Annotated in this window: 45 protein-coding genes (1 of these 45 running past the window's edge); 26 read left to right on the top strand and 19 right to left on the bottom strand. The window is 43.8% G+C overall.

Annotated features, from left to right (window positions below; all coding sequences use genetic code 11):
• The 6 genes from H6F77_RS04790 to H6F77_RS04765 all read right to left on the bottom strand — a co-directional run.
• Window positions 1-3506, bottom strand: the 5' portion of a protein-coding gene (locus H6F77_RS04790; RefSeq protein ID WP_190485909.1) for a translocation/assembly module TamB domain-containing protein. It extends 4099 nt beyond the left edge of the window; 3506 of the gene's 7605 nt are visible here — the first part of the coding sequence; it begins with the start codon at window positions 3504-3506; its stop codon lies beyond the left edge, outside the window.
• A 249-nt stretch (window positions 3507-3755) separates the two neighbouring features.
• A complete protein-coding gene (locus H6F77_RS04785) occupies window positions 3756-4772 on the bottom strand; it encodes an NAD-dependent epimerase (protein ID WP_190485907.1) in 1017 nt (338 codons plus the stop codon).
• A 982-nt stretch (window positions 4773-5754) separates the two neighbouring features.
• Window positions 5755-6552, bottom strand: coding sequence for a polysaccharide deacetylase family protein (locus tag H6F77_RS04780; protein ID WP_190485904.1), 798 nt, complete (start codon window positions 6550-6552; stop codon window positions 5755-5757).
• Window positions 6553-6581: 29 nt separating this feature from the next.
• Window positions 6582-8294: a hypothetical protein gene (locus tag H6F77_RS04775; protein WP_190485902.1), complete on the bottom strand. Its 1713-nt coding sequence runs from the start codon at window positions 8292-8294 to the stop codon at window positions 6582-6584.
• 232 nt (window positions 8295-8526) lie between these two features.
• The gene (locus H6F77_RS04770) at window positions 8527-9255 is read right to left on the bottom strand and encodes a glycosyltransferase (protein ID WP_190485900.1); all 729 of its coding nucleotides are present in this window, start codon (window positions 9253-9255) and stop codon (window positions 8527-8529) included.
• A 27-nt stretch (window positions 9256-9282) separates the two neighbouring features.
• Window positions 9283-10860, bottom strand: coding sequence for a DUF2079 domain-containing protein (locus H6F77_RS04765; RefSeq protein ID WP_309228803.1), 1578 nt, complete (start codon window positions 10858-10860; stop codon window positions 9283-9285).
• Window positions 10861-11049: 189 nt separating this feature from the next.
• Between H6F77_RS04765 and H6F77_RS04760 the strand changes: the two genes are divergently transcribed.
• Window positions 11050-12684: a DUF2079 domain-containing protein gene (locus H6F77_RS04760; protein WP_190485896.1), complete on the top strand. Its 1635-nt coding sequence runs from the start codon at window positions 11050-11052 to the stop codon at window positions 12682-12684.
• 114 nt (window positions 12685-12798) lie between these two features.
• On the opposite strand, the gene H6F77_RS04755 is transcribed toward H6F77_RS04760, so the two are convergent.
• Both H6F77_RS04755 and H6F77_RS04750 read right to left on the bottom strand, forming a co-directional pair.
• Entirely contained in the window at window positions 12799-15144 is a 2346-nt protein-coding gene (locus H6F77_RS04755; RefSeq protein WP_190485895.1) for a GumC family protein, read from the bottom strand.
• Window positions 15145-15330: 186 nt separating this feature from the next.
• Window positions 15331-17817 (bottom strand): SLBB domain-containing protein, encoded by a 2487-nt coding sequence (locus H6F77_RS04750; RefSeq protein ID WP_190485892.1) that lies wholly within the window; start codon window positions 17815-17817, stop codon window positions 15331-15333.
• 206 nt (window positions 17818-18023) lie between these two features.
• On the opposite strand from H6F77_RS04750, the gene H6F77_RS04745 reads away from it, so the two are divergent.
• The 16 genes from H6F77_RS04745 (at window position 18024) to H6F77_RS04670 (ending at window position 36333) form a co-directional block, all read left to right on the top strand.
• Entirely contained in the window at window positions 18024-19772 is a 1749-nt protein-coding gene (locus H6F77_RS04745) for an S-layer homology domain-containing protein (RefSeq protein WP_242021909.1), read from the top strand.
• Between the two features lie 24 nt (window positions 19773-19796).
• Entirely contained in the window at window positions 19797-20405 is a 609-nt protein-coding gene (locus H6F77_RS04740) for a hypothetical protein (RefSeq protein ID WP_190485890.1), read from the top strand.
• A 32-nt stretch (window positions 20406-20437) separates the two neighbouring features.
• Window positions 20438-21796 carry a murein biosynthesis integral membrane protein MurJ gene (gene murJ / locus H6F77_RS04735; protein ID WP_190485888.1) on the top strand — a complete coding sequence of 453 codons (1359 nt, stop codon included), beginning with the start codon at window positions 20438-20440 and terminating at the stop codon, window positions 21794-21796.
• A 1-nt stretch (window position 21797) separates the two neighbouring features.
• Entirely contained in the window at window positions 21798-22670 is an 873-nt protein-coding gene (locus H6F77_RS04730; RefSeq protein ID WP_190485887.1) for an FkbM family methyltransferase, read from the top strand.
• A complete protein-coding gene (locus H6F77_RS04725; RefSeq protein WP_190485885.1) occupies window positions 22667-23395 on the top strand; it encodes a methyltransferase domain-containing protein in 729 nt (242 codons plus the stop codon). Before H6F77_RS04730 ends, H6F77_RS04725 begins: the two co-directional genes overlap by 4 nt.
• Window positions 23392-24507: a glycosyltransferase family 4 protein gene (locus H6F77_RS04720; RefSeq protein WP_190485883.1), complete on the top strand. Its 1116-nt coding sequence runs from the start codon at window positions 23392-23394 to the stop codon at window positions 24505-24507. The genes H6F77_RS04725 and H6F77_RS04720 overlap by 4 nt, the downstream gene beginning before the upstream one ends.
• Window positions 24504-25331, top strand: a complete 828-nt coding sequence (locus tag H6F77_RS04715) for a class I SAM-dependent methyltransferase (RefSeq protein WP_190485881.1) — start codon at window positions 24504-24506, stop codon at window positions 25329-25331. The genes H6F77_RS04720 and H6F77_RS04715 overlap by 4 nt, the downstream gene beginning before the upstream one ends.
• Window positions 25328-26470: a glycosyltransferase gene (locus H6F77_RS04710; RefSeq protein WP_190485879.1), complete on the top strand. Its 1143-nt coding sequence runs from the start codon at window positions 25328-25330 to the stop codon at window positions 26468-26470. The genes H6F77_RS04715 and H6F77_RS04710 overlap by 4 nt, the downstream gene beginning before the upstream one ends.
• Before the next feature lie 86 nt (window positions 26471-26556).
• Entirely contained in the window at window positions 26557-27762 is a 1206-nt protein-coding gene (locus H6F77_RS04705; protein WP_190485877.1) for a hypothetical protein, read from the top strand.
• A complete protein-coding gene (locus H6F77_RS04700) occupies window positions 27755-28918 on the top strand; it encodes a glycosyltransferase family 4 protein (RefSeq protein ID WP_190485875.1) in 1164 nt (387 codons plus the stop codon). Before H6F77_RS04705 ends, H6F77_RS04700 begins: the two co-directional genes overlap by 8 nt.
• A 38-nt stretch (window positions 28919-28956) precedes the next feature.
• Entirely contained in the window at window positions 28957-29940 is a 984-nt protein-coding gene (locus tag H6F77_RS04695; RefSeq protein WP_190485873.1) for a methyltransferase domain-containing protein, read from the top strand.
• Between the two features lie 23 nt (window positions 29941-29963).
• Complete coding sequence (asnB, locus tag H6F77_RS04690; protein ID WP_190485871.1) at window positions 29964-31943, top strand: asparagine synthase (glutamine-hydrolyzing); 1980 nt, start codon at window positions 29964-29966, stop codon at window positions 31941-31943.
• 71 nt (window positions 31944-32014) lie between these two features.
• Window positions 32015-32821: a methyltransferase domain-containing protein gene (locus H6F77_RS04685; protein ID WP_309228802.1), complete on the top strand. Its 807-nt coding sequence runs from the start codon at window positions 32015-32017 to the stop codon at window positions 32819-32821.
• Window positions 32822-32830: 9 nt separating this feature from the next.
• Window positions 32831-33604 (top strand): class I SAM-dependent methyltransferase, encoded by a 774-nt coding sequence (locus tag H6F77_RS04680; RefSeq protein ID WP_190485867.1) that lies wholly within the window; start codon window positions 32831-32833, stop codon window positions 33602-33604.
• A 27-nt stretch (window positions 33605-33631) separates the two neighbouring features.
• On the top strand, window positions 33632-34960 hold the full coding sequence (locus tag H6F77_RS04675; protein WP_242021907.1) for a nucleotide sugar dehydrogenase: 1329 nt from the start codon (window positions 33632-33634) through the stop codon (window positions 34958-34960).
• Between the two features lie 194 nt (window positions 34961-35154).
• On the top strand, window positions 35155-36333 hold the full coding sequence (locus H6F77_RS04670; protein ID WP_190485864.1) for a glycosyltransferase family 4 protein: 1179 nt from the start codon (window positions 35155-35157) through the stop codon (window positions 36331-36333).
• 105 nt (window positions 36334-36438) lie between these two features.
• Here the strand turns inward: H6F77_RS04670 and H6F77_RS04665 are convergent, their stop codons facing one another.
• A complete protein-coding gene (locus H6F77_RS04665) occupies window positions 36439-36912 on the bottom strand; it encodes a TspO/MBR family protein (RefSeq protein ID WP_190485862.1) in 474 nt (157 codons plus the stop codon).
• A gap of 285 nt (window positions 36913-37197) precedes the next feature.
• Here H6F77_RS04665 and H6F77_RS04660 point away from each other — a divergent pair, with 285 nt between their 5' ends.
• Window positions 37198-37500, top strand: a complete 303-nt coding sequence (locus H6F77_RS04660; protein ID WP_190485860.1) for an FmdB family zinc ribbon protein — start codon at window positions 37198-37200, stop codon at window positions 37498-37500.
• 27 nt (window positions 37501-37527) lie between these two features.
• On the opposite strand, the gene H6F77_RS04655 is transcribed toward H6F77_RS04660, so the two are convergent.
• The gene (locus tag H6F77_RS04655) at window positions 37528-38532 is read right to left on the bottom strand and encodes an SMP-30/gluconolactonase/LRE family protein (RefSeq protein ID WP_190485858.1); all 1005 of its coding nucleotides are present in this window, start codon (window positions 38530-38532) and stop codon (window positions 37528-37530) included.
• On the opposite strand from H6F77_RS04655, the gene H6F77_RS28230 reads away from it, so the two are divergent.
• Window positions 38525-38659 carry a hypothetical protein gene (locus H6F77_RS28230; RefSeq protein WP_255515690.1) on the top strand — a complete coding sequence of 45 codons (135 nt, stop codon included), beginning with the start codon at window positions 38525-38527 and terminating at the stop codon, window positions 38657-38659. The genes H6F77_RS04655 and H6F77_RS28230 overlap by 8 nt on opposite strands.
• Before the next feature lie 127 nt (window positions 38660-38786).
• Here H6F77_RS28230 and H6F77_RS04650 read toward each other — a convergent pair whose 3' ends face one another.
• From H6F77_RS04650 to sufB, 6 genes are all read right to left on the bottom strand, one after another.
• Entirely contained in the window at window positions 38787-39794 is a 1008-nt protein-coding gene (locus H6F77_RS04650; RefSeq protein WP_190485856.1) for a ParA family protein, read from the bottom strand.
• Between the two features lie 324 nt (window positions 39795-40118).
• On the bottom strand, window positions 40119-40751 hold the full coding sequence (locus H6F77_RS04645; RefSeq protein ID WP_190485854.1) for a Uma2 family endonuclease: 633 nt from the start codon (window positions 40749-40751) through the stop codon (window positions 40119-40121).
• Window positions 40752-40814: 63 nt separating this feature from the next.
• Complete coding sequence (locus tag H6F77_RS04640; RefSeq protein WP_190485852.1) at window positions 40815-42077, bottom strand: SufS family cysteine desulfurase; 1263 nt, start codon at window positions 42075-42077, stop codon at window positions 40815-40817.
• Window positions 42078-42166: 89 nt separating this feature from the next.
• Window positions 42167-43552, bottom strand: coding sequence for a Fe-S cluster assembly protein SufD (gene sufD, locus H6F77_RS04635; protein WP_190485850.1), 1386 nt, complete (start codon window positions 43550-43552; stop codon window positions 42167-42169).
• Window positions 43549-44340 carry a Fe-S cluster assembly ATPase SufC gene (gene sufC / locus H6F77_RS04630; RefSeq protein WP_190485848.1) on the bottom strand — a complete coding sequence of 264 codons (792 nt, stop codon included), beginning with the start codon at window positions 44338-44340 and terminating at the stop codon, window positions 43549-43551. Before sufC ends, sufD begins: the two co-directional genes overlap by 4 nt.
• Window positions 44341-44500: 160 nt before the next feature.
• On the bottom strand, window positions 44501-45940 hold the full coding sequence (sufB, locus tag H6F77_RS04625) for a Fe-S cluster assembly protein SufB (RefSeq protein WP_190485846.1): 1440 nt from the start codon (window positions 45938-45940) through the stop codon (window positions 44501-44503).
• 180 nt (window positions 45941-46120) lie between these two features.
• Between sufB and sufR the strand changes: the two genes are divergently transcribed.
• The 3 genes from sufR (at window position 46121) to H6F77_RS04610 (ending at window position 49049) form a co-directional block, all read left to right on the top strand.
• Window positions 46121-46759: an iron-sulfur cluster biosynthesis transcriptional regulator SufR gene (gene sufR / locus H6F77_RS04620; protein WP_190486081.1), complete on the top strand. Its 639-nt coding sequence runs from the start codon at window positions 46121-46123 to the stop codon at window positions 46757-46759.
• An 11-nt stretch (window positions 46760-46770) separates the two neighbouring features.
• Window positions 46771-47028, top strand: coding sequence for an NDH complex assembly factor CRR9 (locus H6F77_RS04615; protein ID WP_190485844.1), 258 nt, complete (start codon window positions 46771-46773; stop codon window positions 47026-47028).
• A 215-nt stretch (window positions 47029-47243) separates the two neighbouring features.
• Window positions 47244-49049 (top strand): pentapeptide repeat-containing protein, encoded by a 1806-nt coding sequence (locus H6F77_RS04610; protein ID WP_190485842.1) that lies wholly within the window; start codon window positions 47244-47246, stop codon window positions 49047-49049.
• A 121-nt stretch (window positions 49050-49170) separates the two neighbouring features.
• On the opposite strand, the gene H6F77_RS04605 is transcribed toward H6F77_RS04610, so the two are convergent.
• On the bottom strand, window positions 49171-49932 hold the full coding sequence (locus tag H6F77_RS04605; RefSeq protein WP_190485840.1) for a C1 family peptidase: 762 nt from the start codon (window positions 49930-49932) through the stop codon (window positions 49171-49173).
• Window positions 49933-50089: 157 nt separating this feature from the next.
• On the opposite strand from H6F77_RS04605, the gene H6F77_RS04600 reads away from it, so the two are divergent.
• Both H6F77_RS04600 and H6F77_RS04595 read left to right on the top strand, forming a co-directional pair.
• Entirely contained in the window at window positions 50090-50728 is a 639-nt protein-coding gene (locus H6F77_RS04600) for a histidine phosphatase family protein (protein WP_190485838.1), read from the top strand.
• 52 nt (window positions 50729-50780) lie between these two features.
• Complete coding sequence (locus tag H6F77_RS04595) at window positions 50781-51899, top strand: succinylglutamate desuccinylase/aspartoacylase family protein (RefSeq protein WP_190485836.1); 1119 nt, start codon at window positions 50781-50783, stop codon at window positions 51897-51899.
• A 48-nt stretch (window positions 51900-51947) separates the two neighbouring features.
• On the opposite strand, the gene H6F77_RS04590 is transcribed toward H6F77_RS04595, so the two are convergent.
• Window positions 51948-54587: a CHAT domain-containing protein gene (locus tag H6F77_RS04590; RefSeq protein ID WP_190485834.1), complete on the bottom strand. Its 2640-nt coding sequence runs from the start codon at window positions 54585-54587 to the stop codon at window positions 51948-51950.
• A 243-nt stretch (window positions 54588-54830) separates the two neighbouring features.
• Between H6F77_RS04590 and era the strand changes: the two genes are divergently transcribed.
• Window positions 54831-55811 carry a GTPase Era gene (gene era / locus H6F77_RS04585; RefSeq protein WP_190485831.1) on the top strand — a complete coding sequence of 327 codons (981 nt, stop codon included), beginning with the start codon at window positions 54831-54833 and terminating at the stop codon, window positions 55809-55811.
• A 51-nt stretch (window positions 55812-55862) separates the two neighbouring features.
• Here era and aroB read toward each other — a convergent pair whose 3' ends face one another.
• Window positions 55863-56960, bottom strand: a complete 1098-nt coding sequence (gene aroB / locus H6F77_RS04580; RefSeq protein WP_190485829.1) for a 3-dehydroquinate synthase — start codon at window positions 56958-56960, stop codon at window positions 55863-55865.
• Window positions 56961-57054: 94 nt separating this feature from the next.
• Between aroB and petL the strand changes: the two genes are divergently transcribed.
• Window positions 57055-57156, top strand: a complete 102-nt coding sequence (gene petL, locus H6F77_RS04575; protein ID WP_190485827.1) for a cytochrome b6-f complex subunit PetL — start codon at window positions 57055-57057, stop codon at window positions 57154-57156.
• Window positions 57157-57671: the final 515 nt, after the last annotated feature.

Here is a 57671-nt window from a genome sequence, read left to right as displayed (position 1 = left end):
AAACTCCCGACTAAATTAAATGCAGCATTATTTAGCTGTCCGCCTCTTAGTTGTGGCGGTACTTGGGGTGAGAGACTGCCCAATCTTACGCCATCAGCTTTACCCTGCGCTTGCCATCGACCGGATGCCAGTTGCACGTTTGAGGCTGTAATGGTTCCTCCGGCAGTATTTAGGCGTCCGGAACCATTACCAACAATCGCGTTGGGTTCTAATTTATCGAGATTTCCGGCTAAATTAAAAGTCCCAGTCAGGCGACTTTCAGGTTTTAGCTGCGGGTTGAGACGATTGAGATCGAAGTTAGTTGCGGATACTGCTGCTTGCCAGCGGCCTTCTGCTAGCTTGATGTTGGTGGCGGTTAGCAGCCCTCCGGCTGTATTCAGGCGTCCCTGTCCTGTGCCTTGGATGGCGTTGGGTTCTAATTTATCGAGATTTCCAGTTACGTCGAACGAACCAGCGATCGCTCCCCTCAATTGTTGCGGTACTTGGGGTGCGAGACGGCCCAACTCGACGCCAGATGACTCGACTGATGCGGAAAAGCGACCTTCGTTAATTTTGACATTGGTTGCCGTAACAGTCCCGCCGCCAACATCCAGGCGTCCCTGTCCCGCAGCCAAAATGGTCGATGTGGAAAAGTTATCGATATTTCCGGCTACGTCAAACTGACCTGTGAACGCTCCTCCCAAGGTCGGGGGCGCTTGGGGTGAGAGGCGTCCCAACTCGACGCCAGACGCTTCAACACTTGCGGAAAATCGGCCTTGGTTAAGCTTGCCATTCGATAAGCGTACCGTTCCACCAGCAACGGCGAGAGTTCCCTGACCCGTGCCGCTAATGGTTTCGGGTTGGGAAGAAACAAGGCTGCCGGATAAGTTGAAAGTGCCTGTAAAGGGCGATCGCAACTGTGGGGGCACTTGGGGTACAATACGGCTCAACTGGACTCCGTATGCTTGTACTGCTGCCTGCCAGCGGCCTGCTTTCACCTGAATGCTGGATGCTTTGAGGGTTCCGCCAGCAACATTCATCTGGCCCGATCCCGTCGCCCGAATTGTTTCTGGTTGGAACGAGTCTACGCTGCCGTATACTTGGAACCTACCGTCGAATTTTCCTCTTAATTGTGGGGGCAGTTGGGGAGAAAGACGCCCCACATCAATGCCTGATGCTTGGACTGATGCCTGCCAAGTGCGAGCTAAAACCTTGAAATCATTTATTTTGACAGTTCCTCCGGCAACATTTAGCGTGCCGGATGCTCGCAGTTCATCTGGGAAGGAAGGATTTGCTGTCCCAGCTACGTTTATTTTCCCGGAAATTGGCGGTAATGTAGGATTTACAGCGGTTCCGTTGCTATTTGCGCTTGTTTTATTTTTTCCCTTTACCGTAGTTCCTCTTTCCTTTGGCTCGTTAGTTCCTGTACTACCCTGAACCAGAAGTCCTGGATTGACTTTAGAGGCGTCTATGGTTCCAGAAAAGCGGGGAGATCCTCCAGCAGAGGGAGAGCTGTTGCCATTAACTTTGAGCGCTCCCCCAGCTACGTTAACGGTTGTATTGCGTAGGGCTGTTTTGCCGCTTGATGAGATTGCGAGTTCCCCAGAAGCGGGGTAAGTGCCAGTTGGGGCATTAAAACTGAGAATAGTTTCAATATTATTGATAGGGCCTTTAACTTGACCTTGGGCTTGAACCCTACCAATACGAAAGGAGGGTTGCGAGCCATAGACGCGGGCGATCGCATCCCCAGGCAAGTTTTTACCCTGAAATTTAAACGCGACATCCCCGATTTGACCCAGTTTTACCTGTCCTGACCCATCCAACTGTCCGCCGACTGCGGGTTTTGCCTTTAAGCTTGTAATTGCCAGCGTCGAACCCTCCAGCCCAAAGTCTGCACTGAATGCCGCTAATTTCAGCTTGTCAATAACTGCGGGTTTTGTGGCTGCCAAAGTTCCCGAAACCACTGGCTTGGATGTAGGCCCAAGTATCTTAAGGTCAGCTTGCATCTCTCCTGTTGCGGAGACTGGCAACTTCAAATCAAATGTATTTAAAAGCGCTTGGACTAGAACTGGCGATGTCTTAGCCGCAATGTTGAAGCCGGATTGGAAATCAACAGCACCTACAGCTTGAGCTGGGATTTGCCCGTAAAGTGTACTAATATTTTCCAGCCCGATCTGCGACCCTTTGAAGTTTAGTTGCCCGTTTGTCTGAGCAAATGCTCTGGGCAGATCGGGGGCTTGGGCGGTAACATTTTTGAGCAACGCCGTTCCATCAATCAAGGGCGAGTTGCTACCTTGGAGTCGCAATTGCAGGTTGCCATCAACCAGTCCCGCCTGTAGATCGAGGGGCAGTTTGACTAAGCTACTGATTTCTGGAGCTACTAAGTTTTGCCCTTGTAGCTTTAAATTTGTCTCTTCCTTGGCAGGTCGGTTTTCACCTGAAATAGTAAAAGTGCCCCCAGTTGCCGACTGACCTGCCGCCTCGAACAAAATACGTTGATTTTGCTCTAAAAAGCGCCCCGTGCCGTTAACGCCCGTGAACGTTACCGGGTTTGGCAGTGGTGGAACTGGCAAAACGTTATTTGTGGGACTGTTTGGGGGGGCTGGAAGTTCGGGAAGAGTCCTCACCCCTGAAAGCCCATTGGGGAGTGGCGGTTGGGGGCTGGCGACTGGAGTTTGGGGAGTGGCGACTTGGGGCTGAGGAGTAGCCGCAACTTGGGGAGTGGCGACTTGGGGCTGTTTAGGAGTAGCAGCAACTTGGGGAGTGTTGACTTGGGGCTGTTTAGGAGTAGCAGCAACTTGGGGAGTGTTGACTTGCGACTTTTGAGGAAGTGCTGGTGACGACTGAGGGAGTACTGGTACTGGCACAGGGGTGAGAGGTGACTGCTGACGAGCAGCGATCGCAGATTGGGGCATCAACACCACATTCGCGTTTTGCAGCCTCACCACTTGCAGATCGGTTGTAATCGGCCCTTTTCCTTCCTCAGACTTAATTGTTGTCGAAACCCAACGCCCCGTAGCATCCTCTTCGATGTAAGCGTCCGGCTTAACCAACGTCACATCCAGCCGTAGGGTGCGCGTCAGCAGCAGTTGTAGCGGGTCAAATGCCACATCTACAGCTTGGACAGAGGCTCTATCCGGATCGGTCGGTGTCGCCGGAATTGAACTGGGGCCAAACCGCACGCCATTGAAAGAAAAGCTTTCAACTTGCCCCAACAGCACCGGACGGTTCAAAAGTTCAGTCAGATTTTTCTGAACCATTGGCGCCAACTGTTCGTGGACAAAAACCCACATCCAAAAAGCGCCACCCACAGCCCCAACCAGCAAGGGAATACCCAAAGCTATGCTGGTGCGCCTCAAAACTACAGGCAATCGACGGCGCTTAGGCCGATTAGAACCCCCTTCCGGTTGGTTGGGTGGATTGTTTTCTGGTTCATTAGCCGGATTTGAGGCATTCGCCATATCTTCCTCACCCGGATTTGGGGCATTATTCATTTTTTCCTCACCCGGATTTGGCGAATTCATCATTTCTTTTTCTCCCAAGCTGTTATTAAGAATAGTTTTTAGATGTAATTTTGCAGTTTTAAATTATTTATAACCCTTTCAGTTATGAAGCCAAATTTACTTATTAAAAATCAACTGCTAACTCCTCCAGAACCCAACACTTATTTTTAATAACTTCTTTGTATAAGTAATTCTCCCTACCGCCATTTATCAAAAGAATCATGATGAAAAAACTTGTAATTTGATTGACAATAATATTATAGTTATTTAAAGTCAAAAATTGTCAGCGTAATAAGAGCGATACCAGTCTACAAAGCGCGGAATTCCTACCTCTATGGGCGTGTTTGGTTTAAACCCAATATCTCGCGTCAAATCGGCAATATCAGCATAGGTTTCCGGCACATCACCAGGTTGGAGAGGAAGCATATTTTTAGTAGCTTTCCTACCCAAACAGTCTTCTAAAACTTCAATAAAACGTCCTAATTCTACAGGTTGATTGTTACCAATATTGTAAAGTTTGTAAGGAGCAGAACTCGTTCCCGCTTCAGGCGCGTATCCCGACCAGTCTGGATTTGGAGAAGGAATATTATCGCTAACCCGGATAACTCCTTCCACTATGTCATCAATGTAAGTAAAATCCCGACGCATTTTGCCATAGTTAAAAACATCGATAGATTGCCCTTCTAAAATTGCCTTGGTAAACAAAAACAATGCCATATCTGGCCGTCCCCAAGGCCCGTAGACTGTAAAGAAGCGCAATCCCGTTGTTGGCAGCCCATATAAATGACTGTAACTGTGAGCCATCAGTTCATTTGCCTTCTTAGTTGCTGCATACAGGCTTACTGGATGATCCACATTATCATGCACGGAAAAAGGCATTTTTGTGTTTATCCCGTAGACCGAGCTAGAAGAGGCAAATACCAGATGCCTTACGCTGTTGTGACGACAGCCTTCGAGAATATTCAGAAACCCTACCACGTTACTATCGATATAGGCGTATGGATTTTTCAGCGAGTACCGCACGCCTGCTTGAGCAGCCAAGTGAATAACTTTTTCTGGCTGTATATCAGCAAACAACTGGGCAATTCCCTGGCGATCGGCTAAATCCAGTTTAGAAACTTGAAAGTTTTTTTGTTCTAACAACTGGTCTAACCGCGCCTGCTTTAAGGGGACATCATAATAATTATTGAGGTTGTCAAGCCCAATGACTTGTTCTCCTCTAGCCAATAACTGTTTGCTGAGATGAAAACCAATAAACCCTGCTGCGCCAGTAACTAAAATTTTTTCCATGTTCTGTCTCAACACCCAACACTTAATAGGCAACACCTACAGTAGCTATTAGCTTACTGCTTATTGGTCAAAAGACTACAATAAGTATTTTGGGTAAATGTTTTAAAAAGGCTGATTTTATATCCATAAGAATTGCCCAAAATTGTATAGTTTATAAAGCAGCATTTCCAAATAAGGATTGAAAACTAGAGCTAACAGCAGAGCGTCTAAGCTAAGTAATTGCTTGCTCTGACTATGCTAAATCCCATATTCAGCGCCATCTCGACATCTGCAAATTGGTCATGTTCTAAGGGTACAGTCCCAAACTGCTCACTATTTCTGACCCTATCCGGCACGCGGCTGTTCCACAATATCGGATATTTTCTTTAAAGGTTGGCTCTAAAATACCCACTGTACCGACGTAAGCAGCATACTTTGCGAACCAGAAGTTTAAGTTAAACGCTGGGCTAAATCAACACCTATGTTGTCATTAATCCCGCGTCCAGCCAGAATCACTTCTGGATGATAACCCAATTCTGGGTCTTTGGCGGTAAGAGAATAGAGCCAAGGCTAGTACAATGGCTGCTCGCGAGTCTGGTATGGCAAAAATTCCATTAAGCGGTCATGGGTGAGGGAAACTCGCAATTACCCATTAGCAATTACCAGTTCTACACATAGTACGCGCGTTGGAGGGAATTAGATATTAGCTCGATATATAGCCGCGTCACTAGCTAGTTCTGAAAATTGTATAGAACATAACTGCGACGTGGATTCTAATTCTATATTAAAGATTCAAATACTAATCGGTTGGCATACGCTGGCAGCTTAGTCTACGTTCTCATAATCCTCCCGTTAACAACTTTCACAATCATTTTCAGGGTATATTGCTTATCACCCGGATTAATTTGCTGTTTGGCTAAGACTAAGATATCCAAAAGCTTTCGACATTGCTTAAGATAAGCGATCGCTCAACCGCAAAATTTAATTAAGTAGTAGCAAGCTACTACTTAATCAATGTATCGGTACTTGCAATATTTAAGCTGCTACTAAATTCTGAGAATGTTATAAACTTACCCTGGCTTTTCAGCGATACCAAATACTTTTCTAGCCTGGAAATCATAGCCTTGCCAGAATGTTTCTTAATATAGGCTGGCAGTTTAAAACTTGAAATATCTGTAAACTCCCAAGGATGGAAGTATAAACAAAGGTAAGAGTCTCTAGTAAGAGTGAGGTGAGAAACGAACTCGATAAAAGATAGAGGAAAATTTTTAAAGCTTAACCAAAATAAAGGAAATCTAACCAGAGGAGTGACGGATACAGGAATGTTAAGTAGATAGTGAGAGTAATATGCAGTCCTATTTTTAAAGAAGTTATTGTACCTTCCGGGAATATAAGTCGGGTTCATAGAAGAATTGTAATTATAACCTGCTTGTTTTATTTGCCTATCGTCAACCTCCTTAAGTCTAGCCATTCTAAAGCCTGACACTTTTGTCCCGGTTATTGCTTGCAAAACTTCTTTCGAGCGTTCTAAGTCTTCTGTGCTAAATGAGGAATGATAAAATCCGTGCGAGGCAATTTCATGTTTTTGGGAAATTTCTTTAATGATGGTTTCGTTATTTATAGCAAAATTAGCAGTTACAAAAAATGTCGCTGTTATATTTAACCTCTCCAGCAGCAAAATTATTTCTTTCAAGCCTTTTAGGGAAACTTCAAACTTAACTTTTTCCTCAATTGCCTCCCCGTATTCCTCTGGTATATCAAATTCTTCAATATCAAAACTCAGCAAAATTACTTTATTCATTTTTATCAATATGTTTTTTAATTAAAACCTTACTTTTGTAACTTTAAAATGCATTTGGCTTCTAGGAGAACTAGATATTGATTCTCGAAAACAGAACAGGGAGCGATCGCTTGTGCCAAAGCTGGCTTAACTTTATTTTCCAGCGTTACTAAAGCCTCTGATGCCTCTGGCTGAAACTGTCTTAGCCAGCGATCTTCGACATAACTACGCTCGAAGGTGGCGCTATCGAGCAGCCAGAAGTCTACTCCGTATGTCTGAATGAAATTTTTTAATATGGCTAAATCAGGGCTATACTGCGCTTTAACAAGATCCTTTGCTCGTTGTCGAAATTGCAGATAGTAACCGACATGGTAGGGATCTGAATATTCCCTCCCAACCAAAATTTGTCGCTGGGCAAATGTTGGCAAGTTGCTCCCCTCATCTGCTACCGAGGCGATCAAAGTGTCTTTTGGTTGCTTTTGCAAGAACTCATACAAGGTTGGTACGGAACCCACAACATAGCGGCTTCTGGGAAAGTTATTTTTCCAAAAGATACTGGGATAAAAGACAATTATCCCCGCTACTAGAGCAGTTGCTAGTAATGCTAAGAGGTGATAAAACTTCTTTGCGCCTTGTAGTTGAGAGAACCACTGAAGCAGCGTATCTAACATTACCGCGATCGCTATACCAGCCGCGATCGCCATGACTATCCGCAGGCTGTGTTGCGTGTAGCGACTGGGGAGATATAGTTTGAATAGTAGGGCATGAGCCAAGAAAAATAAACCAAAAGATACCAGAACAAGCTGAGGTAAAACTATTATTTTGCTTGATATCTGCTTGACCAATGAAAAGCGATCGCGATATCGGTAAAGTATGGGTAACAAAAATGCAGCCGCGATCGCTGGCGGATTTAATCCCAATCGCATTCCGCTGTGACTACCTTGAAACCAAAACCTCCAAGGATTAGCATCATTAAAAAAGGCAATTCGCCCTTTAGAAGAGAACTCTGGCCAAGTTCTAGCTAGGGAATCACTCACCGTAGGGCCAAATTCTGACTGACTCAGCGCATAGGGCAAAATTACCACTAGACCAACAACCAATCCGCTGACGCATACTAGAGAATCGCGACGCAGGTCAGAATTTTTGGCGGCGAAGTTCGTAACTAACCGCAGCAGCAAGAGTGCAGCGCAAAGCAACACCCCTAGAGGATAAAATAATCCCATAAGCGCGATCGCCGCGCACGTTCCAATCCATGAAGATCGCAACAGATAGTACAAAAATGCTAGCAAGAAGGGCGATGCAAAAGCCCTCGGCGTAGCTGACACTAAATCATCGTGCAACCACAGACTTTGGTTAAGTATCAACGTGCTAATAAATCCTGCCATTGGTATTGGCAAAAGCTCTAAGCAAACTCCAAAACAATAGCTAGTGGCTACCAATCCCAGCACCATTGGTAAGAGTTTAGTAACCAAAAGTGGCGGAATACCTACACCAGCCATCAGCTTATAAAAACTTGCATATCCCCAAGGAGTCACCGATTGAAAATAATCTGCAATCAGATCGCCCTTAAATAAATCCGCATCTAAAAGCCTCTGCATCCAAATTAGATAAACCCGCGCATCGTCCTGCACGACATACTCGCTGCTAAAGGCTTTTTGCAGCGCTAACAAGGCGTAGCTTGCTACAAAAGTCAGGCTCAAGCTGAACCAGAATATCATCGCTTTCTTAGAGCCTGTTTTGGCAGTTATAGCTGTAGTTAACATTCGCTTTTTCTGGGTTATAACACTATAAATATTTTTAAGGTTCTGTTAGTTTTAAATGCATTATTTTTTTATTTATGTATTTTAAATAGTCATTTACTTAATATTAGTTTTAAACTTATAACAATTTATTTGTGATATTAACTGATTTTGAGAACTGCCAATACGCAAATTTTCGCCAATAATTGTCAGATCCCCGACTTCTTCAAGAAGTCGGGGATCTCGGCTTCAGGAATCAGTCATATCTACCTCTCAAATCGTTAATCCTGATAGTTAATAAATCCAGAAACATTTTTACAGAATCTTTAAGCAAATTAATCTTAGAAAACTTGTATTGATGGCTATCTGACACTTTTGCAGGTATCTCGCCAATACTAAAATCCAGCTTCTTAGCTAAATAAAGCAACTCAGCATCAAAGGAAAAACCAGTAAGGTCTTGCCTGTTAAATAACTCTTTTGCGGCAATTCTACTAAAACCTTTTACCCCCGCTTGCATATCGCTAAATTTTAAATTAAGTATCTGATTGCTAAGAACATTAAACAATTTTCCAGCAATCATCCTGGAAAATTTTACGCCTACAACTTTATCTGAAGTTAAATGCCTGCAACCAATAACAACATCAAAATATTCTAACTTTTCCACCACCATATCAAGATGGTCTAGAGAATAAGCTAGATCGCTATCTATAAAACAAATATAGTCTCCATCCGCATACTGTACTCCCTTATTTACCGCATACCCTTTTCCTTGACGATTATCGTAAGAAATCAAATTGATGCGGCTGCTACTTAATGCCTTTATTTTGCTCTCTAGAATTTCTTTTGTTTTATCAGTTGACCCATCATTGACAAACAAAAAACTATAGTAAGGGCGTTTTTCTAAATATTCCAAAACTGCTGCAAAGGTTTGCTCGATGCATTCTGCCTCATTATAAACTGGTACGATCGCTGAGATTTTTTGCATTTATCTCTAAAGTTCAGAAACTTAATCTTAGGCTTGCCAAATAGGTCGCAATTCTTCTCGCAACTTCAACCAAGCCGATTTAGCTTGGGAATTGGAAGGAACACCCTTTTTCAGCAGCATGACTCCATCTTGTAGATCGATGATGCCATACTTTTCTTGTTCAAGAGCCTGGTCAATAATCGGTACGCTAGCTTTAATCTTTCTCCAGTCAACACCAGCAGCTAATTTCGACTGTTGCAACTGCCACATATCTACTAAAGCGTAATCAACATCAACAATTTTTCCTTCATCATTTTGTAACTGTATGAACGGTAAACGAACAATCTCGCGGCGGCTGGAAAGATGCGGAATTACATAACCACCTGTGGCTACACTAGCATCATCAGGAATTGATTTCATAACAGTCCGCAGGTGTGCGGCGTGTTCCCATTGGTGGTTTAAGGATACATAATTCCAAGGCTTGATGGAATAGGGAACTAAAAAGTACAAAGACTTATGAGGATTGGAAGTGAAGGTGAAGAACAAAGAGAGGGCAATACATCCAATCCAAAAGCGACGAAATCTGGGTTTAAACTTTTCTGAATTGCTGTGCCACCATAAAATAGCGCCGTAAAATAATCCCGGAACTACGCTGAGGGTGTAGCGAGTGTTGATAGAGACAGCATCAACGTTGTTTTGTACTAAAAGTACTAGCAATGGAAAGGCTGCGATCGCCCACGCTGGAAAAGAAATAACAGGTACAAATGCCAATGGCAACCATTGGCCTAATAAGTATCTTACTCGCTGGTCAAACCGGGTTAAAACTACTTCAATTATTACCCCAGGTTGGGTTGCGATCGCCCACAGAACTTCAAGAGTAGTGGGATTTTCGCTTTTGACGAATTTGCTAAAATATTTACCCAGATAAAGCCGAGAATTATCATTAGAAAATAACGGCACGATCAAGTTTGTCACGACGACGACGTAGCTGAAACTGATCGTGCATAAAGCAATTCCAACGCGAGGATAACGACGACTAAGAACTAAATAAACCCCAATGCCAAAAAGAATAATCCCGGTGTCTTCGCGAATTCCTAAAGTAAGCACTACTAAAAGCCAAAAAAGCCACCAAAGACGCTTCTCTAAGGCGAGGAGTAAACCAAAGACAAATAATGGTAATTGGCACTGTTCGTAGAAATTATCCACCGTTGGGCCAATTACTGCATTAGCGCCGTAATAACTAGCTGCGATCGCTATAGATAAAATAGGAGAAAGATAGTGCCGTGCTAGCGCATACAGCACCAATCCTCCAGCCGCAATCAAAGCCACCTGTAGCACTACTAGGGTAGTTGCTGAAGGGAATAAAGCATAAATCGGCATCCAGAGCAAAAAATCGGGGACAAAATGTTGCCCTAAGTGATAGTAGGATACTGATGGCGGCTGACCATCAATCAAAGAGGCGCTGGAGTTACCTGAAGAGAGAGAACTCTGAAACAAACGCCCGTGTATGCTGTTCCAGAATAACTGGTTAAATAGACCGTGATCGTTCGTGCTGTAAAAACTGTAGTGGCGATTGAGTGCCAAAATCAGGGTTAGGGTAAAAAAAATCCCTGCAAGGATTGCCACTATCCTTAAGTCTGATTGTTTTTGCCAAGTGTAAAGACGTTTTAGCACGGGGGACTTAATAGAGTATCATTCACGAGATCGGCAACCACCTCTATCTAACCAAGTCTTGAAGAAAACTGGCGCAGGTGCTGATTCCAAACACAACATTATCTAATTTTTTAGGCAAAACTTACAAGAATTAAATTGACAGTGTTCCTTAAACCTCTTCTCTTTGACAAAGACAAAACAGGATTACGATGGGTACTTGTTCTAGCAGGAATTTTCTTCTCGCTGACGCTTATTGTTTCCCTCCATCGCTACTACAGTTTCTATAGCACTTACGACCAGGGTATTTTTAACCAGGTATTCTGGAATAACCTGCACGGGCGTTTTTTTCAAAGTTCCCTGTCTTCTGCTGTCTCCAGCGCTGTTCAGCAAGATAGCCAAGTTCCGTCAGTTTTTTATCACCGCTTAGGGCAACACTTTACCCCAGCTTTGTTAGTTTGGCTACCTTTTTATGCTCTCTTTCCCTCACCAGTAACTTTAATTTTTCTGCAAGTAACGCTGGTTGCGGCTGGGGGATTGGTTCTCTACGCTTTGGCGCGACATTACCTAGATACACCGTTGGCGATCGCGATCGCTGCCAGTTTTTATGGGGCTAATGCGGTAATTGGCCCCACTTTGTCAAATTTTCACGACTTGTGCCAAGTTCCTTTATTTATTTTTAGCTTGCTGTTGGCTCTAGAAAAACGTCGCTGGTGGTTGTTTTGGCTAATGGCAGCTTTAACATTGGCGATCCGCGAAGATGCGGGAGTAATGCTATTTGGAATTGGCGTTTATTTAGTAGCGAGTCGCCACTATCCCAGGTTAGGATTGGCGCTATGTACTGTTAGTTTTGGCTATATTTTATTGGCAACAAATGCCATCATGCCGCTGTTTTCTCCTGACGTTTCCAAGCGGTTTATGATCGAGCGTTTTGGTCAGTATGCTCAAGAAGATGAGGCAACAAGCCTGCAAATTCTCTGGGAAATTGTGCGCGACCCCAGGCGGTTAGTTTGGGAATTAATCAACCCTGTTGATAAGACCGTTAAATATTTGCTGGGACATTGGTTGCCTTTAGCTTTTGTACCTGCGGTTTCGGGCGCTAGTTGGGCGATCGCGGGGTTTCCTTTAATGCAACTGTTTCTGCAAAAGGGTTCCTATTCTCTATCTATTAATATTCGCTATGCAATGGCGGTTGTGCCTGGGATATTTTACGGTGCGATTTTGTGGTGGTCAACACGCGCAGAATTATTTAAGCGCGTGTGGGTGCGCCGCTTTTGGGTTGGGTGTATTACCCTTTCTGTCCTATTTTCTTTTACCTCAAATCCCCATCAGGTTTTCTATTTTCTAATACCGCATTCTATCGACCCTTGGGTTTATATTTCTCTACCGCACCAGTGGAATCATGTAAGTCACATCCGCGCTTTGATGAGCCAGATTCCTCCAGATGCAAGCGTGTCTGCAACTACTAATTTAATTCCGCATCTTTCCAGCCGCCGGGAAATTGTTCGACTGCCAGTTTTTCAGGTGCAAAACGACCAAAAACAGGTGAAAGAGGTAGAGTATGCGATCGCTGATATTTGGCAACTCCAACAGTTCCAAGCCATTTATAAAAACGACCGCCTGCGCCTCCAAGCACTTGTCCCAGCGATTGACGAAGTTGTAACCGCTCAAAAGTACGGAGTAAGGGGCGTACAAGATGGCATAGTTTTGCTCCAAAAATCCACAGATAGCGAACCTAGCGCTATAGCGGCTTGGTTGAGCCTGCGCGACTCCCTGCGACCTATCTGGCAAAATCGCTAGCAGTCCGCAGTCTGGATACTAGGAGCTTAGGGGAGCCGGAGAGTTTGAGAGTGCGAAATTAAACCCAAAACTCAGACGCTATGTATCGCGCCTCTACAACTCAATACCCATTACCTACAGCCTTTTTTGCAAAAGCTTTTTGGCCTTTTGCACTTCTGATTCCTCATTGTTGTAGTAGTGGTCGTAATAGTAGTGGGAATTGGTTGTGTAGCCCTTAACGCCGTTAGCAACCACACCCAAAATCGTGGCGTTAGAAACTTTTAATCCATCCAACGCTTGCAGAAAAATATCTCGGTCTGTACGACCCAATCCCACCACCATGACAATACCAGCCGTATGGGTTGCCAGGAGTTTGCCATCTGCAAGACCCAGTACGGGTGGCGTGTCATAAATAACCAAATCAAAAACTGCTTGAAACTGCGTCATTAAGTAATGCATTTTCTTGGACGACAGCAGCCGAGTGGGGTCTGGCGGCATTGGCCCAGCAGTTAACACGTAGAGGTGATCCCACATAGGCAACCGCTGGATCGCCTGTTTGGGGGGCAATCCGGTGGCGATTACATTGCTCAGTCCTTGGTGGTTGGGCAAGCCCAGCACATAATGAACTTGCGGGCGTCGCATATCTGCATCTACTAGCAGCACTCGCTTACCCATTGCGGCGGCTGCCTGCGCTAGCTGTACGGAAGTGGTAGATTTGCCATCGCCTGGAGTGGCAGAGCTAATTACTAGGGAGTGGATTGGGGTATCAGAACCCAGGAAGCTGATGTTGGTATGCAGAGAGCGGAAGGCTTCCAAAAAAGGAGAAGAATTGTACCATTGAGGCTGGCGATCTCTATTACGCAGGGGAGACGTAGGCGCTTCTGCATTGCGGCCTTTTTGTCCCATCAAACCAGATAGATTGACTATCGGTTTTTGGTTCTTGAGTTGTTTTTGGAAGGGGATGATACCCAAAAGCGGCAGCTTGGTAGTATCTCTGAGTTCATCGGGGGAGTGGAACACGTTGTCCAGGCGTTCTAGCAATAAGGCTACTCCTATGCCTAGCAACAAACCAGCGATCGCTCCTAAAATACTATCCCGCACTGGTCTGGGCGATATGGGATCGTCGGCTAGTTTTGGTCTGGCGATCAGCTGCCAAGGAAGTGCTTTCTGAGCTACCTCAATCTGGAGGGTTTCGCGCACGCCGAGAAAACGGGTTAAACTCTCGGTTGCCACAGTTAGTTCCCGTTGCAAATCTCCATACTGACGGGCGATCGCTGGAAGTTGTTTAACTTCTCGACCAAGACGACTTTGGGCAGATGCGATCGCTCCTGTCCGCACTTCCAAAACCTGTATCTGGTTAAGCGCATCCACCATCTGTTGTGTCAATTGCAAGCGAATTGAATTGGGGGAAGCACTCGATACAGGCGGACTAGAAACATTATTCCCCAGTACCTGTTGTGCCTCTTGGCGCAGCAGGGGCAGTAAATTTCGCTGCTGATCTCGCAGTGCTTGAATTGTAGGGCTTGCTTCCGTAAACCGCGCTGACTCAGTAGCAATTTTAGTTTCTAATTCCTGCAACTGGTTGAGTAATAGTTGATAGCGTGGCGACTCGCTAAGAGCAGCCGCTGCTAGCGCTTGATTTGGTGCTAACCCCAGTTGTTTTTGTAGCGTTTGATAGAGGGTGCGCGTTTCATTCAGTTTTACCTGAGACTCCAATTGATCTTGGTCAATTTTACTAACGCGCTCAGACAGTTGTTTTGCTTGTTCTTGCGGATCTAATAAGTTGTTTTGCTGCCTAAATCCTTGTAGCTGTCCCTGAAGTTTATCTACGCGCTCCTGTAATTTCGGCAGCTGACCTTCGACAAATTTGATGCCTTGGTTCAGGTTCGCTTGCCGCTCTTGGAAACTGTACCTGAGATAACCTTTTGCTACTTCGTGCAAGACAAACTTAATTCTTTCCTTGTCTGTATTGCTATAACTAATGTCTAAAATTTTCGTGTCTCTAAGTCTGTTAATTTTCAGTGTGTTTTTAACAATTAGATCGTTGTAGGTGATGTCGGGATATTTAGTTTGTAATTTATCAATGAGCTTAGACATCAATTCTGAACTTTTCAAAACCTGAATTTGGGTTTCGTAATCCATCCCTGTATCTATTTCTGGATTCATTCCCGTCAATTCAGTTAATTTAGACAGTTTATTTTCTGCTGTTACAGGTTCTACTAACAGTTGAAAATTGCCTTCATATTTGGGTGTTCGATTGAAACTCCACAAAGAAACGACACTCGTTACAGCGATCGCTATACCAGCGATAACTACGCCCCGACGCCGCACTACGGTTAACAGATGCCGTAAATTTAATTCTTCTTGGTTATTTTCAGCAAATTGACTTTGGTAAAGCTGCGGTTGTGGCTGTTGCAACTTGCCATTCCCATTGCCATTGCCATTTGTAGATAGCGATTGAGAATATTGCGCCCTATCCATTTTTCCCCCTGGTTCTTATATATTCTGTTAATCAACAGCGCCCGGTTCGTAGGTTATGGGGTAGCTATTCCCTAACTTACGAACCCTTGCCTCATTCTGTAATAGGACACCCATGATAGCTGGCGATCGCGCTTGTCTGTTTGGCTCGAATCTACCGAGGCTCTATACACTTAGTATGGCCAGTTTCTAATTAAAGATTCTAAAGAAGTTGAACAACGAGAAAATCCCCCCCACAGGACTAAGCACCGTACCTACAGTGTCCGATATGGTGGCGATATTTGAGCGACCTACAACTATAACGTCGTTATTGCGTAGGGTGGGATTGTTCTTTTCATTAATTCCTTGAGTAAAATCAACCTGCACCGGGCGTTTGGAAACTGTACCGTTGGGGTTGAGACGAATCAGGTCAACCGACCTCCGGCGGGCGCGATTGTTAAAGCTGCCAGATGCTAGCAGCGCTTGATTTAAAGGAGTGTTGGGTGGCACTTCGACTGTCCCCGGTTTTTGTACTTCGCCTACCACATTCACTCTAATTTTATCGGGAGAAAAGCTAGAGGTAGCCAGTTGTGTTGCCTCGGCGGCGTTGAGATTTGTTGCCGTTGGTACCGAAATCGTATCTCCCTCCTGCAAGATAATATCTTGAGTTAAGTCGCCTTCTTGCAATAGCTGCCACAAATTAACAGCGATCGCTTTTTCGTCTCCATTTCTGGTGGCTCTACGCACTTGTATCTGACGAATATCTGCATTTGCTGTAATGCCCCCTGCAAGTTGAATTGCCCGCGTCAATGTTGGCGCCTTACCACCTTGATCTGGTGTGTTGGGATTGTCTGCTGCTGCTACTGTGTACGGCCCCGGACGGGACACTTCACCCACTACGGCAATACTAAGCGGCTGGGTTTTATCTGCGGCAAAGCTGAGTGCTGCCAGTTGACGAGCCTCAGACGAACTGATATTTTGCGCTGTAGGAATAAAAACAGTGTCTCCATCCTGCAAAATAAGGTCTTGAGTGATATCGCCTTGACGCAAAAGTTGCCACAGGTTAACAGCGATCGCTTGGGTCGAGCCATTTCTGGTAGGGCGGCGGATCTGGATGTTGCGAATATCTGCGCTAGGTGTAATTCCGCCTGCTACTTGAATCGCTCGTGTCAACGTTGGTGGCTTAGTTGGTTTATCCGGACTGGTGCTTTCTGGTGCTACTGTATGCGGCCCTGGCCGAGATACTTCACCCACAACAGCAATTTTAAGCGGCCCGCTCCTCTCGGCGGCAAAGCTAGCAGATGCCAGCTCGTTGGACTCAGCGGGGCTGATGCTATTAGCTGTGGGAATAAAAATCGTGTCTCCATCTTGCAACAGCACGTCTTGAGTGCGATCGCCTGCCCGCAAGAGTTGCGACAGGTTGACGCTCATAGACCGAACTGCGCCGGATCTTGTAGCGCGGCGGATCTGGACGTTGCGAATATCGGCACTAGGGGTAATCCCTCCCGCTACTTGAATCGCCCGCGTTAAGGTTGGTGGCTTGGTCGGTTTATCCCCGTTGCCGTTATTATCTGGCGCTAATGTGTATGGGCCGGGACGCGACACTTCACCCACCACGATTAAGTTAAGCGGCTGGGTTCTATCGGCGGCAAAGCTAGCGGATGCCAGTTCGTTAGACTCAGCAGGGCTGATGTTCCTAGCTGTGGGAATAAAAACCGTGTCTCCATCCTGCAAAGTGATGTCTTGAGTAAGGTCCCCTGCTCGCAGGAGTTGGGACAAGTTGACAGCGATCGCTTGCAACCTACCAGATTTGCTGGGACGCCGGATCTGGACGTTGCGAATATCAGCGCTAGGCGTGATACCGCCTGCGACTTGAATTGCCCGCGTCAAGGTTGGTGCCTTGGCAGGTCTTTCGGGGGTGCTGGTATCCGGCGCTACAGTGTAGGGGCCGGGACGAGAAACTTCACCCACAACGGCAATTTTAAGGGGCGCGGTTGGCTGTCCGGCAAAGCTAGCCGTTGCCAGTTCGCGCGATCGCGCTGGATTTATAGCTGTTAGCGTGGGAATAAAAACTGTGTCTCCATCCCGCAAAGTGATGTCTGGAGCGAGACTGCCAGTTTGTAGCAACTGCGAGAGATTTACATTAATAGTTTGCTGGCGACCGTTGGATTGCCTGCGACGGATCTGCACGGCGCGGACGTTTGCCGATTGAGTGGTTCCCCCAGCTAGGGTAACAGCCTGAGTTACTGAAGGAAATTGCCTGCCTTCAGCTAGGGGGATGCTGTAAGAGCCGGGGCGATTTACTTCGCCAGAGACGCCGATTTTTAGCGGACGAGCAGCTACCAGACTCAGGGTGACAATGGGGCGTCTGACGTAGGGAGCGTATTTGGCAGAAATCATCCTTGTCGCTTGTGCGATTGTCATTCCCCGGACTATGACGCTGCCGATAACGGGCAGGTTGAGAGTGCCATCGACTAGGACTTGATATTCGCCAGCGTATTCAGGAACGTTAAATATATCCAGACGGATGCGATCGCCCCCTCCTAACGTATATGCTGCTTCTGAGGATCTTGGCGCAGCAGCAGGCACACGCCTTTGCGCTAAAAGGGGCGCTGGGTGTGCAAGAGCCACGTATGCCAGCAAAGTGAAACCCGCAACGGGTCGAGTTAGGCGTCTGGAAAAACTGGCACCTTTCATATAGAAACGATTGAATATGTTACAAATTCTTGTTCCGCTAAGATTAGCACTATTGCACAATTGTTCAATCTAGTCCATATAAAATTAGGCATATTTTGCCGCAACGTTAAAAGTGGATTTTATATAAGAGCGATCGCCGCAGAGTAGATTCGATGTAATTTATAGGTGTCCGTTAAACTGGGCGAGAGTGGAGGAGTGAGAAATTTATGATGCCAGGGAAATTTAGGGGTCGTTTCTATCAATCAAAGCGAAAAATTTGCCTTAGTAAAGTGATGTTAATTAGCGCGATCGCGGGCTTTGCCGCAGTCAATAGCGCAGGATTGGGTGTAGCTAGTACGACCACATCTAATGCAAAAACAACAGCACCTATGAAGGGAAGCGGCTCAGTTGGTAAATCAATGCTGTCAAACCTGTTGGGGGCTGAACATTTGTGTTTAAAAGCATCCTGTACGCAAAAGCCATCTACTGCACCTACAACAACCCAAAAATCTGCCAAAGCTGTCAGTACAGCTAAACCGACACGAAACGTCGCGCAACAGAAAAATATTAAGCCGCCAATCCAAGTGGCTCAAGGCACAACCTTCCGGGACATACAGGGAAACTGGGCGCGGACTTTTATCGAGGCGCTAGCAGCCGGAGATATTATTAAAGGTTTTCCTGATGGCACCTTTCGCCCTGATGAACCAGTAACGCGATCGCAGTTTGCGGCAATGATTCGCAAGGCTTTCAGAAAAGCTCCCATTCGCGAGGCAGTCCAGTTTGCCGACGTGCCTGCCAATTACTGGGGTTACACAGCAATTCAAGAAGCTTATCAAACAGGATTTTTAGAGGGATATCCCAATAGAATCTTTAGCCCTAACCAAAACATCCCCCGCGTTCAAGTATTGGTTTCTTTAGTTACTGGACTCAACCTAAACCCAACATCTACAACAGCAGCAAATCTCAACAACTTCTTTCAGGATGCCAACGAAATTCCTGGCTACGCCCTCAATCAAATTGCGGCGGCTGCGGAAAATCAGATTGTTGTCAACTATCCCAGCGTAAATTTATTAAGTCCCAACCGAATAGCTACCAGGGCTGATCTGGCAGCGTTTATATATCAGGCTTTGGTAAAAGCAGGTACGGCACCAGCGCTAAATGCAAATGACATAGCAGCCCAATATATTGTTGGCTATCAACCGCCAGTCGCCCAACAACCAAGTCCGGCGCCCGAACCCATTGAATCTGTGCGACAGCGGTTGCGACTGCCATCGCCGCCAGTAGTACAGCGGGTGAGGCGCATAGTTGGCGGTGCATCCAGTCTTAGCACCCCTACAGGCTTCGGAGCGGATCGCAATGCCATCTATGTGGGAGGCACTTATCAAGGCAGAACCCGCTATACAGGTAAGTCGGATGGCGCTGTAGCCGCTGGTTTGGGTGTAGGCGATGCAAGGAAAGCCCTTGGTTTCGAGGCAACAGTTACTTCTTACTCCACCTTCCGCACAGGTTTTGGCAAGAATGGCGGCGTTAGCTTCAAAGTTCACCGTTTGTTACCAAGTGACATAGGCGTAGCGGTTGGAGTAGAGAATTTTGATACTTGGGGTCATCCTGACCCGGAATATAGCAGCGTTTATGGTGTCATCAGCAAAGTTTTCCCACTCGTTTCAGATGAGACAGCAGAATTTTCACCCTCTATAACTGCTTCTGTTGGCGTTGGTGGCGGTCGTTTTCGTTCAGAAGCGGACGTTTTTAGAGGCAGAGATTCAGTGAATGTCTTTGGTAGCGTGGGTGCAAGAGTTGCTGAACCGATATCCTTAATTGCCGACTGGACTGGTCAAGATTTGAACCTTGGCGTTTCTATCCTGCCTTTCCCGAACATACCCCTTGTTATTACTCCTGGTGTTGCTGATGTTACTGGCAATGCTGGTGATGGTGCGCGGTTTATCCTGGGGGTAGGATATGGCGTTTCTTTCTAAACAGTATGTGGGGAATCTAAAGTTATGAACATTAAGCATCTTCCTTTTCGTCTTACTTCTGGTTTGGTCTTAGGTTCTTGTCTATTAGTTATAGCAATAGCACCCAAGGCTCAAGCTCAAGCAGCCATCCAGTCAGATATCACGGGCAACATAATTACTAACCTGTCAGATATCACGGGGCCGATCGTTACAACAAGCGACATTGCTGGTGGAGCCTTCGCGCCTGGAGCAGGGAGAAGAACCTATTTAGCATTCAGAAACTCTAGTGTTGAGGTTGCTGTGAATCAAGCAGCCCTCTCGCTTAACTCGCAGTTGGGGCAGCCTTTAGCAAGCTTGCTGACAGCTACTGGCAATGTTGATGTTAGTGCTAGTCAGCTAGAGACTGGTTTGATTAATGCGACTGGCGGGCCTAGTGCAACTACAGCCCGCACCCTGTCCTCTAGCTTGCGAGGACTGACTGCTGGTGGTAGGGTTAACCCGGCTAAGTTAGCAGCAGCGGTTGCAGCTTATAATGCGCTGATAGACAGTAGTGACGGGCTGTTTCTGAGAAATCCTCCAGAGGAATTATCGGCAATTCAATCGGCGCTCGGTGCGTTGGTTAATGCAGGTTTAGGAGCAGGTGGTGGTCAGTGAATTTGCAGTAACTAAAGTTGCTGAAAAGAAGCATGAAAAGTTGGCAACTACATAAGTTAGTTAGTCTGTGGAAGCAGCTAACAAACGGCTCAATCAACCGCAAAATTTTTGGTGCAGCGGTTACAGTGGGGCTGTGGACGGCTGTAGTTAAAATGGCAAGTTTTGGGAAGGAATTTATTGTAGCTTGGAGGTTTGGAACTGGGGACGACATAGATGCTTTTTTAATTGCTTTGCTAGTTCCTTCTTTTTTGATCAATGTAGTAGCTGGATCTTTTAATGCAGCTATGATCCCAACATATATTAGGGTGCGGGAACAAGAAGGAAAAGAAGCGGCTCAAAGGTTGTTTTCTGGGGTAATGGTTTGGAGTTTGGGTTTGCTGGCGATCGCCACTTTTTTAATGGTAGTAACTGCTCCGTTTTACCTACCATTAATTGCTAGAGGATTCAGCCCAGAAAAGTTAGATTTAACTTATCGCTTACTCTGGATAATTGCCCCTGTTCTGATGGTGAGCGGAATTCAAGTTATCTGGGGTGCAGTACTGAATGCGGGAGAGCGGTTTGCATTAGCCGCTCTCACGCCGATTATCACTCCCACCTGTAGTGCAATACTTTTACTGACGTGCCGATCTTGGGGTATCTTTGCATTAGCAACTGGGTTAGTCTGCGGTGCCTTATTAGAGATGACACTTTTGGGAATAGCCCTGAAGCGACAAAAAATTTCACTGCTTCCAAAGTGGTATGGGTTTGACGAGCGCCTGCGTCAAGTATCCGGTCAATATGCCCCAATGATTGCTGGGGCTTTTTTTATGAGCAGCACTACTTTGGTAGATCAATCAATGGCGGCGATGTTGTCGCCAGGAAGCGTAGCAGCACTGAACTACGGTAGCAAAGTAATTGCTTTTCCATTAGGTCTAACCAGTACAGCATTAGCTACTGCTATAATTCCCTATTTCGCCAAAATGGTTGCTTGTGACGATTGGGCGGGAGTGCGCGATACATTGAAGCGCTATATATTTTTAGTATTTGCGGTAACAATACCATTAACATTATTTTTTGTCTTTTATTCGGAAACTATTATTCAAGTACTTTTACAAAGGGGATCTTTTACAATCGAAAGTGTCCCTGTTGTAGCTCGCATACAAGCTTTTTATGCTTGCCAGATACCTTTTTATGTAGCGGGAGTTCTAATTGCACATTTAATTCTATCGCTGCGGAAAAGCTATATTTTGTCTTGGGCTGCTGGGTTTAATCTTTTGACTAACATCATACTAAATTATCTGTTTGTTCAATGGTTCGGCCTCCCAGGGATTGCTTTATCTACAACTTGCGTTTACATTCTCTCCCTTTTATTATTAAGTTTATTCCTGCACCATAATTGGCAAAATAAATAAAATGAATTACTTGCTCCTGCAATTGAGAAAAATAACAAAAATAGCATATAAGTATCGCGGGCTTGCTCGTATTGCCGAAGGTATTAGAAAATATTATTCTCACTATCAAAAAAACATTTTAGTTGATGACTTTGATAATAGTCTTGCATTTTACTGTGCGTTAGACGAACACATGGGGAGCCAAATTTTTTGGAAAGGTTTTTACTCAGGAGATCAGCTAAATTTACTGGATCGTATACTTAACCCCGACATGATTTTTCTCGATGTTGGTGCTAATCATGGCGAATTTACTGTGTTTGCTGCAAAGCGCCTAACCGAAGGACACGTAATTGCTTTTGAACCTGTATCAATTTTTTTTGAAAAACTGGAACGTAATGTTAAACAAAATGGCTTTAATAATGTTACTTTGATTAATCAAGGGCTAGGCGACAGTGATACACACATTACTATTTATAGCAGAGATGAACGTTTTGAAGATGGAACTAAAAATGAAGGTTTACACAGTATATATATAACTAAGTCTTGCTCCAGGGCTTTTGAAACTATAAAAATTATTTGCTTAGATGATTTTATTAAATCACATCAAATACCCAAAGTAGATGTTATTAAGTTAGACATTGAAGGTGCAGAACTAGCAGCCCTAAGAGGCGCAAAAGAAACTATCACACGTTTTAGACCAATTATCCTAATTGAAGTGAATGAAGAAACCTGTCAAGCTGCTGGCTATCCTCCGAGAGCTTTACTAGATTATCTCAGTGAAATTGGCTATCGCTTTGACTTAATTATTCGTAATGGTATAACTCGCTCTATAATACCTGATGAGCTAGACAAATTTCAGAATATTATTTGTTTACCACAAATTAAATCTATATGAGCGCACTTGGCGATTTTTATTCTAATATATACAAGAAGTTGTGTGGAGTCCATCCGCATTTGTATTTTTGGCACTTTCAATGGTTGTCAACAAAAGACATATATGCGGATTTAAGACAAATTTTACCAACTGTTAAAGGCGTATTGCTTGATGTTGGCTGCGGGCAACAGCCTTATAAAAATTGGCTTAATTTAGATGAAGTTAAATATATTGGTATTGATATATATCCAGAATCTAAAGCTGATATGTTAATAGTAAATGATGAAACATGGCCTATAGATAGTTGTTCTATTGATATTGTATTGTGTACCCAAGTTTTAGAACATACTGCAACTTTAAGTAAAACTATTGAGGAAATAACTCGCGTCTTAAAACCGGAAGGTTTAGTAATACTTACTGTTCCTTTCATTTATAACCAACATGGTGCCCCTGAAGACTATCGACGATTTTCAATATGGGGAATTAAAAATTTGCTAAGTAAAGAATATAACTTGATTGAAGTTAAGTCACAGGGGGGTATAGGTAGCACAGTCTGCACCCTATTATTAAATTGGATTGAATTAAGCATGAACTCCTACAAAGTGACACGCTTGTTAAAAGGCTTGCTTATGCCTATATGGATAGTTTTTTGTAGTTTGATAAATATAATCGGCTGGCTGTTAGACCAGGTTGATAAAACCCAGTCATTTTATAGCAATGTGTTTTTAGTTGCTCAAAAAAGATGAAATTAGTATTAGTAGCTTCATCTTTAGCCAGTGGAGGGGCAGAGAGGGTTGTAGTTCTGCTTGCTGAAGGTTTTCTAAAAAAAGGTTATGAGGTTACTGTAGTAACAGTTTATGGAATAGAAAGAGATTTTTATAAGCTGCCAGAAAGCGCATCTAGATTAGCGCTGGATATTGCTAAAAATTCGCCAACTTTGCTTCATGCCTTTTGGAATAATCTTTATCGCTTATGGGTATTAAGGCAAAAAATTCAAGCTACTCAGCCTGATGTAGTTATCTCTTTTATGGATCGAATAAATGTAATGACCTTAGTAGCGATCGCTGGTAAGGGATACCCAGTTATTGTTACTGAACACTGCGACCCCAGTATGATATCATGCGGAGTAATTTGGGAAAAATTGCGACGCATCACTTATCCCTACATTGATAGGGTTGTGAGTGTGAGCCAAGGAGTTGATAGTTATTTCGCGTGGTTGCCAAAAAGTAAAAGGGCAGTAATTTATAACCCGTTAGCACCAATAAAAGATGATGAAGACTGGCTTAGTTTACCCAAAGATGCAGATCCAAATAAAAGCTGGATTGTAGCGATGGGACGATTAACATATCAAAAAGGTTTTGATATTTTGCTGTCTGCATTTCATAAAGTAGCTGATAAAGACTGTTACTGGCAGTTGTTAATATTGGGTGAAGGGAATATGCAGCTCGACCTTGAAAAAATGAGAGCGGCATTGGGTTTAACAAATAAAGTTATTTTTCTTGGTTCTATTAATAAACCATTTGCTATTTTGAAGAAGGCGGAGCTATTCGTAATGTCATCGCGTTATGAAGGTTTTGGTAATGTATTGATAGAAGCGATGGCTTGCGGTCTACCTGTAATTTCAACAGATTGTCCTAGCGGGCCAAGGGAGATTATTCGGGATGGTGTGGATGGTATATTAGTACCAAATGGAGATGTAGAAGCGTTAGCCGCAGCAATGGAACGCTTGATGTCTGATGAGGTAGAGCGCCAACGGCTAGCTAATCGTGCGACAGAGGTGACAGAGCGATTTAGCTTGGATAAAGTAATGGGAATGTGGGAAAACTTGGTAGATCAAGTTGTTAAGGAGAAGCCATGACAAGCACTTTTGATCGGGAAGTTAAGCAGGGCGATCGCTTTCAATTTGGCAAAAACTGGCAGCGGTTTTTATCAGTTCTCAATGACGAGCGCATTGCAGAAGCACAAAAGTCGCTCAAGCAGATGCTCCAAGTAGAAGATCTAGAAGGTAAAACCTTTCTTGATATTGGCTCTGGTAGCGGTTTATTTTCTCTTGCGGCTCGTCATTTGGGAGCTAAAGTTCATTCTTTTGATTACGATCCTGATTCAGTAGGTTGTACACAAGAACTCAAACGCCGCTATTTCCCTGATGATAATAATTGGATTATTGAACGAGGTTCAGTTCTAGACGCAGATTACCTAAAGTCTTTAGGTCAGTTTGATATTGTTTATTCTTGGGGTGTGCTTCACCATACTGGAGCTATGTGGCAAGCCCTAGAAAATGTCACTTTGCCTGTTGCAGAGCGGGGTAGGTTGTTTATTGCTATCTACAACGAACAGGGTAGTAAATCTAATCGGTGGCGCCAAATCAAGAAACTTTACTGCTCAGGAATAGCAGGAAAAACTCTAGTTTCTACTGTGTTCATTCCTTATTTTATTTTAGGTGGATTAGCTGTAGATATACTCAAAGCTCGAAATCCCATAGCTCGCTATACCGATTACAAAAAATCTAGGGGTATGTCTAGAGTTTATGATTGGTTTGATTGGTTAGGCGGCTACCCTTTTGAAGTCGCAAAACCAGAAGATATATTTAAGTTTTATCGGGATAAGAATTTTGAGCTAGAAAACCTTATCACTTGTGGCGGGGGTTTAGGCAACAATCAATTTGTCTTTAAAAAGCAATGATTGAGATTGCCTTCCTAATTCGCTCGCTAAATTACGGCGGGGCGGAAAGACAATTAATCACTCTTGTAAAAGCCCTTGACAAGAGAAAATTTAATATAACCGTTTTATACTTTTATTCTGGTGGGGCGTTAGAAAAAGACCTGCAAGATAGCGGAATAAATTTAATTTGTTTAGAAAAGCGCGATCGCTGGGATGTGTTCGGCTTTTTGTTGCGTCTTGTCCGTCATCTAAAGCGCATAAATCCTAATGTATTGCATGGATTTATGGGTACATCAAATTTACTGACTATCTTCCTAAAGATGTTTTTCCCATCAACTAGGATGCTATGGGGAGTTAGAGCATCCAATGTTGATTTAAGCCGCTATGACTGGTTATTTAGTCTTATATTCAAACTAGAGTGCTTATTTTCTCGTTTTGCCGACCTAATTGTTGTCAATTCTTATGCGGGCCAAACTTATCACTTAGCGCATGGTTTCCCCGCTGATAAGATGGTAGTCATTCCCAATGGTATCGATACAGAACGCTTTAAACCAGACAAGGAAGCAAGGGCAAGGGTGCGGGCAGAATTGAATATAGCCGAAGACACGATTTTAATTGGGTTAGTTGGACGGTTAGACCCTCTGAAAGACCATCCTACCTTTCTCAAAGCAGCTGCGCTTCTATGTCAAGAGGTGGAAAATTTACGCTTTGTCTGTGTGGGTAGCGGGCTGGAGAGTTATGCTAATGAGTTGTATAGCTTGTCTCAAGAATTAGGTATCTCTAACAAAGTTATCTGGGCAGGAGCGCGTACCGATATGCCTGCGGTTCATAATAGCCTAGATATTGCTGCTTCTTCTTCTTACACCGAGGGATTTCCGAATGTGATTGGAGAAGCGATGGCGTGCGGTGTCCCGTGTGTTGTGACAGATGTAGGAGATTCCGCCTTGATTGTGGGTGATACTGGGGTGGTTGTACCGCCCAAAGATCCAGAAGCGATCGCGGCGGGTTTAAAGCAGGTAATACTTCAAAAATTGTGCAAGCCAGATTCAACGCCAGATATCCGGCTAAGGATGAGAATTGTTATTGAGTTTAATTGTACAAAGCTAATTGAAAACTATTCTGCTGTTCTAAGTGAAAATGGTACAAAGATGGGTGTCTAATTTATTTAAATTTTAAAATTTATATGGATAATATATTTATTTATACAATATACTTCTTAACGCTAATTTTTGTATTATACAAAACATTGGCAAGCAAAAATAATTTATTATTAATGTTTGGTTTCATTTATTTTATATATTCTTTAGGATTTTTATTTCAATCATTTAGATTCAGATATTTTACTAAATTTGTAGAGGTAATATTTACGCCAGATGACTACATTTTGCTGGTTGTTCTAAACCTAGTATTAGCAGGAATCATTTTGTATGATGATTTTGCTTATTCAGACAAGCAACCTTCTAGTATGTCAAGTATTAGAGTGCAACTTGTATCCTATATATTTATTATATTAGGCATTATTGCCATGACAAATGAATTTTTATTTTATGGGTCTAAAGATTTCATTTTCTCAGATAAAGCTGCTAGGTTTGCAGGTCTTTTCAATACACCGCCCAATCTTTTTTTTATTACTATTAACTATCATTTATTTTTACTGAGCGGTCTAAATGGTCTTGTTTCACTAAATAAAATTAAGTTTGTTAAGTACGTTATTTATTTGTTAATGGCGCTGATTAGTATAATTGGGTTACTTCAAGGCTATAGATACTATGTGGGTATTTTATTTTTATTGGGATTTCTACAGTATCAAAAATTTAAAAAGTTGCCGTTAGCAAAGGTTTTAGTTTTTATAGCTTCTGCTGTGTTTCTAAGCGAGGTATCAAAAAATCTTTTTGCTTATATAAAATTTTATAAATGGGTAGGAAAGTATGGATTTGTGAATTATTTTCTAAATAATTATCAAAAGTCTACTGTATTTTTGCCTCCAGAGATAGCTGCTATAACTGCAAATACATATGCAGGATTTTCCAGCTTTAATGAAATTCATACGGATATATTGGGATATTTTATAAAAATATTGCCTTTTAGTGAAAAGTTTTACGATTTCCAATCATTCGATGATTTTTATCTCCAAAGTGTTAGATTTTATGGGTTAAAGTTAACTCCCGGTCAAGGAACTGCATCTTCATTTTTTCTAGAGAACTATACATCATATTTTTTACCAATGATTTGTGTTGCTGCTGTTGCTTACCTCTGGCGATTGCACCAGTCGCCTATTATACTTATTCTTATAACTCATTTTGTTTTTAACATTATCAGGAATGGTCTTTTAATATCAATAGGAGACTTAAAAATTCCTTTGCTTATCTACTTGCTAATTTCTCTATTCATGCAATTAATTTTTAAAGAAAAGTCTCGCAAATATCCGCTGGATATCAATCCATATGGTTGATGTGGCTGTAAATTCAGGACAAAAAATATCTATTGTTTTTATCATCACGGGTCTTTCGCTTGGCGGGGCTGAAATGATGCTTTACAAAGTGTTATCCCGCCTGGATAGAAAGCAGTTTGATCCGGTTGTAGTTTCTTTGAAGTGTAAAGGAACGTTGGGCGATCGCATCTCAGATCTTAGCATCCCCGTTTACACCATTGGTATGAAACCAGGAGTACCAACATTATCCTCTACCTGGCGCTTAGTTCGCACGGTAAGACAACTCAAACCTGACTTAATCCAAGGCTGGATGTATCACGGGAATTTAGCAGGACAACTAGCTACTATTACTGCTACTAAACCCGTACCTGTAATCTGGAATATTCGCCACTCTCTGAATTCACTTTACTCTGAAAAAGCAGGTACAATAGCTGTCATTAAATTCTTAGCTAAGCTCTCTAATTATCCCGCACAAATTCTTTATAACTCTAAAACTAGCGCAATCCACCATGAAGAGCTTGGCTATAAAGCTGACAAAACTAAAATAATTCCTAATGGCTTTGATACAGATTTATTTGCCCCCTCAACAGCAGCTAGAAGTAGCTTGCGAACTGAACTAGGGATTACCGATAATGAATTTATCATTGGTTTGATGGGACGGTATCACCCCCAGAAAGACCATGCTAATTTTTTGCAAGCCGCTGCAATCCTATTGCAAACTAGCCCAGATATACACTTTGTTCTTGCAGGTACGGCAATAAGTCGAGAGAATACAGCCCTACAGGATGTTATCGAAACATTGGGGATTACAGAGCAAATTCACTTGCTAGGAGAACGCGATGATATGCCTCGCCTGACAGCGGCTTTGGATATAGCTTCATCGTCGTCTTGTTATGGCGAGGCTTTTCCTAATGTAATTGGTGAAGCTATGTCCTGCGGCGTACCTTGTGTCGTCACAGATGTGGGAGACTCAGCCTGGATTGTTGGTGATACAGGGCGAGTTGTACCGGCACGAGATCCTCAAGCACTAGCCCATGCTTGGAAAGATTTAATCGACCGGGGAGCAATGGATAGAGAAATGCTAGGAAAACAGGCACGGGCAAGAATCATCGAATACTTTTCTTTAGGCTCTGTTGTGGCACACTATGAAGCATTGTATAAAAGCCTGCTTTCGTAAAAACTAAGTTAAAACCTTTGCGCTAAGTGCATCTATCAATGCTGCGGAAAAATATAAAAGCTTTATTAAACTATTCTCCTTTGGTCAAGGCAGCTGCATTTGTTGCTGACGATCTTATCTGGAATCTTCGTATTGCAGCTAGAGACTTCGATACAAATTCTGGCTCAACCCATGCGCCGCTTTCCGCACAAGAGTCAAGGCGTTACATAGAAGAAGTTTTTGCAGACTATAAAGTATATGGAAATTTAGACAAATTTTACGGAGTAGCTGCTGAAATAGGGCCTGGAGATAATGCTGGCGTTGCACTGTTGATGAGACGTGATGGATGCAAGCAAGTAGACTTGATAGACCGATACTTTAGCCGTCGTAACCCTGAACAGCAAAGGCAAATTTATGAGGCTATTGCACAAAAATATAAAGTTGATGATTTGCGAAAGCAGGATGTATGGGATGAACGAACATTAGTCGGTATTAATTGGCAAATCGGTCAGCCAGCAGAAGTTTATTTTAGTAAATGCGCGGCAGAGAATGGCGAAATCTACAATTTTATTGTATCTCGCGCTGTTTTAGAACATCTTTACGATCCCCTATATGCTCTGCATAAGATGTTAGCCTGCCTTAAACCAGGCGGAAAGATGTTTCACAAAATTGATTTTCGCGATCATGGGATGTTCGCCCCAATACATCATGAACTAACTTTTCTGGAAATTCCCAGCTATATTTATCCTTTAATGGTACGCAACTCTGGTCGTCCGAACAGGGTTTTAGTACATCGCTACCGAGATGCACTAGAAGAAATGAAGGCTAATAATTTAATTGATTATTCATTGTTAGTCACGAATCTAGTAAGTTGCGGCGATATTATTCCCCACCAAATATTTGAATACATTGATGCAGAAAAGCGACATCAAGCAATAACTTTTGTGGAACAGCATCGGAGAAAATTCGCAGGGGAGTTTCGCAATGTCAACAGTCAAGACCTAGCTATAGCTGGCATTTTTTTAATAGTTACTAAAAAATAAATGAAGTTTAGAGAAATAAAATTGTGTGTGGTATTACAGGTTTTTGGGACACATCCAGACAAAAAAGCGCATTGGAAATGCAGGCGATCGCGCAAAAAATGTCCGATGCCCTACTCCATCGCGGCCCAGATGACGGCGGTGCGTGGGTAGATGCAGTAGCCGGAATTGCGCTAGGTCATCGGCGGCTGGCAATTGTAGACCTCTCCCCACAAGGACATCAGCCGATGGTGTCTGCCAATGGTCGCTACATCATAGTATTCAACGGCGAAATTTATAACTTTTTAGACTTGCGGCGAGAACTCGAACGGCTAGGACATCGGTTTCGCGGTAGTTCCGACACAGAAGTAATGCTGGCTGCTTTTACAGAGTGGGGTTTGCAGCAAGCCGTCCAGCAGTTTAACGGTATGTTTGCTTTTGCTCTTTGGGACTGTCAAGAACGAGTTTTGCACTTGTGCCGAGACAGACTAGGGGAAAAACCCCTATATTACGGCTGGATGGGCAAAACTTTGTTATTCGGTTCCGAATTAAAAGCACTCAAAGCTTATCCCCATTTCCAAGCTGAAATTAACCGCGATGCCTTAGCGCTGTTTCTGCGGCACAACTATATCCCCACACCCTATTCCATCTACCAAGGAATCTACAAATTACCCCCCGCCACAGTCCTAACCTGGAATGGTGGTGAAACTCGTTCTTCTCCAATACCCTATTGGTCTGCCAAGCAAATTGCTGAATCAGGTGTCACCCACCCTTTCGCAGGTTCAGAGTCGGAAGCAGCAGAAAAACTAGAGGCGTTGTTGCAAGAAGCCGTCAAGCTACGAATGGTGGCAGATGTTCCCTTGGGCGCTTTCCTCTCAGGCGGCATCGACTCCTCGACTATCGTAGCCATGATGCAGCGAGTCTCAAGCCAACCCGTGAAAACATTTACTATCGGTTTTTATGAAAACTCTTACAACGAAGCCGCCTATGCCAAAGCTGTAGCCCAACATTTAGGCACAGACCACACAGAATTATATGTGACACCAGAAGAAGCGCTAGCAGTTATCCCCAAGCTACCAACTTTGTACGATGAACCATTCTCCGACTCATCCCAAATTCCTACGTTCCTAGTCTCTCAACTCGCCAGAGGGCAAGTGACTGTTGCGCTTTCCGGCGATGGCGGTGATGAACTCTTTGGTGGCTACAACCGCTACTTCTTGGTTAGCAAGATTTGGCAGCAAATCGGCTGGATACCCAGCACTTTGCGGCAGTTTGCAGGTGATGCATTGACTAGCTTATCTTCTGATAAATGGAACCAAGCTTTTTCTCATGTTGATAGCCTGCTACCAGCGCAACTAAAGCATCCAAACCCAGGCGACAAAATCCACAAGCTAGCTGAAATTTTAGCAATGCCGAACCCTGATGCTATGTACAGGAGTTTTGTTTCCCACTGGAAAAATCCAGAAGTTTTGGTAATAGGTAGCCGCGAACCACCGACAGTATTGACGGATTCTCTTAGGTGGGCGCATTTGCCATCATTTATTCAACGCATGATGTACCTCGATACTGTTAGCTATCTTCCGGACGATATTCTTGTCAAGGTAGATAGGGCTAGTATGGGTGTGGCGTTAGAAGCCCGCGTGCCGCTGTTAGATCATCGCCTTGTCGAGTTTGCCCTGCGCCTGCCACTTTCTATGAAAATCAACAATAGTGGGGGTAAGTGGCTGTTACGAGAAATATTGTGTAAATATGTGCCTCGTAACTTGATCGAGCGTCCTAAAATGGGTTTTGGCGTTCCGATCGATCGCTGGTTGCGCGGTTCTTTGCGAGACTGGGCGGAGGAATTGCTTTGTTCAGATCGATTGCAGCAGGAGGGCTTTTTCAATGCTCAACCCATTCGTCAGAAATGGAAAGAGCATCTTGAGGGTGATGACTCCGATGGGCTGCGTCAACGCAATTGGCAATATTATCTCTGGGATGTGTTAATGTTTCAAGCGTGGCTGGATGAAAGTAAAAAGCCTGCCTAGCGCCGCACATTTTTGTAAGTATGAGTATAACAAGTTACATACCTTGGTGGGGCAAAATTGCGGCAAAGCTAGTGCTGTCTCGATTGCCAATAGATTATGCTCTGTGGAAAAAACTTGCCCTTTTTAAACATGGGTCAATGGAGCAGCCAAGCTATGCGTATGAAGTCTTTAAACAACATTGCGATCGCGTTAAACCTGACGAAGGTTTTGTTAGTTTGGAACTTGGCCCTGGAGACTCGCTTTTTTCTGCAATAATAAGTCGCGCTTTTGGTGGTTCCGAATCTTATCTCATTGATAATGGAGCCTTTGCTATGAAAGATATGCAACCCTATCGACTACTGGCAAAATTTCTAAATGAGAAAGGATTGCTTACGCCTAAAATAGATAGTTGCCAATCCTTAGAAGAAATTCTTAACGCCTGTTCTGCACATTACCTAACACAAGGTTTAGTATCATTGCAATCAATTCCTGATGATTCGGTAGATTTTATTTGGTCGCACGCCGTCCTCGAACATATTAAGCGAAACGAGTTCTTAGATACCATGCAAGAACTACGCCGAATTATTCGTAAAGATGGTGCTTGTTCTCATCAAGTTGATTTAAGAGACCATTTAGGCGGGGCGTTGAATAATCTTAGGTTTTCCGAAGATATTTGGGAATCTAGTTTTATGGCTAATTCAGGATTTTATACTAATAGAATTCAGTATACAGAAATAATAAATATATTTAAAAAAGCCAAATTTAATGTCGAAGTGGTCAAAGTAGCTCGCTGGCCTAGCTTACCAACCCCAAGGTCGAAGCTATCTCAAGAATTTCAATACATTACTGACGAAGAACTATGCATATCGGGATTTTCTGTACTATTAAAACCAATATAGAGCTATTAAATGACGACTATGGATCGGCTTGAGGCTGCAAATGTTAACCATGCGTATTTCGTACACTACATAAAACAAATTCCCGACTGGAAATGTCTTAAAGTTCTGGATTTTGGCTGTGGCAATGGGGAAATACTTAAATTATTGAGGCAAGAGGGAATAGATGCCTATGGAGTTGATGTTTTTTATGAAGGTGCATCATATGAAGCATTGTATAAAACAGAGCTTTTCCAGCAGGGAATTATTAGAAAAATAACTGAAAACGGAGATATTCCGTTTGAAGATGGCTACTTTGATGTAATTATTTCTAATCAGGTTTTTGAACATATCCAAGATAAAGGCTTGGTACTTGACAAGCTTAAAAGAGTTTTGAAGCAAGATGGCTTTATGTATCATCATTTTCCATCAAAAGAAGTAATTCGTGAAGGCCACATTGGAATACCTTGCGTTCACTGGCTACCAAAGGGTAAATTACGTTATATTTACACAGTTATATTAAGAAGTATCGGTCTTGGCTATTTTAAAAATGGATTATCAGTAAGCGAATGGGCTAAAGAAAAGCTAGATTGGGTGGATAAATATTGTTTTTACGAGAAGTATGCAGATTTGCACTCCCTAATAAATAAAGACTATAGCATCGAGCATAGAGAGATAGATTACTGTCGATTTAGAGCGAGGAATAATGCTATATTGAAATTTATCTTGGGGATAAATCTGCTGAAGGGATTTTATGAGTATCTATTTAGGCAGTTAGCATTCATAGCTATCGAATTGAAGAAGTGAAGCATACTGCTAAAGGGGAGTATTTAGATGAGCGATATGCCATCCGACAGGCTAGGCGCTAGTGCATCCACACCGCTAAGCGATCGCATTGCTGTTATCGGTCTTGGTTATGTTGGTCTACCAGTTGCCTTGGCATTTGCTAAAAAATTTCCAGGCACAATTGGCTTTGACACCAATGTAGAGAAAGTCAATACTCTCAAAGGCGGGGTCGATCCATCCCGTCAAATATCGAACGAAAACTTAAAAACCGCCAATCTCTACATTACCGCTGATTCAGCGGAATTGAGCGGAAGAAATTTTTTTGTAGTAGCCGTACCAACGCCAATTGACCGCAACCACAGACCAGATTTGACGTGTTTAATCAAAGCTTCGGAAACGATTGGCAAAGTTTTAAAACCAGGAGCAGTAATAGTATATGAATCTACTGTATATCCGGGAGTAACAGAAGATATTTGTGGGTCAGTCTTAGCAAAAGTATCAGGTTTACAACAGGGAATTGATTTTAAATTGGGTTACTCGCCAGAACGCATAAATCCAGGCGATCGCGTTCACACTCTAGAAAACCTCGTCAAAGTTGTAGCTGGGGAAGATGCGGAAACCCTAGAACGAATTGCTACAGTCTACAGCAGCATAATTGACGCTGGTGTTTATCGTGCCCCCTCAATTAAAATTGCCGAAGCCGCCAAAGTTATTGAGAACACCCAGCGCGACTTAAACATTGCCTTAATGAACGAGTTAGCCTTAATATGCGATCGCCTGGGCATCCGCACAGAGGATGTTTTGGCAACAGCTAGGACAAAATGGAATTTTTTGCCCTTTACGCCAGGACTCGTCGGCGGTCACTGCATTGGCGTCGATCCTTATTACCTAACTACTAAAGCAGAAGAACTTGGCTATCATCCCCAAGTCATCTTAGCTGGTCGCCGCATCAACGACAGCATGGGTACATATTTAGCACAGCGTTTAGTCAAGCTTTTAGTTGAAGCTAATTTGCCCATCAAGGGGTCGCGGATTGGAATTCTAGGGCTAACATTTAAGGAAAACGTACCAGACTTGCGTAATAGCCGAGTACCGGATATTGTGGCAGAATTACGGCAATTTGGTGTTGAGCCGCTGGTACATGACCCCTTAGTAGATCCCCTTGAAGCGCAGCGGGAATACAACATAGATCTTGTACCTTGGCAAGCTTTATCCAACCTCGATGGACTGATAATTGCTGTCAGCCATCAAGTTTATTTAGACATACCACACTCTCAACTGTTCGCTTGTCTGCGCGAGGGAGGAGTATTAATGGATGTTAAATCGGTTTTTGACCCTGCTACATTACCTAAGACTATTCATTATTGGAGCCTTTAGTGTAAGTTTGGAGAGCGTTCGCCATCCTGTAGCTTCCTCAAACTGCTAGCTATTGCCCCGTTTGTCAATATCGCATCTATCTGAAGGGAGATTACTATGTTTATGCGATTTTAGTATCGCTTTTAGCATTGAGTTTAAATATTTCAATAGCTGCAATATAAACTAATTAGTAAACCGCGGTGGAGATAAGTGGTGTGGAAAACAAACATAGCCTCAAAATATTGCTTGTTGCTAATACTGGCTGGTATCTCTACAATTTCCGTCTACCTTTAGCTAGATTCCTCCGCCGTCAGGGAACCGAAGTCGTCTTAGTTTCCCCTTGGGATGCCTACGTTGAAAGACTGCAAGCAGAAGGGTTTCGTTGGATTGAATTGCAACTAAGTCGCCGCAGTGTCAACCCTTTAGTCGAACTCCTGACCATCCTTCACCTAACATTCATTTACCTTCGCGAGAGGCCATCCGCCGTCCATCACTTTACTATTAAGTGCGTTTTGTACGGAACCATTGCCGCAGGTCTAAGCGGGACGAAAGCAGTTGTCAATGCTGTAACGGGTTTGGGCTATATCTTTATCAGCAACGATTTAAAAGCTCGAATTTTGCGACCAGTCATCCGCTTTCTGTATCGGCAGCTATTGACTGCCAAAAGGGTGCGCGTGGTATTTCAAAATATGGATGACCTGCAAGCTTTCGCAAAAGGAAAGCTGATAGTTCCCGACCAAACAGTAGTAATAAAAAGCTCTGGCGTAGACGTGAAGCGCTTCTCACCACGCCCCAGCCATCCAGATGCTATACCCTCTCCAGTCGTCCTGTTCGCTTCTAGGCTGCTAGGCGACAAGGGAGTAATTGAATTCGTTCAAGCTGCCCGCATCCTGAAGACAAAAGGATACTGCGCGACGTTTCAAATAGCTGGTGCGCCAGATCCTGGAAATCCAACAGCGATCTCTGAGACGACTCTAGAACTTTGGCGCAATGAAGGGGCAGTTGACCTTTTGGGACATACAGATAAAATTGAAAACCTTATTGCCCTGTCAACTATTGTCGTACTTCCTTCACACGGAGGAGAAGGCGTTCCTAAAATTTTGATAGAAGCTGGAGCAATGGGGAAGCCACTTGTAGCAACTGATGTTCCCGGCTGTCGAGATGTCGTCAATCATGGAGAAAATGGCTTTTTAGTTCCCGTTAAAAATGCTCGCGTGCTGGCGAATGCTATTGAGATACTTTTGAAAGATATACAACTATGTCAAGCAATGGGAGCCGCCGCAAGAGAGAAAGTGTTGCGAGAGTTTGATGCCCAAGATGTGATTAGAAAAACTGCAAAATTGTACGAATTAATGGGAGTAAAACTAGCAAGCAATATTGCAGCAAATGAGTAATATATTGCGAGTTTGGTGTAAGAAATTGGGGGATTAATGTTTTATATGCAAGCCTCAAATCTGCAAACAGCACGAGGCGATCGCCAATCTAAAATCTGTAATCGATTAAGCATCATCAGGATTAAGGCGCATTATCGCCCAAGTGGTATAAGTGCCAATTGGACTCCAAATGATATAAGGTAATAGCAATAAAGACGCCCAGCCTGAAACTTGCCACACAGCCAGTGCCAGAAGTATGCTTAAAATGGCTCCCGTTCCGCCGACGATAGTGCCAATTTTAAGACTGCGGAGCCTCAACATCAGAGGGTTATAGGCAACTGTAACCACCTCCAAAAGCAGGTAAAAGCCCATAATCCACCACTTTCTCTGGCTTCCTTGGCTTTGTTCCCAGACAATGTAAGCTGACCAAGCACCGCAAATAAAAACGGTTGTCCAGATGAGAGGGATAGCGGGTATAAAGGTTAACCACTTTGGTTTTTGCAGCCGGTTAAACCATTTGACATCATTAGGTGTTATGAAGTTACTAGCTAGGGCGACTAATAAAGTTACGCCCCCAATTACCATCCAAGATCTAATCATTATAGTTATTATGCGATCGCCTGTCGCCAAGCCTTATGGTGCGATTGTGTCAGCTTGAATAGTTAGGCGTAATCAACCATTAGTCTTAACCTTTAACTATTTCGTCTCAGCTTTTAGATAGGTTTTTGCAAATAACACAATTGTATTTTGCACGCTCTTTTCAAAAGCTATTATTTTAATGCTTAATTTAGCTTTTATCCCTTGAATGTTCCGCAAAATTTAGCTAAGTTAAAATATAGATATTTTTAAGAATTCATCTACTACTTTGAGATAGAGATTATTCCCATGCCCTTGTACGATTATTTCTGTCCTAGCAACAACGAGCAGGTTGAAGTTATGCACGGCATGAACCAGCAAGTGACTACTTGGGGTGAGTTGTGCAACTTAGCAAAACGCGATTTGGGCAGCACTCCTGTTGATGCTCCCGTGAAGCGGATGTTAAGCGTGCCAAGACTGATGGTTCCCACATCAGACAACGATTACAAGAGCATGGGATTTAGCAAGTTAGTGAAGCGCGATCGCGGCGTTTATGAAAATGTTACCGCCCAGAATGGAGAGCCGCGCATAGTATCTGGGCCTGATAATTAAGGCTGGGGCGATCGCTACTACACCACCTTAGTTGCTCCCCGTTGTTCCAGGACGCACCCCCGCTACTTTGAGGCGGATGCTGTAGAGGCTGTTGCCAGCAGTGATGTAGAGCGTTTTGTAGTCGCTGTCGCCCCAAGCCAGGTTAGTGGTAGTCTCTGGTACGGCGATCGCCCCCAGAAAATCGCCAGAGGGTGAAAAGATCCACACGCCCCCCGGTCCAGTGCTGTAGACATTACCCTGCAAGTCTACCTTCATACCATCTGGGCGACCTTGTTTGCTGGGGTCTTTTAGTTCGGCAAAGACGCGCCCGTTCGCCAAAGTACCATCCGGCTGTACGTCGAAAACGCGGATGTGGCTTTGGTCCGAATCATCAACATAAAGTTTTTTCTCGTCTGGCGAGAAAGCAATTCCATTGGGGCGCACGAAGTCTTTAACCAACAAAGTCAGCTTACCCTCTTTATCCAGTCGATAGACACCATAAAAGCCCAATTCCTCTTGCTGGCTGCTAATACCGTAGGGTGGGTCGGTGAAGTAGATGCTGTCGTCTGACTTAACTACAAGATCGTTTGGGCTGTTGAGCCGTTTGCCCTCATATCGTTCAATTAACGTGACTAATTTGCCGTCATTTTCCAGGCGCGTGACGCGGCGATCGTCGTGTTGAGCAGTAAGCAGCCGTCCTTGCCGATCTAGAGTATTGCCATTAGCCTTCTTAGAAGGGCGGCGAAATACTTCAGCTTTTTTGTTTGAGGTGAATTTATAGATAGTATCTCCAGCGATATCGCTGAAGAGTAGGAATCCGTCAGGGTTCCACAGTGGCCCTTCTGTAAACTGGAAGCCAGAAGCTAGCTTTTCTAGCTTTGCATCGTCATCGAGGATAGCTTGCAGGTTGTTGTCCATTGTTTTTTGTGCTTGGTCAGTTGTTGCTATTTGGTTGCGCCGGAAGTAGGGCGACTGATTTTCGCCGACGCTAGGAGACGCGACAAATATAGTAAACAACAAGCTGCAAGCAATCCTCAATCTAAGGTTGGTCATCCTAATTTTTCGTGGGTGGCTACCTAAGTTATTTTCTCAGATGCGATCGCTCCTCACTAATGTTGTAGTTGAGGGAGCGATCGCGTTTTTATTTTACCCGCAGATAAATGCAGATTACCGCAGATGAATAAGAGCGATCGCTCTTTATTTTTGTTCTGGGTTGGGGGTGCGATCGCTTCTCACTGAGGTTTTGGTTAATGTCGTTCTATTCATCAGGAACCCTGTGAAAGAACCCAAGCAAGCATTTTTCTTGGTTAGTGAGTATTAATCACGGTAATAAGTCTTTGTGCTATGGGGTCAAAATAAGCAACTGAGTCTCTAGCTCTACTGATGTGTGCCCCATTAAGACCATCTTTTCTTGTACAATCAAACACTGGCTTTTTGGCTTCTAACGAGTACGGAATTAAACTGTGCAGATTAGGGATTTTGCCTAAATTAAAGGTGTTATCATCCCAATGGTACACTTGTTCAAAACGTTCCAAGCAGTCCACTATATTCTGTTGAATAGCCGACTCAATGCGATTGCCGAATATCTGCCAACCCTTAGTCATTCCTTCTTCTGAATCGTTGCGGATATTATGCTGTTGCATCACATAGCCTAGAAATGTAGGACTACCATGCGGCAGGTCTAAAGTTTTGTCGTTCCAGGCATTATTGCATTGCTCCCATCCTTGGCGCCATGCCTCAAGCTTGGAGCCAAGGTTTTCTGTACCTCGAATCGAGAATAGGTCAGGCGCAATCGGAACTATGAAATAATCACTAGCCCCAAGTACAGCGCGATTTAGCGCTCCGAGGTTAGGTCCGAGATCAACCATAACAATATCGGCCTTAATAAGTTCAGCCGCCCAATTTATGTACCGATAGATAGCTGATTGCACTCGTAAATCAGGTTCACTGCCACCTCTTGCACTGTTCCATGTATCACCTAATTTGTCTTCGTAGTTACTCAGAAGTAAATCACCAGGGATAAGGTAAAGTTTTGGATAGTCTGTTGGGTTGATTTGGGATGGCCTTCGTTGGCGAACGTCTCCAATCCCTCGATAAACTTGCTCAATTGCCCGCCAAATACTATTTCCACGCTCACTCCACGCTCGTTCGATAGCGCTCTCAGGCATAGCATAAGCAGTTAGATTGCATTGGCTATCACAATCAACCATTAGTACAGTCTTACCAGAACGCTCAAGAAGGTGCGCTATGTGAAACATATAAGTAGTTTTACCTACTCCACCTTTGTTATTAAAGATACTAATAATGACTGCCATAAAACCTCCAAAATTTATACAAATATACAGCCTGCAAATTCTATTTACGTTTCGTAGCCTAAAACGCCTTATTGTAAGCAGGTAGGGCAAATTAAACTAAACACCACGTTTGCAAGACGGTGAGTAGAGTGGGCATTGCCCACGCCACCAAATCAACCAAAAAGCCCGCAAAAAAACTCGGATAGCTTACTTCAAAGACGCGATGAACGTATCAATTTCTAACCGCGTATTGTAGAAATACAAACTGGCCTGTGCCGCAGACTGAGCCTTCAAGTAACAGTGTAAAAATTGCGTGGAAATGTGTCTGGTCAAATCGCCAACAATCTATGCTATCTTATCCCTCACCCAAGCTCGGAATGATTTCAGCAAAGCAATTTCCCCGATGGTTTTACTTTGCTCAATAAATCCGCTCATTTCACTTACCGATACTAGGGGAAATGCACAGCTTAAATCGCACTCAACATATTGCAGTTCTACCAACTGATAAAATCTCAAAATTCGCCCGTTATATCTCCAAATTTCCGGTACATTTAGCGCTGAATAAATCCCAAATTTATTAACAGAACTGCTGGTAATGTCGATTTCAATTGCTAAGTCAGGCGGCGGATCGGTTGCTAAATCGAGTTCTTGCCTGCTTCTGACTGCTGGTTCGTTTTGGATATAGTAGCAATTATCTGGTTCTATTCCTCTATTTGCTGCTCGTCGCTTCAGAGTCATAGAACCAGCACTTTTAATCTCAATTTCTAGTTCTTCAGCTAATGCGAATATGAAACGATCGAACTGAATCTTAGGATTTTCATGTTCGTAGAGGGGAGACATAATTTCTAAAGTGCCATTATCGTAAGCAAATCGAGATTTTCTATCCTCCCCTGTATCTTTCAGCAAAGCTTCAAAAGTTTCCCAGCTAATATTATCTAGCACGGTTCTCTGTTCGGCTGGAGTTGAGGTGGTAATCATTATACAATTTGCTCAATTTTTAATATTTTGTATGGGTAAGGTGGGCATTGCCCACCCTACTTATTAACCAAAGATACCGCCAAAGAATTCGATGGCTTCTTTCAAAGTGGCGATGAAGACATCAATTTCTTCGCGGGTATTGTAGAAATACAAACTCGCTCTTGCAGTAGATTGAGCTTTTAAATAACGGTGTAAAGGTTGAGTGCAGTGATGTCCGGCGCGGATGGCAATTCCAGATTGGTCTAAAATTGTAGACAAGTCGTGAGGGTGGACATCCCCAGCAGTAAAAGCCGCTAATGCGGCTCTACCTTCGCCATTACTATCAGGTTGTGGCCCGTAGAGTTTGATTTCAGGAATTTGCTGCAATTGTTCCCACAGATGGCCTGTTAATTCGGCTTCGTAGGCGTGGATTTTGTCCATGCCAATTGCTGTTAGGTAATCTACTGCTGCACCGAGGGCGATCGCTTCCCCAATTGATGGCGTTCCCGCTTCAAATTTATGGGGCAAATCGGCATAGGTTGCACGATCTAAAAACACATCGGCAATCATTTCGCCACCGCCCAAAAATGGAGGCATCGACCGCAGCAAATCTAACTTACCATAAAGGAAGCCAATCCCCGTCGGACCGCACATTTTGTGGCTAGAAGCTACTAGCCAATCGCAGTCCATCGCTTGCACATCTAACGTCATGTGGGGCGCACTTTGGCAAGCGTCTATTAAGACTTTAGCACCGTAGTGGTGAGCGATCGCGCAAATTTCTTTAACTGGATTAATACATCCCAAAGTATTAGAAACGTGAACCGTACTAACCAGTTTTGTTTTATCTGAAATCAGAGTCTTAAATTGTTCTAAATCAAAAGCTCCGTCTGGTGTAAGTTCAACAAACTTCAGCACCGCGCCAGTTTTTTGCGCCACAAACTGCCAGGGAATTAAGTTGCTGTGGTGTTCCATTACAGAGAGGATTATTTCCTCACCCCGCTGCAAATGGTTCATGCCCCAACTGTAGGCGACTAAGTTAATCGCTTCGCTGGCATTTCGAGTATAAATAATTTCTTGGCGCGAAGCTGCATTCACAAAAGCAGCAATTTTATCCCTCGCACCTTCGTAAGCATCTGTAGCTTTGGCGCTGAGAGTATGAACTCCTCTATGTACGTTGGAATTATACTTTTCGTAATAATCCCGAATGCTGTTTAATACCGCTAGAGGTTTTTGAGATGTTGCGGCATTATCCAAATAAACTAGGGGTTTGCCGTTGACTTCCTGGTGCAAAATTGGGAAGTCTGCACGGACTTTATCGGCTAGCGTTCTTTCTTTGGTAATAGTCATACAAATTTGCTGATGGTTGATTTTTCATTGTTCATGGTTCATAGTCCATTGTTCATTGCTATGTACGATGAACTATTAACCATGAATGATTATTCGATTGTTCTACAAGCCACGCATCGAGAAAGGCTTTTTTGCAGAGATTCGACAGGAATCTGGTTGATAATTTCTATGGCAAAAGCGTCAATCAGCAAGTTATGGGCGCTAGCTTTATCTAAGCCGCGACTTTGCAGATAAAAGACTTCCTCATCATCTAACTGACTAACCGTTGCACCGTGACTGCATTTGACGTTATCGGCAATAATTTCTAGTTGGGGTTTGGTATCGACTCTGGCTTTGGGCGATAACAGCAAAGTACGATTTAATTGCCCAGCATCTGTCAATTGTGCTGCTTTAGCAACAAAGACTCTACCGTTAAAAACAGCATGAGCGCGATCGCTCACAATATTTTTCTGCACCTGGCGCGTAATACTGTGAGGATAGGTAAGCGCGATCGCGCTGTGAAGATCGCCCACTTGTTCGCCTGCAATCATCGTCAAACCATTAAGCGTTGTTTCTGTTTGTTCGCCCAACTGGGACACTTCTAAATTATGGCGCGATATTTTCCCGCCCAAACTAACAGAAGTACACGTATAACGACTGTGGCGCGATTGCGCGATCGCAGTCTTGCCAATATGAAACGCCGCGCCACTATCTCGTTGAACCCGGTTGTGGTGAATCTGCGCGTTTTCTTCCGCCCAAACTTCTGTAACGCTGTTGATTAAATACGGATGAGTCTTATCCGCACACCAATCGCCAACTGGCAAATAATCTTCTATCAAAGTTACTTGCGAGTTAGTTTCAGCAACTACCAAACAGCGTTGTTGAGAAACACTCGGCGCATCGCTAAAAGTAGACAGAAACAGCAGGTGAATTGGTGTCTCAACTACAACATTCTTCGACACCCACACTATAGCCGCATCTGTTAAACCCGCCGTATTGAGCGCGGTGAACACATCATCTGCGCCTTCTTGTTGAGCGAGATAATTGCCAATGCGAGTGCGATAAACTATGGGCAATTGAGCTAAATTACCGACAAAAATGCCATCCGGCAAATTAGCAACTGATGACAGCGCGGGTGCATAAACCCCATTCACAAATACTAAACGGCTATTAGCTGCTTCTGCTAAAGCCAACCCTTCAATTGCTGACGCTGGCAAATCAACAGGTTTAGCAGCTTGGAAAGACAACTGCAACAGAGGCGAGATGTCAGTAAAACGCCATTCCTCATCCCGCGTTGTGGGGAACTTGAAATTAGGTATCCAAGCAGAAGCGCGATCGCGCAACTCTTTCAACCAGCTAAGAATTTCTGGTTCAATTATCTGTAAAGGTACACTCTGAGACTGCGTTAACAACTCAGTCAACTTCGCATCTCTATTACTCGCAGCAGGCTTTAAGCCAATTTCCTCTGGACTGGGAATAGAACGTACTTGGCTCATATTGCACCCACCTCAGCCGCTTCTTCTTCCCGCACCCACTCATAACCGTGTGCTTCTAATTCCAGCGCCAATTCCTTACCACCAGTCGTGACAATCTGCCCAGCTTCCATAACATGAACGTAGTCTGGAACGATGTAATCTAACAACCGCTGATAGTGAGTAATCAACAAAGTTGCATTGTCAGGCTTTGCCAACTGATTAACGCCACCAGAAACAATCTTCAAAGCGTCAATATCCAACCCCGAATCAGTCTCATCCAAAATTGCTAACTTAGGTTCTAGTAGCGCCATTTGCAGAATTTCATTCCGCTTCTTCTCACCACCAGAAAAACCTTCATTCACGCTGCGGCTGAGAAAAGCAGGATTCATCTTTACCACGTCCAGCTTTTCTCGCACCAACTCGTCAAAATCAAAAACATCCAATTCCTCTAATCCCTGACTCTTGCGGCGGGAATTATAGGCAACGCGCAAAAAATCTAAATTGCTGACACCCGGAATTTCTAGAGGATATTGGAAAGCCAAAAATACCCCAGCCTTAGAACGTTCTTCTGGTTCCAATTCCAGGAGATTTTGCCCCCGAAAAACAATCTCGCCGCCAGTAACTTTATAGGCGGGATGTCCAGCTAAAACCTTAGAAAACGTACTCTTTCCAGAGCCGTTTGGCCCCATGATAGCGTGAATTTCTCCCGCCTTAACTTCCAAATTCAAACCCTTAAGGATCTGATTTCCATCAACATCCGCCGTGAGATCGCGAACTGATAGGATGACCTCACTATTCTCAATAATCATCTTTCTCCTCTTGTATTCCTTTGCGCCCTTTGCGTTCCCTCGTTCCCAGGTTCTACCTGGGAATGCTATTAGGGAGGCTCTGCCTCCAGATATCCAGATATGAGGCAGAGCCTCACAGTCTGCGTTCCCAGCCGGAGACTGGGAACGAGAATTATGAGAGTTAACCCACGCTTCCTTCTAACTTCAGACTCAGCAATCTATCAGCTTCAACAGCAAACTCCATCGGTAGCTGATTAAACACATCCTTACAGAAGCCACTAATCATCATCGAGATAGCATCTTCTGCGGAAATGCCGCGCTGAGAAAAATAGAATAACTGTTCTTCCCCAATTTTGGAAGTAGAAGCTTCGTGTTCTACTTTTCCAGTGTTATTCTGCACTTGAATATATGGGAAAGTATTCGCTTGGGCATTGTCTCCAATCAGCATCGAGTCGCACTGGGAATAATTCCTAGCACCCTTGGCTTGGGGGCCGATTTTCACCAAACCGCGATAGCTATTTTGAGATTTACCAGCAGAAATTCCCTTAGAAATAATCGTGCTGCGGGTGTTTTTGCCGATATGCACCATCTTGGTTCCGGTGTCGGCTTGCTGATAGTGGTTGGTGAGGGCAACTGAGTAGAATTCACCTACTGAGTTATCGCCTACTAAAACGCAACTTGGGTATTTCCAGGTAATAGCTGAACCTGTTTCTACTTGCGTCCAAGAAATCTTAGAATTTACACCTTGGCACAAGCCGCGCTTGGTGACAAAATTGTAAATTCCGCCTTTGCCGTTTTCGTCTCCGGCGTACCAGTTTTGTACCGTCGAATATTTGATTTCGGCGTTGTCTAGTGCGACTAATTCCACAACTGCTGCGTGCAGTTGGTTGGTGTCGTACATAGGCGCGGTGCAGCCTTCTAAATAGCTGACTGAACTGCCTTCTTCTGCGATAATTAAGGTGCGCTCAAATTGTCCCGTATCTCCGCTATTAATGCGGAAATATGTAGATAGTTCCATCGGGCATTTTGTGCCTTTGGGAATGTAGACAAAGGAACCATCGCTGAATACGGCTGAGTTGAGGGCAGCAAAATAGTTATCGGCTACTGGGACAACGCTGCCGAGGTATTTTTTAACTAACTCTGGATGTTCGCGCAATGCTTCGGAAATTGAACAGAAAATTACGCCTTTTTCTGCTAACTTATCTTTGAATGTGGTGGCGACTGAAACGCTATCAAAAATTGCGTCTACTGCGACGTTGGTGAGGCGCTTCTGTTCGGAAAGGGAAATTCCTAACTTCTCAAAAGTTTCTAACAGGGTTGGATCTACTTCTTCCAAGCTGTTTAGCTGTTTGGGCTTTTGCTTGGGCGCGGAGTAGTAGATCATGTCCTGGTAGTCAATGGCGGGATACTTGACATGAGGCCAGGTTGGCTCTTTCATTTTCTGCCATTGACGGTAGGCTTTGAGGCGAAATTCCAACATGAACTCCGGTTCTTCTTTCTTGGCGGAGATCAGGCGGATAACGTCCTCGTCGAGTCCACGAGGAATTATATCTGCCTCAATGTCGGTGATGAAGCCGTACTTATAGGGCTGATTTACTAAGGTTTTAACGCTGGCGCTCATTGATTCGCGTGTTCTCTCGTGTTGTGGACTAATCTCTCAGGATGGCAGGCGGTCAGTAGCTATGCTGGGCAGACTGCAATTACAATAGTAAAACAACACCTGTGTTGCTTATCTCTATTTTAGGGTATTTTAGCAACAGGGATGTTGTCAAAGTCAAATGGGGATTTTCTGGCAATGACGATGGCGACCACTCAGCAGTCTTCGACCAAGCAGGACATCTTGCAACATTTACTGAAACAAGGTCAAGCTACTGCTATTGAGTTAGCAGACGTTTTGGAGGTTAGTCCGCAGGCGATTCGCCGCCATCTTAAGGATTTGGAGACGGAAGGGTTAATTGTATATCAACAGGTGCAAGCGGGGATGGGACGCCCGCAGCACGTTTATAAGCTAAGTCGTGCGGGGCGCGATCGCTTCCCCAGTCGTTACGGTGAGTTTGCTGTTGATTTCTTAGACACATTGACAGAAACGCTGGGTTACGAGCAAGCTAGCTCGGTTTTACGCAAGCACTGGGAACGCAAGGCGATGGAATATCGAGAGCGTCTGGGTGGGGGGACGTTGCGCGATCGCGTTGCTAAACTCGTCGAACTCCGCAAAGCCGAAGGCTATATGGCAGAGTGGTATTCCATAGAAGAAAGCGATTCTCAGTTTATATTGGCCGAGCATAACTGTGCAATATCCCACGTTGCCTCATCTTTTCCCAGCGTTTGCGGACATGAATTAGAAATGTTTGCCGCTGCCTTGCAAGATTGTAAAGTAGAACGGACGCACTGGATTATCGACGGACAGCATCGGTGCGGGTATTTGATTAAAGCAAAGTGAGTAAAATATTTATGTCTGCACAAGGACAACCATCAACGCAATTTTTGACATTTGAAGAAGCACTTAAGGTAGATGCAGCTTTACTATCTACCGAGGAAAAATTTTTAGCTAGACTAACAATTTCATCGTTGAAGGTGTTGAAACACATCGCCCAGGAATACGGTGTTGCTATTGAGGATTTAACGCTAGAACAGGCGATCGCTTGGTTTGAGAAAGATGCAAAGCTCAAGCGAGAACAGGGAGTTGATGCCGCGTTTTTGAAGTGGTAATTCTAAGATCGCCCTTGCTAAAGGGCGGGGTTTATACAAACAAATACTGCCTGTAAGAGCTTATGGGGTGGTGCGATCGCGTAGCAGCGCGATCGCACTTCGCTTTTATTGGTTAGTTTCATACTGGGAAGCTAGACACAAGTTTTACAGAAATCATTCCTGCCATACGCCCAGCATAAGAGAGAATAAGCGTAGTTGGCTGGAGGCTAATAAATATGGCTGAACAAATGGATCTAGCGTCCCTAGTTTCGAGGATTTCACAGCTAGAAGAACGGCAAAATATTCTGTCGAAATATGCTACACGGATGAAACGCCAGTTAGATGATCTGAGCCAACAATTTCAGATGCGCCCTGAGTTGCAGCACTTGGAAAGTTGGCAAGGTGCGATCGCGCAGTTATCCGAGCAAGTAGCTTATTTACAACAGCGCCACGAAGCGAACGAACCGCTACTAAGGGCTGAGTTTAACGAATCGGTGGTAGAGGTAGCTGATAGTAATTTCGATGCTGCTGAAACTGAGCAAGAGGAAATTGTTCCAGTTGAACAACAAGAGCGAACAGTCACAACCTTTAGCGATGAAGAATTCAAACTAGAGCGGATGATGCTGTTGATGAGAGGGGATGCAGCGGAGGACGAGAATCAAGAATCTAGGGATGAAGAATTCAAAGTAGAGCGAATGATGCTGCTGCTGATGAAAGAGGATGAAGCGGAGGACGAGAATCAAGAACCAGTTATCAGTGCTGAAGAATTTTTGAGGCGTTACAACGAGAAAGAAAGAGACTTTTGTGGGATTAACCTAGCTGGAGCAAATTTAAGTGGAACATCCCTGAGCTACCTAAACCTCAGAGGGGCAAATTTGAGGAGAGCTGAACTGTGTGAAGCAAACTTATCTAGCGTGAACCTGAGCGAAGCCAATCTCGAAAATGCCAACCTTAGTAAAGCAAAACTAACTGGTGCGGTCAATCTAACAAATGCAAAACTCACAAAGGCAAACTTAACAAGTGCATATTTGCCCAGTGCAGACCTAAGCGGGGCGAACTTAAGCGGAGCAAACCTTACAGAGGCGGATCTGTCACAGAAGGCTAATCTTACTGGAGCTAATCTTGCTGGAGCTAATCTCAGTCGAGCTAATCTATCATGGGGGGCAAACCTGAGCGGAGCCAACTTACGTGGAGCCAACTTGGATGGGTCATATCTTAAGACAGCTAAGTTGATGGGGGCAGACCTAAGTAATGCCAATTTGAGTAATGCTAACTTGCTAGAGGCAAATCTTGAAGGAGCAAATCTTCATGGTGCCAATCTTCACCAAGCACTTTGCAACAAAGCAACTATATTCCCTACAGGTTTCGATCCTGTTAAAGCAGGTGCTTACTTAATTGCTCCTGATTCATCGCTGAAAAATGTTAACTTGGCTGGCACTAATCTAAGTAGAGTAAACCTGAGTGGGGTAAACCTGAGTGGGGCGAATTTAAGCTCAACAAATTTGAGTGAAGCGGACTTGAGTGAAGCAAACTTGAGTGGTGCCAACCTGACTAAGGCAAATTTAAGCAGAGCAAAACTCCTTGAAGCAAATCTAAGCGAAACTAACTTAACTGAGACAGACTTGAGCGGTGCTGATCTAACGGCAGCAAACCTATTTAATGCAAAACTGAGCCGGACAAATTTAGAGGTTGCTAACTTAACCGCGGCAGACCTGCGTAAAACGAATCTGAAAGATGTAAATACTCGTAATGCAAATTTCAGTGGCTCTATTCTGGCTGGAGTTAATTTGGTTGGGGTAGGCTTTTACGGAAATCTAAGTGGGGCAGATTTGAGCGAAGCAAAACTTTGTGGAGCAAATTTGAGTGGAGCAAATTTGAGTTGGGCAAACCTAACAGGAGCAGACGTTCGTGGGGCAAAACTGGAGAGAGCCAACCTAGAATATGCCAATCTCAAAGGAGCAAACGGAGCAAACCTGGGGCAAGGCGATGCAAAGGCGAAGCTAACTGGTGCAATTATGCCTGATGGCACGACTCACGAGTAGACTTGGCTGATGTTCTGAAAGAGTTGTGCGTGCAATGACAGCGATCGCCCTTCTCGCTACAAATAAAGCGCGTAGCGAAGCGAACGAGCGCAGCGAGTATTGCCCTTACTCTTATTATTAATTACTTGACTATTCTTACTGTCCAAAAGTCAGCAGCTAAATCGGGATTCAAAATATAATCATAAGGTACGGTAAAATAACCAGCCATTCCCCATTGCTTACCCCAAGAGTTTCTAAGGATGAATCTCTTCTGGGAGTCATCATATCCAACTGCTAATACTGCATGACCTCCCACCAGTTGTTCATTAGTCCAAGGTAAATTTAACTTCCCTGTCTTAGCTACCTCTTCGCTTTCAAAAGTTTCATAAATTGTCATGCCCAAAGCGAAAGGAAAGCCAGAAGCTAGACAACCTTTTAGCTGGCGTAAACTCTGCGTAACCTGACTGTAAGAAATAGCTATATGTCTGCTAGCAGTGTCGTAACAGGTAGGAGTTGGCTGAACCATTAACCGTTCTGGTTTATAAGGCCAAATTGATTCAGGACAGACGCCAAATTTGTTAATAGACTTAATGGTATTTCTCAGCGTTGCGCCGCAATCTTGGTTAATTGTTCCTTCAATATCTCGCGTAACATAATAAGTAAATAGTTTACTAGGCTCAAAAGAAAATATCTTTTGCTTGGTTTGACAAAAGTAAAATGCTGCACTAATTGATTGTGCCGTACAGCTACCAATAGAACCTTGCTCGTAAACTGCTGGTAACTGCGATCGCAGATCTACTTTTGGCGGTAAATTGCTAATTACTTGTTGAGGTGCAGAATATTTAATGTCTCTTGAGTCTGGTCGGTCTGGAATCCAGCCATAGCCGCGAGGTTGCGTAGTCATTGGTTAAGTGAGGTAGATTTTACGCTTGACAAGCATACATCAATCTCCCTCGTAAAGTTGCAGCGATCGGGATGAATTAATAGGTATACCATTGAGCAAGCGTCCTCGCGATCGCGAAGCGTTGTATCCTTAACTCAGACCATCAGAGAAAATTACCTTGAGCCTAACTCTATACTTCCTCCGTCACGGACAAACTGCCCGCAGCCGAGATAATGTTTTCTGCGGTTCGATAGATCCAGAACTAACCCCAGATGGTTTGGATATGGCAAAGGCTTTTGCTGCTGCTTACCGCGATACCTCTTGGGAAGCTATTTTTTGCAGTCCCATGCAACGCACTAAAGCGACGGCGCAACCATTGCAAGAAGCAGTGGGAATGGAGTTGCAACTGCGGGAGGGGTTGAAGGAGATTAACTATGGCAAGTGGGAAGGACAATCGATAGAAACGGTTAGCAAGCAATACCACGATGATTACATTCGTTGGATTGCAGATCCTGCTTGGTATCCGCCGACTGATGGTGAAGCTGCTATAGCGATCGCGCACCGTTCTCTACAAGTTATTGAAGAAATTCAGCAGCTTTATAGCACGGGAAATGTGTTGATTGTCTCGCACAAAGCTACAATTCGCATTATGCTGTGCGAACTTTTAGGTATTGATGTCGGTCGCTTCCGCTATCGTTTGGGATGTCCGGTTGGTTCGGTTAGTATAGTAGAATTTGGTTCGCACGGCCCCTTACTTCATGCCCTGGCTGACCGCACGCATTTTGATGAGCGGTTGCGTAATTTACCGGGGACTTGAAAAGGCAAAATTATTCTTTGGCAAGGCTTGAGCTATCTAAAATATTTAGTCCATGATTCCGAATATTTCTACCATTCCGATTCAGCATCTTGCTTCAGGCGATCGCTTGTCAATTCAACTGTATAAATTTATCGGTGCTAACCCTGGTAAAAAGGCATATCTGCAAGCCAATCTGCACGGTGCTGAAATTGTTGGCAATGCGGTTATTCACCAGTTGATTGAGTTTTTGACAACGCTAGACGCCAGCCAGATAAACGGTGAAATTTGGCTGGTGCCAGTGTGCAACCCTATTAGCACAAATCAGCGATCGCACGTCTTTTCTACTGGTCGATATAATATCTACGATGGTAAAGACTGGAACCGCATCTTTTGGGACTATGAAAGTAGCGATCGCGCCCCAGGATGCGATGAATATTATATCGAGCTTGAGATAGATGCTATAAGAGAAAAATATTTAAAGCGCATTCAAAAAAGTTTTGCAAAGCTCTTAGAAAAAATAAATTCTCCTAGCAGCGTTCCATTCAACGAGCGATATCGCTACCAATTGCAATCTTTATGTTTAGATGCAGATTATGTTATAGACATCCATAGTTCTTCTAATCAAGCTATAGACTACATCTATGGTTTTCGTGGTAGAGAAGAAAGTGCAAAATATTTTTTGCTAGATTATGGAATTTTATTAGATGAATATGATGGTAATGCTTTTGATGAAGCTTTTATCAATCCTTGGCTAGCACTAGAAGATAGGCTGGGGAAGGTGGGAAAACCTATCCAATTTGATATAGAGTCTTGGACGCTAGAACTGGGTGGGGGAATGCAAATGAATCCAGAGTCTGTCGCTAAAGGTGTAGAGGGAATAAAAAATTATCTAGCTGCTAAAAAAATATTAGCGATCGCTGGTTATCCCCTCCCTGCTTCGGAGACAATGAGATCTATTGCAAAAACTAGCATTATTAAATACTATGCGCCAGTTGGAGGCATGATTCAATCAAGATTGCAGTTGGGTAGTTTTGTTAAAGCTGGAGAAAGGCTTTACCAGATTTTGAGTTTTAATAAAGAGTTAGAGTTACCTAAATTAATTGATATTTGTGCCTCTTCAGATGGTTTAGTGTTTGATGTTTCAACTAACCATGCTGTTAACGAAGGCGAGTATGTATTATCGTTAATTTAAATGAAGGATAATTCTAAATTAGAGATAGCCTTAATAATTTTATTGATATTAATCAGCTTGACCAATGAGAGTAAATGCCGCCCAATCTTTGGGATTGGGGTGTTGTTTCATTGTGGTTAGCATTGCCTTTCGCAGCGATCGCGCCTTATCTGGTTGTTGTTGCATCTGGCGATAAAACTCTGTCATCAAAAATGCCGTAGGAGCATCTGGAACCGACCACAGCGAGACAACTACACTCTTGACACCAGCAGAAATTAGCGAACGCGATAACCCAACAATGCCATCGCCTGTGATTTTTCCTCTGCCAGTGTCGCAAGCACTCAAAACAACTAATTCGGCGTTTAACTTAATCTTTGTATCCAAAATTTCCTCAGCGGTAAGAAAACCGTTAACCTTGCCTCTCCCGCCTTGGTAAGGTGGGGATGAAGGGGGGTCAGGAGCAAGAGCGATCGCGCTATTCATCCCCCTAAGTTCGTCCAGTAACCCGTGAGTTGCTAGATGAATAATTCGCGATGAAGGCATCTTCTGTAAGATGGCTCGTTTAGTGGCGCGATCGCCAATAATTGCTTGAGTTTTAAGTAAATGCGCGATCGCAATAGCTTCTTGTTCGGCACCAGGTAAGCTGGGCAATTTTTGTTCGGGTTCACCGCTATGGGTAGCTAAGCTGGGCATAGTAGGATTGCCAACTATTAGCGCATTTGAACCACCATAAAAAATCCCTGTCGTGCGCTTTTGCGTTAAATCCAAAACTTGAATCGAGGGTGCGCTGAGAATGGTGTGTTTTTCAATCAAGTATTTGCCATTGGCATCTTGTAAGGCGGGGAAGGGAACTAGGAATAAGAAGGATTGGGGAATAAAAATTACATGGGCGTTAGGATCTTTAGGTAGAAAATCAGCTATTGGTTCAATTAAAAGTTTATGCAGTTGCTTTAAGCGATCGCTCTGGCTAAACTTCTGAGCTTTGAAAACAAATCCCAAACCGCGATCGCTATCGGCGATAGGTTCGTTTTGAGGCAACAACAATAAAAATTTATTACTGCCAGCTACTAATAACATTAACAACGAAATAATTAACCAGCGAGATTTGCGGCTTACTTCTGCCAGAATTGTATTATTGCTACATCGAAATCGCCATAACCAGGCAGCAATACTGATGATGCTAGCAGAAACGATTAGAACTAAAGCGACTTCTATCCAAAAATCGTTTCTGCTGCGCTGGACTATAGCTACTACAGAATTACTAGCGTTTGAAACTTTTTGCTCGGATTTAGGATGCTCCATTACAATGTTTGAGTAGTTGGGTATTAACTGTCTAATAGTTGTTTTTTGTTGTTGCCATAGAGGATTGAGATCGACCAGGCGAAATCTCACTTCACCTGTAGGCGCGATCGCCCAGATTAAAATTGCTGCTGGACGCCATTTCTGATTAGCATCAAGGGGAAAATCATTATAGATAATCGAATATTGAACTAATGTGGCATTTTGTTTTTTAGCAACTAGCTGTATTTGTCTAATTTCTAGCGGTTTAATAGTGACTTTATTCGCGGTACTTTCTGAGATCCGCGATGATAATAACTCCACAATCGCTCTAGCTCTGCCACGCTCCGAGATTTCTAAAGCAGCATTTGTCTTCTTCTGAGCAATAAGTGTTTGTTGCAGCAAGCGGTAAGTGACAGCCTGAGTTTCAAACATTGAAATTTTATCACTATCAAGTAGTCCGTTTCGCAGAAGCTCCATAACCTTAATAGCAGCAAATAGCGTTTGTTCGGCATCAGCATACTTACCCAAAAGATAGTAAATTGGCCCCATGCCCGTGAGTGCTGTCGCTTCCCCCGTCTTGTTACCGACTTCTTTGAAAATGGTTCTTGCTTGTTTATAGAAGCTTAAAGATTGGGGATATTGTCCCAAAATGTAATAAGTTGATGCAATACCAGTAAGCGTTTTCCCTTGTTGAGCTTTGTCGCCTACTTGGTTGATAATTACCAAAGCTTGCTCAAAAAATTGCAAAGATTGATGATACTTACCCAGGTTTTTATAAACTGCGCCAATGCCAGTAAGAGTTTTCCCTTGTTGCGCTTTGTCACCTGCTTGTTTGATAATTACCAAAGCTTGCTTAAAGAACTTTAAAGCTTGGTTATAATCACCCATATTGTTGTAAACTGACCCGATACCAGTAAGAGTTTTTCCTTGCTGTGCCTTGTCACCTACTTGTTTGATAATTACCAAAGCTCGATAAAAAAACTTCAAGGCTTGGTCATATTGGCCTAAAGTTGTGTAAAGTGCGCCAATGTTGTTGAGCGTTGCTCCTTCACCCGCTTTGTTACCTATTTTTTTTGTAATTACTAAAGTTTGGTTGTAGCAATTTAAGGCTTGGGGATATTGTCCCAAATTAAAGTAAACTAAGCCAATGTAGTTGAGAGCAACCGTTTCACCTTGGCGATCGCCCTTCACTTTGGCGAGTGCTAAAACCTTTTGAAACGTCTGTAACGCTTCTCGAAACTGACCTTGGTTATACTGCTGCGTACCTGCTTGATACAGCAGCAATGCCTCTTTACTTCTATTTTCAGTAGTTTGGGCGCTAACCGATGCAGCCCCTATTAACCCTGTCCCTACCACCTGGATGCTTGAAGTTAGAGAAAATAGCAGAGTCGCAGTTACGAAGTTGAGGCGGTGAAAACGGCATCCCACAAGAATATTTCTCCTTCATCTATCTAAAGACTAACTTTATTAAGTGTTATCCATCGTGCTTTTTGAGAAAGTAAGCAAAATCTATCGGTTACGACGCTAGCGATCGCAGTACATTGGAGGAAACGCACTCCCCCTGCGCCTCCTTATAAGGGGAATGTCCCAACCACAAGCAAGTAATTCTTCTTGTAAATTGGGCATTTTGGGGCACATCGGCAAGTTGATAAAGCAAAACACGCGCACAATATGGAAGACGACGACAACACAGACTTACCCTTAGACAGCCAGCTACCGGAAATTTCAGAATGGCAAACTATTCCCCAAGCACCAGAGGGATTTAAATCTGGCTTCATAGCCATCATCGGACGCCCCAATGTGGGCAAATCGACGCTAATGAACTGCCTGGTAGGGCAAAAAATTGCTATCACTTCCCCAGTAGCCCAAACTACGCGAAATCGCCTGCGGGGAATTTTGACGACACCAGAAGCGCAGATAATTTTTGTGGACACTCCAGGAATCCACAAACCCCATCACCAACTGGGGAAAGTATTAGTTCAAAATGCCAGAATTGCCATTGATTCTGTCGATGTAGTGTTGTTTGTCGTAGATGGTTCCGTCGAGGCTGGAGGGGGCGATCGCTTCATTGTCGATATTCTAGAACGAACCAAAACCCCAGTTATCTTAGGATTAAACAAATCAGATCAACAACCAGCAGATTCACAGCGGATAAATAATAGCTATTCCCAGCTAGCTGAACCTCACAACTGGGAAATTGTCAAATTTTCCGCCCTTACAGGCGACGGCACGGACGCGCTACAACAAACATTAATTAACAGCCTAGAACCTGGCCCATACTATTATCCCCCAGACTTAGTAACCGACCAGCCGGAACGCTTTATCATCGGCGAACTAATCCGCGAACAAATATTACTGCTAACCCGCGAAGAAGTACCCCACTCAGTAGCAGTCATCATCGAGATGATAGAAGAGCAACCTAACCTTACCCGCGTTTTTGCTAGCATTAACGTTGAACGCGATTCCCAAAAAGGTATTTTGATAGGTAAAAGCGGTATTATGCTAAAAACACTTGGCAGCGCCGCCCGCGAACAAATCCAAAAGTTAATTGCTGGAAAAGTCTATCTAGAACTGTTTGTTAAAGTCGAACCCAAATGGCGGCAATCTCGCCTGCGCTTAGCCGAGTTGGGTTATAAAGTCGAAAAAGACTAAACCGCAGCCGCACGTCTATTGCCTTTATCTGTAACACGCTGCGGTTAACAACTAAGATTCCATTTGTCGCAGCACTTGCCTAATCAAATCTTGGGGTACTTGGTCAGTCACCGTCGCAGCGCCAATCTGGGTAGGAAGTACAAATCGCACTTTACCTGCTTGGACTTTTTTATCGCTTTGTAGCGCCTCGATTATCGCTTCAATATTAACGCCTGCTGGCAACTTAGTAGGTAATGCCGCTTTTCTGATTAAAGCATCCTGACGCTGCGCGGCTGCTTTGTCCCAAAGTTCGAGATAAGCAGCCAATTGACCTGCTGCTACCATACCAATTGCAACAGCTTCGCCATGATTGACTAAACGATAGCCTGTCAAGCTTTCTACAGCATGAGCGATGGTGTGTCCGTAGTTGAGAATTGCCCGCAGTCCAGATTCTTTTTCGTCTTTGCTAACTACAGTTGCTTTTGCTTGGCAAGAGCGAATTAGAATTTCTTGCAATAATCCATCATCGAGGTGGTCTAGTTGGTCGAGGCTTGCAGCTTGCTCCATCTGAACGAATAACTCCGCATCCCAGATGACGCCGTACTTGATAACTTCTGCCATCCCAGCCCGAAATTCCCGCACTGGTAAGGTAGACAGCACCTTTGGGTCAATTAAAACCAGTTTGGGTTGATAAAATGCGCCAATTAAGTTTTTTCCTTGGGGATGATTGACGCCAGTTTTGCCGCCTATTGAGGCATCGACCATCGCTAAAAGTGTGGTTGGCACTTGCACGAAGTTGATGCCGCGCAGCCAGGTGGCTGCTGCAAAGCCTGTCATATCGCCAATTACGCCTCCCCCCAAAGCTACTAAGGTTGAGGAACGCTCTAGGAGGTTTTCAAAGGCGGCGCTGTAGATTTTTTGGACTGAGGCGAGGCTTTTGTAACGTTCTCCGGCTGGGAGGGTGCAGGATGCGACTTCAAACCCGGCTTCTTGGAGGGATGCGATCGCAGATTTACCGTAATAGCGGAAAAGCTCTCGGTTAGAAACCACTAAGGCTTTCTTCCCCACATTCAATTTCGCCATCAATGAACCCAGTTGCTCTAAGCTGTCTGGCGCGATCGCGATGTCGTAAGATTCATTTGGCAAATCAACACTAATAACAGATTGCATAGTAAAACCCAATAGATTAATCGCCCGTGCGGTGCATTATACTTTATATTGCCAACTCCCTACTTGCTAGGGAAATCACTTGCATGGAAACTGAATGGAACTCTCTGCTGTTATAGCTTATTTCTTAATATTGGGGGGTGCCACTGGTGCTGCCCTAGCCCTGTTTTTCGGCCTAAAAGCTGTCAAGTTGATCTAAGCTTTTATTAGCTATCGGGTGGGCGTTGCCCACCCTACTAAACACGTTAAAAGTTAAAAGCCAAAAGGCAAAAGAAAAAGCTATGGGATTCAGCTTACTACTTATAGTTTAAAACACTCAAACCCCAATCAGCATTCTGGCAATTTCCTTTTATGCTGGGGACTTTGTGCAGTTGCAATCTTATGTCCTTACTTATATGGATGCTTTTGCGAGCCGATTTTCAAAGCCTAGCTCTATAATCTTTGGCTCTAAATAATTTTGCTAATTTTACCCATTTTTTTTAAATTTTAGCTGTTCTGAACATACTAAATTACTGCCGCAGACGTTGACAGGATCGTGGCAATCAAGGCTTTGTCGGGCATCGCCAGTCACAAAATTCGCCACCTAAAGTTATTTTCTATATATAGCAATCCTAAATCAGTTGTGAGAAATTGCCATAGGTAAACAGCTTTGGAAAGTCAAAGATTTGGCGATGAGTAACAAACTCAAATAAATACTTAACAGCAGCAAAAGAT

The sequence above is a fragment of the Microcoleus sp. FACHB-831 genome, from assembly GCF_014695585.1.
GTDB lineage: Bacteria > Cyanobacteriota > Cyanobacteriia > Cyanobacteriales > FACHB-T130 > FACHB-831.
Note: the sequence above shows the minus strand (reverse complement) of the source record. Positions and strands in the feature narration are given on the sequence as shown.

Excerpts from the sequence above, each read along its gene's own strand:
- sufC (WP_190485848.1), bottom strand. The coding sequence starts at position 44,340 with ATGATTATTGAGAATAGTGAGGTCATCCTATCAGTTCGCGATCTCACG.
- H6F77_RS04645 (WP_190485854.1), bottom strand. The coding sequence starts at position 40,751 with ATGATTACCACCTCAACTCCAGCCGAACAGAGAACCGTGCTAGATAAT.
- H6F77_RS04710 (WP_190485879.1), top strand. The coding sequence starts at position 25,328 with ATGATTGAGATTGCCTTCCTAATTCGCTCGCTAAATTACGGCGGGGCG.
- H6F77_RS04695 (WP_190485873.1), top strand. The coding sequence starts at position 28,957 with ATGCTGCGGAAAAATATAAAAGCTTTATTAAACTATTCTCCTTTGGTC.
- H6F77_RS04720 (WP_190485883.1), top strand. The coding sequence starts at position 23,392 with ATGAAATTAGTATTAGTAGCTTCATCTTTAGCCAGTGGAGGGGCAGAG.
- H6F77_RS04755 (WP_190485895.1), bottom strand. The coding sequence starts at position 15,144 with ATGGATAGGGCGCAATATTCTCAATCGCTATCTACAAATGGCAATGGC.
- sufD (WP_190485850.1), bottom strand. The coding sequence starts at position 43,552 with ATGAGCCAAGTACGTTCTATTCCCAGTCCAGAGGAAATTGGCTTAAAG.
- H6F77_RS04745 (WP_242021909.1), top strand. The coding sequence starts at position 18,024 with ATGATGCCAGGGAAATTTAGGGGTCGTTTCTATCAATCAAAGCGAAAA.
- H6F77_RS04675 (WP_242021907.1), top strand. The coding sequence starts at position 33,632 with ATGAGCGATATGCCATCCGACAGGCTAGGCGCTAGTGCATCCACACCG.
- H6F77_RS04740 (WP_190485890.1), top strand. The coding sequence starts at position 19,797 with ATGAACATTAAGCATCTTCCTTTTCGTCTTACTTCTGGTTTGGTCTTA.
- aroB (WP_190485829.1), bottom strand. The coding sequence starts at position 56,960 with ATGCAATCTGTTATTAGTGTTGATTTGCCAAATGAATCTTACGACATC.
- H6F77_RS04785 (WP_190485907.1), bottom strand. The coding sequence starts at position 4,772 with ATGGAAAAAATTTTAGTTACTGGCGCAGCAGGGTTTATTGGTTTTCAT.
- H6F77_RS04770 (WP_190485900.1), bottom strand. The coding sequence starts at position 9,255 with ATGCAAAAAATCTCAGCGATCGTACCAGTTTATAATGAGGCAGAATGC.
- H6F77_RS04640 (WP_190485852.1), bottom strand. The coding sequence starts at position 42,077 with ATGACTATTACCAAAGAAAGAACGCTAGCCGATAAAGTCCGTGCAGAC.
- H6F77_RS04605 (WP_190485840.1), bottom strand. The coding sequence starts at position 49,932 with ATGACTACGCAACCTCGCGGCTATGGCTGGATTCCAGACCGACCAGAC.
- H6F77_RS04595 (WP_190485836.1), top strand. The coding sequence starts at position 50,781 with ATGATTCCGAATATTTCTACCATTCCGATTCAGCATCTTGCTTCAGGC.
- H6F77_RS04750 (WP_190485892.1), bottom strand. The coding sequence starts at position 17,817 with ATGAAAGGTGCCAGTTTTTCCAGACGCCTAACTCGACCCGTTGCGGGT.
- H6F77_RS04700 (WP_190485875.1), top strand. The coding sequence starts at position 27,755 with ATGGTTGATGTGGCTGTAAATTCAGGACAAAAAATATCTATTGTTTTT.
- H6F77_RS04775 (WP_190485902.1), bottom strand. The coding sequence starts at position 8,294 with ATGTTAACTACAGCTATAACTGCCAAAACAGGCTCTAAGAAAGCGATG.
- H6F77_RS04665 (WP_190485862.1), bottom strand. The coding sequence starts at position 36,912 with ATGATTAGATCTTGGATGGTAATTGGGGGCGTAACTTTATTAGTCGCC.
- H6F77_RS04780 (WP_190485904.1), bottom strand. The coding sequence starts at position 6,552 with ATGAATAAAGTAATTTTGCTGAGTTTTGATATTGAAGAATTTGATATA.
- H6F77_RS04655 (WP_190485858.1), bottom strand. The coding sequence starts at position 38,532 with ATGACCAACCTTAGATTGAGGATTGCTTGCAGCTTGTTGTTTACTATA.
- murJ (WP_190485888.1), top strand. The coding sequence starts at position 20,438 with ATGAAAAGTTGGCAACTACATAAGTTAGTTAGTCTGTGGAAGCAGCTA.
- H6F77_RS04660 (WP_190485860.1), top strand. The coding sequence starts at position 37,198 with ATGCCCTTGTACGATTATTTCTGTCCTAGCAACAACGAGCAGGTTGAA.
- petL (WP_190485827.1), top strand. The coding sequence starts at position 57,055 with ATGGAACTCTCTGCTGTTATAGCTTATTTCTTAATATTGGGGGGTGCC.
- H6F77_RS04610 (WP_190485842.1), top strand. The coding sequence starts at position 47,244 with ATGGCTGAACAAATGGATCTAGCGTCCCTAGTTTCGAGGATTTCACAG.
- H6F77_RS04615 (WP_190485844.1), top strand. The coding sequence starts at position 46,771 with ATGTCTGCACAAGGACAACCATCAACGCAATTTTTGACATTTGAAGAA.
- era (WP_190485831.1), top strand. The coding sequence starts at position 54,831 with ATGGAAGACGACGACAACACAGACTTACCCTTAGACAGCCAGCTACCG.
- H6F77_RS04650 (WP_190485856.1), bottom strand. The coding sequence starts at position 39,794 with ATGGCAGTCATTATTAGTATCTTTAATAACAAAGGTGGAGTAGGTAAA.
- H6F77_RS04725 (WP_190485885.1), top strand. The coding sequence starts at position 22,667 with ATGAGCGCACTTGGCGATTTTTATTCTAATATATACAAGAAGTTGTGT.
- H6F77_RS04730 (WP_190485887.1), top strand. The coding sequence starts at position 21,798 with ATGAATTACTTGCTCCTGCAATTGAGAAAAATAACAAAAATAGCATAT.
- H6F77_RS04715 (WP_190485881.1), top strand. The coding sequence starts at position 24,504 with ATGACAAGCACTTTTGATCGGGAAGTTAAGCAGGGCGATCGCTTTCAA.
- sufR (WP_190486081.1), top strand. The coding sequence starts at position 46,121 with ATGGCGACCACTCAGCAGTCTTCGACCAAGCAGGACATCTTGCAACAT.
- sufB (WP_190485846.1), bottom strand. The coding sequence starts at position 45,940 with ATGAGCGCCAGCGTTAAAACCTTAGTAAATCAGCCCTATAAGTACGGC.
- H6F77_RS04680 (WP_190485867.1), top strand. The coding sequence starts at position 32,831 with ATGACGACTATGGATCGGCTTGAGGCTGCAAATGTTAACCATGCGTAT.